Origin of the sequence: uncultured Alcanivorax sp. (genome assembly GCF_947258575.1) — a bacterium.
Taxonomy (GTDB): Bacteria; Pseudomonadota; Gammaproteobacteria; order Pseudomonadales; family Alcanivoracaceae; genus Alcanivorax.
The window spans coordinates 1-57,671 of the sequence record NZ_CAMYIV010000009.1 but is presented as its reverse complement, the minus strand read 5'-3'; the positions used below and the strand labels follow the sequence as shown (position 1 = coordinate 57,671).

Here is a 57,671-nt window from a genome sequence, read left to right as displayed (position 1 = left end):
CCGCCGGAGTGAATAGCCGTCGCTACCCCCACGATGTTACCGGTACCGATGGTCGCAGACAGCGACGTGGCCAGGGCGGCGCCGGCACCGATCGTGCCGACCCCGATCTTCGGGCCGAACATCTGTCTGAAGCCAAACCCCAGCTGTCTCAGGGGCAGGAAACGCAGGATCAGAGTCAGATAGAGGCCTGTGCCAGCAATCAGGATTAGTGCCGGCCATCCCCACAGGAAGCCGCTGATCTGTTTAAGAATGGTAACCGCTTGCTCCATGGCTCTCGTCCATTGCCCCAAAAGGCCTTAGGCTATGGGAATTTAGCGGGCAGGGAAAGCTGGCGACGTGTTTGTGGTTAACTAAATATAAAGCCTCACATGCCAACTAGTTCAAAATTATTAGTTTGATGGTGTGATAGCTTAGTTAGGTATTAAAACCACAGTCCCATTTTCTGAACGGGTGCAGCTTAATCCCGGGGGTGTCATGGCCAAGGTTACCCAACTCAAATCGGTCGCTGCCAAAGCAGCCGCTAACAGCCTGCCCAGACCGATCGAAAAAGTGCGTGACCGCTATCTGTCGCTGGCGTCTTCCTATCTGGAGGATATGCTCGATGGAGCCGATGACATCCTTTACGACCTGGCGGAAAAAGAAGCGGATAGCGAGCGCGAGCGCTACTTTGATGCCATGCGTGAGCTGCGCATCCAGCGAGCTGGGCTGATGGCTGGCTTGAAACAGGTCATCCAGCAGCAGTTTTCCAATCTTGGACGCCCCCAGGAGGAAACGTCTTCACTGGAAAGTACCAAGCTTGATCTGGACTCTCTGACTCTGGTCAATGAGGAAGAATTGGAAACCACGGTGGCCCTGGACAACATGGCTCGCCGTGCCCGCAATGGCTGTGTGGAACAGCTCAAGGTGTTGTGCCACCGCCTGGAATATCTTTTTGAAAGCAAGGCAGAAATCACCGAACGGAATAATCCGCTGGAGCCACGCCAGCTGGTGGACGCCTTCAGCCAGGGGCTTGAAAAGCTCTCTCTGGACATCAAGTCTCGCCTGATCATCCTCAAGCTGTTTGAGCGTGAAGTCATGGCGGAAACCGGATACATGGTGTCTGAAGCCAACAAGGTGCTAGTGGACGCGGGTGTCTTGCCGGACATGAAAACCGCGCCCATCGCACCTGCACGTAAGCCTGGGAATCGTTCACTGGCGGGCAGCCAGGCATCCTCCTCGAGCTCTGCTGCCGGTAGCAATGACCAGATGTTCGGGTTGTTACAGGAGCTGCTGGTAACCATGCGTGGCATGCAGGGTGGCTCAGCTGCCGCATCCGGAGCCTCTGCAGGCGCGGACATGAGCGCGGCCATGGCAGTCATGCAGAACGGTGTGCCTTATCTCAATGGCGCCCCGGTGGCCAACGCGGCTTCCGTCCACCAGGTCAGCTCTGATGACTTGATGGGTGTGCTCAATCGTTTGCAGCGTGTGGAACGCAGCCTCAGCGAAACAGATGGCGAAAAGGCCAACCTGAAGGACGACCTGTCAGAATTGCTCGACAGTGAGCATGGCGAAGCCATTCATGCGCTGGATCAGGCCGATGACGATGTGATCAACCTGGTGTCCCTGCTGTTTGATTTCATTCTGGATGACGAGGGCCTGCCCTCCGAGATCAAGGCGTTGATTGGGCGCCTGCAGATTCCCTTGCTGAAAGTGGCAATCACCGACAAGAACTTCTTCAGTAACGACAACCACGAAGCTCGACTACTGCTCAACATGCTGGCCCGGGCCGGCAATCAGTGGGACCCGCAACAGGGTATCCAGGACGACCTGTACCAGCGTATCAACCACGCGGTACATCGCATCATTGATGATTTTGAAGACGATGCCAGCTTGTTTGCCACCCTGCTGGATGAGTTTCAGCGCTTTTTCGACAGCCAGAGCTCACGCTCCGAGCGCGTTGAGCAGCGGGTGCGTGAGGCGGAGGAAGGCAAGGCTCGTGCCGAGCTGGCCCGTCAGGAAGTGGTGGCGGTGCTCGACAAGCGTATGGCAGGCCGTCAGTTACCCGATGTGGTGGTACGGTTGCTGCGCCAGGGTTGGCAACAGGTGCTTTACCTGACCTGGTTACGCGAAGGTGCCGACAGTGGTGCCTGGCAGCAGCAGGTCAAGGTGGTTGATGGCGTGGTCTGGAGTGTTCTGCCACACCGTGATCAGGCGGCGCTGGAAAAGCTCAAGGCGCTCAGCCCCAAACTCCTCAAGACGCTGCATAGCGGGCTTGCCCAGATCAGTTATGATGAAGCAGAAGCCAAGCAGTTACTGATCAAGTTCCAGGATGTGCACCAGCAACTGCTCAAGGGCCTGGAAACCGAGCGAGTGGCTGTGGAGCCGGAAATGCCGGCACCGCAACCGCAAGCCCAGGAAGAAGCCGTTTTGCCGGAAAATCACTTCCTGGTGAAAAAAGCCGGGCAGCTTGCCCCGGGCCAGTGGATTGAGCTCGTGGACGGTGACGAGCCGCGCCGTGCCAAGCTGGCTGCCAATATCCGCGCCGGCGTCAAGATGGTGTTTACCAACCGTCGCGGCATCAAGGTGGAAGAGTTCTCTGCTTACACGCTGGCCGTTGCCCTGCATGAAGGGACTGTTAAACTCATCGAAGAGGGAGCCCTGTTCGACCGGGCTCTGGAAGCGGTTATTGGAGACCTGCGCCGCATGCAGGCCAGCGCACAGCACTAGTCGTTGGTTTGTCCGCGCGGGCATAGAACCTGTTCATGATCTATACGCAGCCGCGTTGCCGCTAAAAATGGTGCCAGGCAATACTCGCAGAGCACAGAGGGCGCGGACCGCAGGGCCTGACGGGTCAAGTTCAAGGTCCGCAACACAGCATGGCGCCATTTTTAGCGGTAACCCGAAGGGCCGGGCCCCTTTTTCCGCCAGCCCGCGATTGCTCTTATTTATGTAGAATGACTACACGACACAATCGCAATCACGACCTGGCGAAAAAATTGACTCCGGCGCGGTTGCGTATAGATCATGAACAGGTTCTAAGGAGCTTGCGCGGGTGCTCACCCTCAACGAACACCGGGTCGATCAGGCACAGTGGTGCCCATCCCCCAATTTCAATCTCCGCCCCGATCCCGATGATATATCCCTGCTGGTGATTCATAACATCAGCCTGCCGCCGGAGCAGTTCGGCGGCGATCACATCCAGGCCCTGTTCCAGAACTGCCTGAACCCGGACGACCACCCCTATTTCCGCGAAATCCACCAGCTGACCGTATCGTCGCATTTTCTCATCCGGCGTGACGGCAGCCTGTTGCAGTTTGTTCCCTGCGATCGGCGGGCCTGGCATGCCGGAGTTTCCAGCTTTGCCGGGCGGGAAAACTGTAATGATTTTTCCATCGGCATCGAGCTGGAAGGCGCAGATACTGTTCCCTATGAAGAGGTGCAGTACGCGACCCTGACGGAACTTACTGCACTACTGCAATCCCATTACCCGGCGATCAAGGATGTCCGCATCACCGGCCACGAACATATTGCCCCGGGCCGCAAGACTGACCCGGGGCCCGCTTTCGACTGGGCGGATTACCGGGCCCGCCTGGCCCGTTTCAAGGAGGAAATGGCATGAAGTTTCTGGTGCTGATACTGGTCCTCGGCCTGCGCCGTCTGGATACCAGCTGGCCGCTGTGGCTCGCCAACCCGCAACGCCATCAGGGCTGGTTGCAGCAATGGGGCAACCGCCTGGGGCAGGGGCAGCGAGTCTGGTGGCTGGCCGTGCTGTTGCCAGCACTATTGATTTACGCCCTGACCTGCTGGCTGGACGGTTTCTGGGGGCAGCTGGTGGTGTTGCTTCTGGGCGTGATATTGATGCTGTGGCTGGCAGGAGGACAAAGCGAGTTTCGTCATGTGGATGAATTACTGGTGCGTGGTCGAATGAACGACCCGGAAGGCTTTGCGGCCCTGGCCACGGATGAATTCGATGTGACCGGAACACCGGACGATCCTGCCTACCAGAGTGCCCTGACGGAAAAAATTCTGGCGCGGGAACAACAGCTCTTTATCGCTATCTTCTGGCTGGTGCTACTGGGTTTCGCCGCGGCGTTTCTGGTCGTACTCAATCGAGCCTGGGTAATCCGGGCTGGCGACGAGCAGGCCAATCACTGGCAGACACGCCTGGATAGCTGGCTAAGCTGGCCGGCCAACCGGTTGCTGGTGTTGAGTATGGCGCTGGCCGGTGATTTCACCGCCGTTATGGAAAAAATGCGTGGCCATTGGTCGCGCCAGGAACACAGCGGCCAAGCGCTACAACAGGTGGCCAATGTGGCCCTGGAAGACTCCCAGTCCAGCGGTGAAGGTTCCCTGTCAGCGGCCCTGGATCATCTGGAATCCCTGCAGGGGCTGCTACTGCGCTGTGTTGCCATCTGGCTGATCCTGGCGGCGCTGTGGGTTATCGCGATCTGAAGGCGCTGGGTCGCGCGTGGGGTGCACTGAGCGAACCCTCTAATTAATCATTGAGAATGGATAATTGATAACGGCGCGATCAACGCTGTGTCGGTTCTCAATTCTCAATTATTCATTATCAATTGCTTTTCGCCTGGTGTTGTTCGCTTGGGCTCATGCACCCTGCGGGAAGGGTGGAGGTGCTTTTCTCCCGACCAGACTTAGGTCTGATGTCGTCCTGCTGTGGCCGTCGTCATGCTGGCAGGGCTTTTGCCATACCAAAACATCCGCCTGTAACCCGCCTGTGGTGATTATCGTCATTTGACCGGCCAGTCATTGCGGCTAGTATGGAAAGAGCTTGTATCAGTTCGCCCAACACCCCCGGGCGCTTATTTCCGCGGTGCTGCAGTGATCCTGCAGGGCTGCCAGGCGACGCGAAAAAGGACGCATGCCCATGCACAAAAGAAGTTTCTTTGATGATATGGACCCGGCAGAAACCCGGGAGTGGCTTGAAGCCCTGGAATCCGTGGTCGAGCGCGAAGGCCCTGAGCGGGCCGCCTGGTTGCTTGACACCATCACCAACGAGGCCCAGGAACAGGGCATTCGCCGTACCGACCTCAATACCCCGTACCTCAATACCATTGCTGCCAAAGACGAAGTACCGATCCCCAGCGATATCTTCATGGAACGCCGGGTGCGGTCCCTGGTGCGCTGGAATGCGCTGGCTATGGTGATGCGGGCGAACATGGATAACGATGACGAGCTGGGTGGCCATATCGCTTCCTTTGCGTCATCTGCCACGCTTTACGATGTAGGTTTCAATCATTTCTTCCGGGCCCCCAGCGACAAGAACGAAGGGGACCTGGTGTTCTTCCAGGGCCATTCGGCCCCGGGCGTTTATGCCCGCGCTTACCTGGAAGGGCGCATCAGCGAAGAGCAACTCGACAACTTTCGCCGGGAAGTGGATGGCAAGGGCCTGTCCTCCTATCCGCATCCCTGGCTGATGCCGGATTTCTGGCAATTTCCCACCGTGTCCATGGGGCTGGGGCCGATTCAGGCCATCTACCAGGCCCACGTTATGAAGTACCTGCAAAACCGCGAGCTGATCCAGAAGGATGACCGCAAGGTGTGGGCCTTCCTGGGCGACGGCGAAATGGACGAGCCGGAATCCCAGGGTGCTCTGGCCCTGGCCGGTCGCGAGAAACTGGATAATCTGATCTTCGTGGTCAACTGCAACCTGCAGCGCCTGGATGGTCCGGTGCGCGGTAATGGCAAGATCATCCAGGAGCTGGAAGGCGTCTTCCGGGGTGCCGGCTGGAATGTGATCAAGGTGGTCTGGGGGAGTCTCTGGGACCCACTGCTGGAACGGGACAGCCAGGGGTTGCTGCGCCGGCGCATGGAAGAGTGCGTGGACGGTGAATACCAGGCCTACAAGAAAAACGGTGGCGCCTATACCCGCGAGCATTTCTTCGGTGAGTACCCGGAGCTGAAGAAGCTGGTGGAGCATATGTCCGACGATGAGGTGTACCGCCTAAATCGCGGTGGCCACGATCCTTTCAAGGTCTACGCGGCCTACCATGCGGCGGTCAACCATACCGGTCGGCCCACGGTGATCCTGGCCAAGACCGTAAAGGGTTACGCCACCGGTGCCGGCGAAGCGGTCAACAAGGCCCACCAGATGAAGAAGCTGGACCTGGAAAGCCTGAAGGATTTCCGTGATCGCTTCGATATGCCGTTCACCGATGAACAGCTCAAGGACGTGCCCTACTACCGGCCGGATGCGAATGCCCCGGAAATGCGCTTCATGAAAGAGCAGCGCGATCAGCTGGGCGGCTATATGCCGATGCGTCGCCAGCAGGCCAGCCAGGCGCTGACCCTGCCCGGGCTGGATATCTTTGCCAACTTCCTGGAAGGCAGCGGTGACCGGGAAATTTCCACCACCATGGCGTTTGTGCGCATGATGAGCGCGCTGATCAAGGACAAGCAGATCGGCGAAAGGGTGGTGCCGATTGTGCCCGATGAAGCTCGTACCTTCGGCATGGAAGGCCTGTTTCGACAGCTGGGCATTTACTCTTCCGGTGGCCAGAAATACGAGCCCGAGGACGCCGGCCAGGTCATGTATTACCGGGAAGACAAGAAGGGCCGCATTCTGGAAGAGGGCATCAACGAAGCGGGCGCCATGTCCGGCTGGCTGGCGGCTGCCACCAGCTACAGCGTGCACGATTTCACCCTGATTCCGTTCTACATCTATTACTCCATGTTCGGTTTCCAGCGCGTGGGAGACCTGTGCTGGGCCGCCGGCGATAGCCAGGCCCGGGGTTTCCTGCTGGGAGCCACCGCCGGGCGCACCACCCTCAATGGCGAAGGGCTGCAGCACCAGGATGGCCACAGCCATCTGCTGGCCAGCACCGTGCCCAACTGTGTCAGCTATGACCCCACCTACAGCTATGAGCTGGCGGTAATTCTCCATGACGGGCTCAAGCGCATGTATGAAGACAACGAAAAAGTCTTCTACTACCTGACGCTGATGAACGAAAACTACGTGCACGGCGCCATGCCGGAGGGGGCCGAAGAAGGCATTCGCCGGGGCATGTATCTGTTACGCGAAGGCAAGGGAAAAACCAAAAAATCCCCCCGTGTGCAGTTGCTGGGCAGTGGCACCATTCTTCGCGAAGTGGAAGCCGCCGCGGAACTGCTCCGTGATGACTTCGGAGTGGCCGCGGACGTGTGGAGTGTCACCAGCTTCAACGAACTACGTCGGCAAGGTCTGCGCCTGGACCGGGACGAAATCCTCAATCCGGATCAGGAGCGTGAGCGCAGCTGGGTAGAGAAATGTCTGGATGATCGCGACGGCCCGGTGATTGCGTCCACCGATTACATGCGTGCCTTTGCCGACCAGATCCGGCCCTGGGTACATGCTCCTTATACGGTGCTGGGCACCGACGGGTTCGGCCGCAGTGATTCCCGCCAGAAACTGCGCCACTTCTTTGAAGTAGACCGCTATTTTGTGGTGCTGGCGGCACTCAGTGCGCTGCGCAAGGATGGCAAGGTAGAGGCGTCTACTGTGAAAAAGGCCATCGAAAAATACGGCATCGATACGGATAAACCCTATCCGGTGATGCATTGATCGCACCCCAGCGTGATCTCACAAAAGGAGACAGGTGTGAGTAAGAGCATGATTTGTGTTCCCGATGTGGGCAGCAGTGATCCTGTTGACGTCATCGAGATCAGCGTGAAAGTCGGCGATACCATTGCCGCAGAAGACACCATTATTGTTATGGAGTCCGACAAGGCCACGGTGGAAGTGCCGGCGCCCCAGGCGGGGACGATTACTGCCATCAGCGTCAAGGTGGGGGATCGGGTCAAGGAAGGCGATGAACTGATGGAAGTGGAGGCCGACGGCGAGTCGGAAGACGACGCCGTCCAGGAATCCGAGGCTGTCAGTGAAGCGTCGCAAGCTGCAGAGGAAAAACCGGCGCCAGAGTCGACGCCGCAAGAAGAGGATGAGCCCGAAGCACCGCAAGCGCAGGAAAGCGGTGGCAGCGAAACGGTTTCCGTCCCCGATCTTGGCGATATCGATGCTGCAGAAATCATCGAAGTGAATGTGGCCGTGGGTGATGAGCTCGAACAGGAGCAGGTCATCGTGGTGGTGGAATCGGACAAGGCGTCCCTGGAAATTCCAGCCCCCTTCGCCGGCAAGGTGGAATCGGTGGCAGTGAAGATGGGCGACAAGGTTGGCACCGGCGATGCGCTGCTGACCATGGCCGTAGCCGGCGGTAAGCCGACAGCGGACAACAAAGCAGAGGCGGCAGAAAAGTCAGAGACGAAGTCGGCGCCAGCCCCGGAGCAGACCTCCTCCGAGCAAAAACCGGCTCCGGCAACGTCGCAGCCAACCACAGCGGATGCCGGTTCCCACTCCAGGTCCGTGCACGCCGGCCCGGCGGTCCGCAAGCTGGCACGGGAAATGGGCGTGGATCTGGCGCAGGTCAACGGCACCGGGCCCAAGGATCGTATCCTCAAGGAAGATGTGCATGCCTGGGTGAAGCAACGCCTTGAAGGTGCGCCAAAGGCATCCGGCGGTGGTCTGGCGGTGGAATTGCCGGAGATCGATTTCAGCCATTTTGGTGAGATCGAGCGGCTGGAACTCAACAAGCTGCGCAAGGTGTCCGCCCAGAACCTGACTCGCTCCTGGCTGACCATTCCCCATGTCACCCAACACGAGATGGCAGATATCACCGGCCTGGAAGCGTTCCGCAAACAGCAGAACAAGGTGCTGGAGAAAGAAGGCGTTAAGCTGACCATGCTGGCGTTTCTGGTCAGCGCCTGCGCCAGGGCGCTGCAGGAGTTCCCGCGTTTCAACAGCTCCCTGGAAAACAGCGGTGAGGCTTTGATTCAGAAGCACTACATCAACATCGGCATTGCCGTGGATACCCCCAATGGACTGGTGGTGCCGGTGATCAAGGATGCGGACAAGAAGGGTCTGAAAGCCATTGCCCAGGAAATGGGTGAGCTGGCGGAAAAGGCCCGTAACCGCAAACTGACACCGGCGGATATGAAAGGCGGGACTTTCAGTATTTCCTCGCTGGGGGGGATCGGAGGCACCGCCTTTACGCCCATTGTGAATTGGCCGGAAGTGGCCATCCTCGGGGTAAGCCGATCCGACATGCAGCCGGCCTGGGACGGTGAGCAGTTTCAGCCTCGGCTGATGCTGCCGCTGAGCCTGTCCTATGACCACCGGGTGATTGATGGCGCCGATGCGGCCCGTTTCACCACCTACCTGAGTCAGTTGTTGACGGATATGCGACGGGCGCTGCTTTAAGTGGTCCTCTCAATGCAACGAAGATAGCCGGCAATTTGCCGGCTATCTTCGTTGGGGGGTGCGGGTCTGACGTCGGAAGTCTGAGGTCAAACCCAAAACCAGCTTTCATGCTTTTCAGACTTTTATTTTTTAGCGTCGGATGTCCGACCTCAGACGTCCGAAAAAAACGGTAGCCTGAATTATTCCCCCTGCTTACCCTTTTTTCCCTTCCATTTTTCCTTGCGTTCTTCCCAGCGCTCCTTGCGCTTTTCTTTCATCTCGGCCAGCTTTTCCTGCTGCTCCGGGGTCAGTACGGTATTCATTTTAGTCTGCGTTTCTTCATGCAGGGCTTTCATCTTTTCGCCCTGCTCCTGAAAGATGGCCTTGAGCTGAGTGCTTTGTTCTTCGCTCAGTTCCAGTTTCTTTTCCAGACGCTCCACCATGTGCTCGCCGCCTTTATGACCAGGGCCATAGGCAAAAGCGGAGGTGGTAAAGATAGCCAGGGCAACAATAGCCAGTTTTTTCATGATGCTCTCCTTGTGACTCAGTGAGTCCCTGTGAATGTGTGGAAGCAGTATGGGCGGGAAGGGTGCAAGGAATATGCAGGAAATAAGGAAGACGCAGGTTCGATGGCGCCAGGCTGTAGGAGCCCCTCTTGAGGGGCGAACCGGAACTGACCGGCGAGTGGCTATCTGGAACATGTCGATGGGTGAAATCCCTGATCGCCCTTCGGTCGATTCCGTGCTTCGCACGGTTCGCGGCTCTAGAGCCGCTCCTACAGCGGCTTTGTAGAGGGGGTTGTTGCCGCTACGGCTGCTCCAACCGATACCCCACCCCATAAACACTACCGATCCAGTCATGGGAGGTATCATCCCCGTCGCTGAGCTTGCGGCGCAGTTTGCGGATGTGGCTGTCGATGGTGCGGTCAGAAACCACACGGTGGTCCTGGTAGATTTCATCCATCAACTGATCCCGGGACCAGATGCGACCAGGGTGGCGGGACAGGGTCTCGAGCAGGGCGAATTCGATGGCGGTGAGGGCGACCCGCTGCTTGCCCATGACCGCTTCATAGCGCTCGTCGTCCAGGGTCAAGGTGGGGCCGGTAGTGTCTGGTTGTGGGTTGGACCGGCGCAGTACTGCCTTGACTCTGGCCACCACTTCCCGGGGGCTGAAGGGTTTACAGATATAGTCGTCGGCACCCAGTTCCAGGCCCAGCAGGCGATCCACTTCATCCACCCGGGCGGTGACCATCAGGATCGGCACCTGGCTGTGACGGCGGATGGCCTTGCACACTTCCATACCGTCGCCGTCCGGCAGCATCAGGTCCAGCAAGATAGCCTGGAAGCGTTCCTCTTTTGCCAGTGCCATGGCGGTCCGCGCGCTGTCGGTCTGTTCGGTGTGGAAGTGGGCGTGCTGGAGATAGTCTGCCATCAGTTGTGACAGCCGTGGCTCGTCTTCCACGATCAAAATGCGGCTCATGTGCTCTCTCCCGGCAAGGTGATACGGATCCGCACGCCGCCCAGAGGGCTGTGCTGCGCACCGATGGTGCCGCCATGGGCTTCAACGATACGCTGGCAAATGGCCAGCCCCAGGCCGGCGCCGCCGGTGCGGCGGTTGCGGGAGCTTTCTACCCGGTACAGATGGTCGAACAAGCGGGGCAGGGCCTCGTCGGGCACACCCGGGGCACTGTCTTCCAGCAGTAGTTCCCAGTTGTCGCCAGTGTGTGTCAGCGAGAGGCTCAAGGTACCGCCGCTGGCGGTGTACTTGAGAGAGTTCTGCAGCAGGTTGTCCAGCAGCTGGCGAATGCGCACCGGATCCATATCAATAACGGCAAGGTCGGGAATACGGGTTTCCAGGCTGATGCTCTGCTGGCTAAAGCTGTTGCGATAGCTGTCGACCACCTCGCCGAGCAGGTACGCCAGATCCTCCCGGTGGAACTGATAACGCAGATTGCCGCCATCCGCCAGCGCCAGGTCGTGCAGGTCGTTGATCAGGTGAGTGAGCTGGGCCACTTCCCCTTCCAGAGACTTGATGAATTCGGCGCTCAAGGGGCGAATGCCATCGCTGATGGCTTCCAGCTCACCCTGCAGGATTGCCACCGGGGTGCGCAGCTCATGGGCAATATCCGAGAACCAGCGTTGGCGGGCCTGCTGGCCCTGATCCAGACGCTGCGCCAACTGATTGACCTGTTCGGTGAGGGTGCCCAGTTCGTCCCGGCGGCGGGTTTCCAGGCGGGCGCTGTAGTGGCCTTCCTGCAGGTCGCGGGTGTGGTTGGACAGGGCAAGAATCGGTGCCACCAGGTGGCGGGCCAGTAGCCAGGACACCAGCAGTGACAGCAACACGCCCACAAACAGCATCCAGCCCATGAAGCGCAGCTGGCGGCCCTTGAAGCGTTGGTCCAGTTTGTCGCGGATAGCGTCCTGATCCGGGTAGGTCAGGTAGCCGACGATACTGCGGCCGACCTGAACAGGAATGTCCGAACGGAATTTCGGCGGCGCGGGTGGGCCTAACAGCCGTTGTTTGTGGGCATCCAGCAGCTGCAGATGGCGGTGATCGCCGCGGCTGTCACGGTCGTCATCCCTATCTCCGGCCAGCCGGTAGAGTCGTTTGAGCAGACGGGGGTCATCCATCAGGAACTGCCAGCCGCCGCGCTGTTGGTAGAGGATGCCAAGGTGATCCGCCAGTCGTTCTACCTGGGCTTGCTGACGTTCATCCAGATAGGTTTCCAGACTGCGCAGGAACGACAGGTAATAGAATCCGCTGGCCGCCAGGGTGAGCACCAGGAAGGTGGACAGGAAAATGACAAAGAGTTTGTTGCGAATGCCCATGGCGAAACGTCGTCGGTCCGGGCCTCCAGTGTAGCCCTTGCTTGTGCCCTTGAGGCAGGGTTGCACAATGTTTTCACAATGGGGATGGAGAAGGCCGGAGGCACGACTTGTGGGAAGCGATGCTTGCATCGCGAAGCGGTTGGCAGTGCGGGCGTTTTCACGATGCAAGCATCGCTTCCCACAAAAACACCTGCCTGGCGACGAAAACCAGCACAGACTAACGGATAGCGTAGGGTGCACTGAGCCTAAGCGAACTGCACCGATTTAGCTGTGCCCTCTGTGGTTAAAACCGGCTTTTCAAGGAGCGAGCTTAGCCCCTTTCTGCCTTCGGCTGCCAAAGTACTTCCGGCGACTCCTGGCGCAGGTTGATCACCCGGGCCATCACGAACAAGAGGTCGGAAAGTCGGTTGACCAGGGCCAGGCTCACCGGGTTGACGGCGTCTTCGTCGGCCTCATGCAGGGCCACAAAGTGGCGCTCGGTACGTCGGGCCACGGTGCGGCAGTGGTGGCACCAGGCGGCGTCCGGGTGCCCGCCCGGGAGGACGAACTCTTTCAGTGGTGGCAGTTCGGCGTTGAAGGTATCCGCCCGGGATTCCAGCTCCACCAGATCGTGGTCGTCGATGACGCGATGACCGGGAATGGCCAGTTCGCCACCAATATCGAACAGTAACTGCTGGGCCAGGCCGAGCACGGTATCCAGATCTGCATCCAGCGACCGGGCGCGCAGTACGCCCAGGCCGCTATTCAGTTCGTCCAGTTCCCCCAGTACCTGGATGCGCGGATGCCACTTGCTGACCCGGCTGCCATCGGCCAGGCCGGTATCGCCGCGGTCGCCGGTGCGGGTGATCACCCGGTTGATGCGGGTCTTTTCCTTGTCGCTCATGGTGGCTCCTGGTGGGAGGGTTATGGCTCGGGTAAGACTCTTGCCGTTGGAGCCTTGTGAACAAGGCCCAACGGGTTTGCTGTCAGGTGTTTAAAACTCCACGCCAAACGCCGCGCGGTAGTGGCGCTCTGGAAGTGGGTACAGTGTTGCCGTGTTTGTGGTGTTGCTGAAGTTACCGTAGTCCACCACCTGGTGGTCTTCCAGATTGTAGACGCCCGCCTTGAGATAAAACGCCTGATAACGGGCGGTCAGTTGCAGGTCTGTGGTGCGGTAGTGGTCCAGTTTGCGGAAGCGGTTGTCCAGGTCACCGTCAAAGCGGCGATCCCCCACATAGCGGTGGCTGATCTGTGCGGACAGCCAGGACAGGGCCTGCCAGTCGGCGATCAATTGCAGGGTATGTTCAGGTACCAGTGGTACGTCTTTGCGGTCGAAGGGGCCGCCGTCGAAGCGGGCCTGCTGGGCGCTGGCGTTGATGGTCAGCATCAGGTCCTTGTCCAGTCGCCAGCGGGAATTGATGCTGACGCCCTTGTGGACGGTGCGGTCTTCCAGATTGCGATTGGTAAAGCTGACCGGATCAAAGAGGATCTCATTGTCGATCTCGGCCCGCCAGAAGGTCAGGGTGGAATGCTGGCGACCCTGGGACCAGCTGGCCCCGGCGGTGTAGCCCTTGCCAGTTTGCGGATCAATGGGGGGATTGAAAGGGCTCAGTTCATCCACGTTGGCAATGCGCACGCTGCGCTGGGCGCCAGCGAACAGGGCCAGGTTACCCGTGAAGGTATAACGGATCCCGCCCTCGTACATTTCTCCGTCCTGTTCCTTATCCGTCCCTTCGCCACTCAGGGTGCTTTCCAGTTTTCGGGCGCCGGCACTGAGAGACAGTTTCGGGGTCAGGCTGACCAAGTTGTGCAGATACCAGGCCTGCTGGCTTTGCTCCAGTTCCCGGTTACCGAAACTGGTGCGGCTGTGGTAATCGTATTCGTGCAGATCCAGACCCAGGGTCCAGTTGTGAACGGCACTGCCAGTAGTGTGCTGGCCTTCCAGTTTGGGCGTGACGCTGTAGCTCTCCACCACGGTTTCACCGAAGCTGCCGCTGGAGAAAAACGCAAAGGTCTGCTCTTGACGGCGTTTGCTGGCTTCCAGGGTGAGCGCGGTATTACCGCGCAGGGCGATGCGCAGGCCCGGCATCAGCCAGTAGTTTTCCTGTTCGGCATCATCAAAGGGGGTGTCGGTACCCTGTGGGTCATTGCGAAATTGCGCTTCGGAACGACCGCCGGGCAGGCCCAGCTCCTGTTCTTCGCCGTTGGCAGTGAAATAGGCCTCAATGCCGTCTTGTTGATAACGCACATCGGCGAATACGCTGTGGTTGCGCACCTCGTTATTGTCCCGATAGCCGTCGCTGTCCAGGGTGCTCATGGCCACGGCGCCGCTCAGGCTGCCCTGATGACCGGTGGCGTAGCCGTTGCCGCCCAGGGTGCCGTGGCTACCGCCATTGACTTCCAGCCCGGCGCTATTGTCATAGCGGCGGCGGGTAACGATATTGATTACCCCGCCCACGGCACCATTGCCATACAAGGCCGCACCCGCTCCGGGAAGAATCTCGATACGCTCAATGGCAGCCAGCGGAATACCGCTGAGAAAGGGGCTGGCCAGATCGATATTGGAGAGGCGGCGACCATTAAGCAGGATCAGGGTGTTCTGGTTGGCGCCGGCGCCGAAGCCCAACAGATCCAGGCTGGCCTCACTGCCGTTGATGCCATAGAGCTGGCTGGCCTGCAGCCCCCCCACGGTATCCAGCACTTCCGTCAGGTTGCTGGCAGGCATGCTGGCCAGGGTCTCCCGATCCAGGGTCAGGGTACCGGTGGGTAGTTCCCCGGCCAGGCTTGGGTGGCTGGCGCCACTGACTTTCACTGCCTTGATTTCGTTGTTGGCCAGGGTCAGGCCACTGGTGGCGATCAGGCCAACGGCCAGAAAAATGCGACTGTGCATGGAGGTTCCACGAATCCGGATTAGTGCCCGCTACGATGGCGAAAAACGGCATTTAATTCCAGTGCTACAGGGTAAAAGTCTCTGCGGGGGCTGTCGGCAAGTATTCAGGTGCGAGTGGCGAGATGCGGGTTTCGAAGAGCAAAGCCATGGTGCCGACAAGGACCGCTTTTTGCTGCTCGAACCCCGTTGCCCTAGCGCAACGTCAGTGCCGTAACCATTTTCCTGTTGGCAGGGACTGCCAGATCCAGCTGGTCTGCCTGCTTCACCAGCCAGCCATTGATAGCATCAATTTCCGTCTGCGCTCCCCGCTGCCGGTCAGCGCGCATGGAAGAAGTATTGCTGGCGGTAGCCCGGGCCACGGTGAGCACATTCTCCAGGGAGTGACCGGGCCATGCCGGGTCCAGTTGTTGCAGTACATGATCCGCTTCTTCGCAAAGCTGTGTGGCCTGTTTGCGTAAGGCCGGGTCGTCGTTAATACGGCCATTGGGCACATCGTAAAGAGCGGTCAGCGGATTGATCACTGCATTTGCCACCAGTTTATGCCACTGGCGCGGGCGGATGTCGTCTTCCCAATGCAGATCCGGCCAGTGTTCGGTCAGAGCGGCAAACCAGGCAGGCGGGGCGGTACTGCCTCCGAGCCAGGTGGCATTTTCTGCCACTACCGTGTGGTCCGGGTGCTGCCCTTTGACGGCGCTGGTGGTGATGGCTTCCAGGGGTATGCAGCCCGGCGGCAACAGGCTATCCAGGGCTCCCAGGCCATTCTGAAAACGCAGCACCTGAGTCTGGCTATCAAGGCGCTGCCTCAGCGGTGCCATCGCCGAGCGGGTATAGGGAGTTTTAATCGCCACCAGCAAGTGCCCGATGCGATCGGGGAGGGCAGAAGGAGTCAGCACCGGTAACGATACCGCTTGCTGGCGTCCGTCCGGCAACCAGAGCGTTTTTTTCAGGGGCGATGCAGACTCGCTCCGAATCACGGTAACGCGATGTCCGGCCAGGGTCAGATACCAGGCCGCCAGCGTGCCCATATTGCCGGCGCCCAGCAAAAACCAGTGGGGAGGAGTATGTGGCATGTTGTCCAAAGGCAAAGAACTGATTTTTACCACATGAGGGCACAGTGAGCACAGGGGAAGCTGGATGCCAGATGCCGGACGCAAAAACCAAAAAACGTGAGGCGAAAAAATGCTCGTCACTGATTGGCGTCAGGCGTCACCATTCACACATTGGCGGTGGCTGACACAATGCGTCGTTCGCTGAGGGACTGATCCAGCTCGGCTAGGGCCTGTTCGAACATCTGCTCCCCATGGCTTTGGCCTTCAGAGGCGGCGATTGCCATACTCACTTGCAGGCTCAGGAAGCCGGCGGCGGTCTGGTAGGCGCGATGGTTGAGGCCTTCATAAAGGCGGCGAAAACCGGTGGGGTCGCAGTGGTCCATGTGGGGTTGCCAGGTGATAAGGGCAAACTGATCGGTCTGCAACCGGCACAGATGATCCATGGGGCGTACCGACTGGCGCAGGCGCCGGCTGAACGCCAGCACACCTTGCTGCATGACCTTGTCGCCACGCTGGGCACGTAGTGCCTCGAAGTCTTCCAGGCGCAGCATTAGCAGGCAGGCGGCGCCGCCCCGTTTTTCCGCTTGCTTCAAGGTATTTTGCAATGCTCGCAGGGCATCCTGGCGATTGCCGAAACCGGTCAGCGGATCGATCAGTGCGTGGCGTTTGAGCTGACGGTTCACGGTCAGCATGCGCTGATAGTCGGTCTGTACCCGGTTGTGGCGCTGGATGATCCGGTCTGCGGCCATCACCCGGTGATGCAGTTGCTCGGTCATGGCGGATTTGGAGACAAAATCGTCCACACCCTGATCAAAGGCCTGTTGCAGGGCATCCACCCCTTCGCGGGCGGTGAGCAGCAGCACATAGGTATAGCGATTGCTGGCTTCGTCGTTTTGACGAATGCGGCGGGTCAGTTCCAGGCCATCCATGCCGGGCATCAACCAGTCTGCCACCACCAGATCGGCGGGTTGCTCGGTCAGTTGACCAAGGGCGTCCTGGGCACTGTGGGCGTGGCGAATGCGGGTGTATCCGGCAGAGGCGAGGGTACGGTTGACCACCGCCGCCGAGAAGCGGGCATCGTCCACAACCAGAATATCGAGTTCCGAGTGACTCATCCGTGTGTTCTTATTGTTGTTTTTTGTAAGTTCCCACTATAGCCGGTTTGTGAATTGATTGAAAAGTATACTGCAAGCCTGTTTCGGCGAATGAGCGGGGCTCAGTGCCGAAAGGCCTCGTGGCGCTGGATTAGATAGATTAGCCCCAACACCGGTACGCCCATCAAGCTGGCCAACAGGAAAAACCCGGGGTAGCCCAGGTTATCCACCATGCTGCCCGAGTAGCCACCAATGGTCTTGGGTAGCAGGGTCATCAATGAGCTGAAGATAGCGTACTGGACGGCAGTGAAAGAGACATTGGTGAGCTGCGAGAGGAAGGCCACAAAGGCGGCACTGGCGAGACCGGCGGTCAGGTTATCGGCGGAGATCACTGCATAGAGGATGCGGATGTCGTGGCCCGCATAGGCCAGCCACAGGAACAGCAGGTTGGTCGCAACGGTCAGAAAGGCGCCCAGATACAGCACCCGGATCACGCCGTGACGCATGGCCAGCAGCCCACCCAGGAACCCGCCGGCAATGGTCATGAACAGACCGAAGGTTTTGACCACCCCGGCAATCTCGTTCTTGGTGAAACCGATGTCCTCAAAGAAGACGTTGGAAATGACGCCGAGCACAATATCTGAGATGCGGTAAAAACCCACGAAAACCAGCAACAGCAAGGCGAGCCGGCTACCGTAGCGCTGGAAAAAATCCTTCACCGGGTCCAGATAACTTTCCCGAACCAGCTGTCTGTCATACAGCGGTGTCAATGAGAGTGCTTTGATCAAGGCGGCAACGATGGTAATCGCCAGCGCCAGCCGCAGACTCTCCACCACCAGGCCGGACAGGGCGCTGTTCTCAACGATCTCCGTGAGCGTTTGCCGGAGCGAGCCTGCCGAATCGGCGGTCAGGACATACACCGTCACGAAGGCCGTGATGCCTGCCACGAAAATCGCCAGAAACTTCAGATACTGCCCGCTGGTGTACTGATGGGCTGAGGGGCGAGGGTTGTCCGGTTCGCGAATGATCAGGGTGGTAATAGCGCCCACCAGCATGGTGAGTGCCATGAGTGCATAGGTGGTTTGCCAGGCGGGATAGCTGTACGCCTCGCTGGTGGAGCCCAGCCAGCTTGCCAATACCAGCGAGCCTGCCCCGGAAGAGAGCATCCCTATCCGGTAACCGGCAATGTAGGAGGAGGACATCAAAGCCTGTAATTCGACCCCCGCAGATTCAATTCGGTAGGCATCGATGACGATATCCTGGGTGGCGGCGGTAAAGCCGAGCATGACCACGGCAAAAGCCATCAGGTTGAGTGCCCCAGGCTGGCTCGGGTCGACCAGGGAAATACTGAAAATGGAGGCGGCCACAGTGAGCTGCGCCACCAGCAGCCAGGCCCGGCGCCTGCCCAACCAACGTGTCAGAGCAGGAATCGGCAAGCGATCAATCAGTGGCGCCCAGAGAAACTTGAACGAATAGGCCAGTGCCGCCCAGCTGAAGTACGTGACCGTGGAGCGCTCCACGCCGGCCTCTCGCAACCATAGTGACAGCGAGGAGAAAATCAGCAGTAGTGGGATGCCTGCAGAAAACCCGTAGAAGAACATGGTCACTACACGGGGATGCAGGAAGGCTTTCAGGGATTGCTGCCAGTTGGTCGATTGTGGGGGCATAGGTCTCTTAGCGGGTATTGCCGAATGGCGAAAGGCTCATCATAGACACTTTGTCCGCAGCGAGCGATGTGGGTTCACCGTGCGCGGGGAGGAATGAGTCTGGCCGAGTGCGCAAAAGCCTCTTGCGTGCTCAGCGAACCCTTCAGGACATGGCCGTGTGCTCTGCGAGGATAAATTGCGAGCGAATCCGACTGCCCAGGCGTGCCGGCTGTGATTCAACAAGGCGTGTTACCAATGAAGGAAGTACTGTCTGGGCACCCGGTCACCCAGCACGGTGACGTTTTCGTCGAGTAGCCGCTGGATCTGTTGCTCTCCGGCGGGCGTGCCCGCCAGGGCAACTCGGCCGTCCCCGCGCAATACCCGATGCCAGGGCAGACGGGTATCTGTCGGTAACTGGCTCATCAGCCGGCCCACAATGCGGGCATGGCGGGGAAAGCCGGCCTGCCGTGCCACGGCTCCATAGCTGCTCACCGTCCCGGGCGGGATGGCGGCAACGATCTGGTAGACGGCGTCTCGGAAAGAAGGGTCCATACAGGCAGCTTCGAGCGACTAGCGTTGAGCTGCAAGGGAAAACGAAAAAATGAGAAGGGGCAACCCTTTGGTTGCCCCTTCTCATCAGCGGAACATTCTCTTAGCTAGAAGCTAGAAGCTAGAAGCTAGAAGCTAGAAACTATTACCGCAGCCCGCCATCCATATCGATACAGCGACCGGTGAAGTAATCGGTCTCGAAGATGAAGGCCACGGAACGGGCGACGTGTTCCGCTTCGCCCAGGCGACGCAGGGGAACGGCCTGGATCAGACGCTCGCGGGCCTCCGGTTTCATGGCGGCGAGCATGTCGGTGTTGATGGTGCCGGGAGCCACCGCGCCAGTGCGGATGTTGTAGCGAGCCAGCTCTTTGGCCCACACCTCGGCCAGGGCAACCACCCCGGTCTTGGCAGCGGCGTAGTTGCTTTGCCCGAAGCTGCCCTGGCGAGCCAGGGAGGAAATGTTGACGATCACCCCTTCCTCGACCCCCAGTTCCAGCATTTTTGCAGCCGCTTCGCGGCCACACAAAAACACGCCGGTCAGGTTCACGTCGATCACAGCCTGCCATTGTTGCAGGCTCATCTTGCTGACGATCTCGCCGTCCTTGTACTTCACCAGCAGGCCATCGCGGGTGATGCCGGCGTTATTGACCACGCCGTGCAGGCTGCCGAAGTCCGCCACCACGTCACTGAACAGCTTTTCCACGTCCTCTTCTTTGGCCACGTTGGCCAAATAGGCGCGCGCTTCCCCGCCGGCAGCCTCACAGGCGGCCACGGTGGCGTTCAGGTCTTCCTGGCTCAGGTCGACGCAGGCCAGGCGGGCACCCTTGCCGGCAAAGTAGGTGGCAATACCCCGGCCCAGGCCACGGCCGGCGCCGGTAACAACAACCACTTTCTGGTTCAGATCCATGGTGATTCCTTGCAATGTCGGTTCACGATGGCCCGGATTATGGTGGGCTGACCCTGCCTGGCCAATGACCGGATTGCTCAGTGACTCGCAAAAACGGCAAACGACACTCCCGGGTTGCCTGACCCGGCAAAGGATTTTTCGTCGCCCCCCTTGAAACCCGGCGCTGTGGCCCCACTCCTGTGTCCTGCAGGCGGTCGCGGGACAGGCGCTTTCAAAGGTCACTTTCCCTATTGACTGCACTGGCATCATTACTATGATTAGCACTCGACTCGTTAGAGTGCTAATTCGGACTGCCGAGCTTCGCTTCCGCGAGCTTGGATGTCATCAGAACTAAAACTGGGAGTTTAAGGAAAAATGAGCATCCGTCCTTTGCATGATCGCGTGCTGGTTCGCCGTGAAGAGGAAGAAACCAAGACCGCCGGCGGTATTGTGCTGCCCGGTTCCGCTGCCGAGAAGCCGTCCCGCGGCGAAGTGATCGCGGTGGGTAACGGCAAAATCACCGATAGCGGAGATGTGCGTCCGCTGGACGTGAAAGCCGGTGACAAGGTGATCTTCGGTCAGTACGCCGGTAACACCGTGAAGGTGGACGGCGAAGAATTGCTGATCATGAGCGAAGCTGAAATTCTGGCCGTCGTCGAAGGCTAAGTGCCGCAGGCCAAGAGCAAGAACATGAACGCCCGCAAGGGCATTCACCCCATTCCGGGGTAAAGATTTGCAGAGGTAAAGAACCATGGCGAAAGAAATTCTGTTCCGTGACGAAGCCCGTCAACGTATGGCCAAAGGCGTTAACATCCTGGCCGACGCCGTCAAGGTAACACTGGGCCCGAAAGGCCGTAACGTGGTGCTGGAAAAATCCTTCGGCGCACCGTCCATCACCAAGGATGGCGTCTCCGTGGCCCGTGAAATCGAACTGGAAGACAAGTTCGAGAACATGGGTGCCCAGATGGTGAAAGAAGTGGCGTCCAAGGCCAACGACGAGGCCGGTGACGGCACCACCACCGCTACCGTGCTGGCTCAGGCATTCGTTAACGAAGGCCTCAAGTCTGTCACCGCCGGCATGAACCCCATGGACCTGAAGCGCGGCATCGACCAGGCCGTAGCGGCTGTCGTGGAAGAGCTGAAGAAGCTGTCCACGCCGTGTGACAACACCAAGAGCATCGAGCAGGTGGGCACCATCTCCGCCAACGCCGACAAATCCGTGGGTGAAATCATCGCCCAGGCCATGGAAAAAGTGGGCCAGGAAGGCGTTATCACCGTTGAAGAAGGCCAGTCCCTGCAGAACGAGCTGGACGTGGTTGAGGGCATGCAGTTTGACCGCGGTTACCTGAGCCCTTACTTCATCAACAACCAGGAAAAGATGCAGGTCGAGCTGGAAGACCCGTACATCCTGCTGGTGGACAAGAAGATCTCCAACATCCGCGAACTGCTGCCGGCCCTGGAAAATGTCGCTAAAGCAGGCAAGCCGCTGCTGATCATTGCCGAAGATATCGAAGGCGAAGCGCTGGCTACCCTGGTAGTGAACAACATGCGCGGCATCATCAAGTGCGCCGCCGTGAAAGCGCCGGGCTTCGGTGATCGTCGCAAGGCCATGCTGCAGGACATCGCCATCCTCACCGGTGGTACCGTAATCAGCGAAGAAGTGGGCCTGAGCCTGGAAAATGCGTCCCTGGAAGACCTGGGTACCGCCAAGAAAGTGAACATCGACAAGGAAAATACCACCATTGTTGATGGCGCTGGCCAGCAGGTCGATATCGATGCCCGCGTAGAGCAGATCCGCAAGGAAATCGAGAATTCTTCCTCTGACTACGACAAGGAAAAACTGCAAGAGCGCGTGGCCAAGCTGGCCGGCGGTGTTGCGGTGATCAAGATCGGTGCTGCCACCGAGATTGAAATGAAAGAGAAGAAAGCCCGTGTGGACGATGCCCTGCATGCGACCCGCGCTGCCGTGGAAGAAGGTGTGGTCCCCGGTGGTGGTGTGGCACTGGTGCGCGCTCTGGCCAACGTTGGTGTCATCAAGGGTGACAACGACGAGCAGAACGCTGGTATCGCCCTGACCTTCCGCGCGCTGGAAATGCCCCTGCGTCAGATCGCCTACAACGCCGGTGCTGAAGCGTCCGTGATCGTGCAGGAAGTGCGCAACGGTTCCGGTAACTACGGCTACAACGCCGCCACCGGTGAATACGGTGACATGCTGGAAATGGGCATCCTGGATCCTGCCAAGGTAACCCGTTCCGCGCTGCAGGCAGCGGCCTCCATTGCCGGCCTGATGATCACCACCGAAGCCATGGTGGCTGACAAGCCGGAAGAAAACGGCGGTGGCGCCCCGGATATGGGCGGCATGGGTGGAATGGGCGGTATGGGCGGCATGATGTAGTGCGACGTGAAGTCGCGAGGTTGCTAGCCTTTGCGGGCTACTTCGGGGGCTCCGCTCCCATTTAACCGCAGAAAATAGCGTATTCCTTACCCGGTGATCGGGTCTTCGATCCGGCGCCGGGTATCTCCCTCAGGGAGTAATACCCAGCTGGACCCTGTCTGGCTAAACGGCTTCCCATGCCAATGGGATGAACGTTTATTCGGTGAAGACCGATGAATGTGCATCCGAGAAGTGGTGGGGGTATGCGTATGCATGCCTCCATTGCTTTTCCCGTGCATTTAATCCTCTTGGGCTTCCTGCCCTCAAACGTTTCTTGGCCTCGGCCATAAACGTGGATTCCCGTGTCTGGAAGAACGCGCTGGCACCTTTCGGTGTAAGCCGTTTCTGTCATTGTTTCGTTCACGCAGCTATCAGGTGTGAAAGCGAAACCTGTTGTTCGACCAACAGTAGCCTATGGGCAGTGCGTTGCTGGTAACGGCAAGGTGCGAAGCGCCCTGACAATGTAGTCCCACTCTGTGGTCTGGTTTGCCCGTGAGGGTAGCCGGAGATTCTGCCAGCAACAGGCGGATGAGACGCTAGGCTGGACGGTAGGGTCAACGTAAGTGAACTGCTGATAAACACCGTCAACCGCATGGAGCCAAAGTTGCTGACAGGCTTCGACCAAAATGGTGTGTGGCTGGCTATCCCTCTTACATCTGGGGATACGTCGACACTGAGCCACCGGTGGATAGGCAGGACCTAACCCGTCCGTGTGACAGACACGGAACACGGTAAACCCGTATCTTCGCCTGGATTCATCCGGCAGGTGGACCGCAAGGGAAGCTGATGGAGGTGCGGGTAAAGGAGGATGGAGAAAGCGAATGCTTGCCTGTAATGGGCGGGATAGGGGTTCGAGATTTGCCCCGACGCGAAAGCGTGCAGACTTCCATCTGGTCTTTGATCGCGTGAAGGCAGGTAAAACCGCCTGAAAGAATGCCGACGTAACAAGTCTCTTGTTGCCCGGTTAAACAATGTGCCCTGAGGGTGTGGACTGCGCCCTCAGGGGAAATGCGTCTGCGCCTTCTCGGGTTCCAATCTGAGGAGGATAGCAAGATGAACGCATCGTTATTGATGCCTGCATTCTCCCACCCTGCCACCAGTTGGCACACGATTGACTGGGAAACCAGTCATCGTCGGGTGAGGAGGTTACAGGCTCGTATCGCGAAAGCAGCACGGGAACAGCAGTGGAGGAGGGTGAAAGCCCTGCAACGCTTGCTGGTCCGCTCGTTCGCCGCCAAAGCCTTGGCGGTAAAACGGGTCACCGAAAACCGGGGTCGCAAGACGCCGGGTGTCGATGGCGAATGTTGGGACAATCCAGCATCAAAATGGGGAGCGATCCACCGTCTGAAACGACACGGCTACAAGCCGCGTCCGCTCCGGCGGGTGTGGATTCCGAAGGCCAACGGCAAACGCCGTCCCTTGGGAATACCGACGATGTACGACCGGGCCATGCAGGCGTTATACCTGCTGGCTCTGGAACCGGTGTCCGAGACCACGGCGGATCGTAACTCATACGGCTTCCGGCCCCTGCGCGCTACGGCGGACGCAATCGAGCAATGTTTTGTTGTGCTTGGTCGCAAAAGCTCGGCGCAGTGGGTGCTGGAGGCCGATATACAGGGTTGTTTCGACAACATAAGCCATGACTGGCTGCTGTCTCACGTCCCTATGGACAAGGCAGTGCTCGGGAAATGGCTGAAAGCCGGGTTCATGGAATCCGGTAGGACACACCCGACCCACGCGGGAACGCCTCAGGGCGGCATTATCTCGCCGGTCTTGGCCAACATGGCTCTGGATGGTTTGGAAGAGGTGCTTGAAGCTGCTTTCGGGCAGCGAAACACCAAAGCCAGCTACCGGACCAAGGTCAACTATGTGCGCTACGCCGACGACTTCGTTGTCTCCGGTATCTCGAAAGAGCTACTGGAGAGTGAGGTCAGGCCCATTGTCGAAGCCTTTATGGCGGAGCGAGGGCTTGCCTTGTCTGCGGAGAAGACGGTGGTGACGCATGTGGAGGAAGGGTTCGACTTTCTGGGTCAGAACATTCGCAAGTATGGAGGGAAGTGCTTGATAAAGCCTGCCCAACAGAACGTGAAGCGGTTTCTGGCCGAGGTGAAGTCGGTGTTGGACACGCACAAGACCATGCCCGCGTGGTGGATCGTCAAGACTCTGAATCCCAAGATTCGAGGCTGGGCAAACTACCATCGGCACGTGGTCTCGAAAGCGACGTTCAACTATGTGGACTATCGGATCTGGAAGATGCTGTGGCAATGGTGCCGCCGACGTCATCTCAATCGACGGAAGCGGTGGGTGAAGAACAAGTATTTTCGCCCCCTCGGCCAGCGCAACTGGACATTCCAGGGTATGGACCCAACAGGCAAACGGTATGCGTTGTGCTACGTCAGTGATGTGCCCATCAAAAGGCATATCAAGATCAAGGCCGAAGCGACACGGTACGACCCCGCCTTTGCTGGTTATTTCGAGGAACGCCTGGCGTATCTCTGGAAGAACAGCGAGAAAGGGAAGTCCAAGTTGCTACAGCTTTGGCTCCGGCAGGAGAAGCGCTGTCCTTGTTGTCGCGAACTGATCACACGGGAAACCGGGTGGAATATTCACCATGTGGTCGAACAGCATAAGGGCGGTACTGACAAGCTGGATAATCTGGTGTTGCTGCATCCGAACTGCCATCGGCAGGTGCACTCGCAATCAGTATATTGCTGATGACCGGGTGTTGAAATACAGTATGTAGTGTTCTTGATCCCCAAGGGCGTTCGAATGGAGGGTCGTACTTTGACCAAACTTTTGAATGTCCCCAAATTTCGCCTGGAGATAGCGCTTTAGGTGTCGGTCAGAAGGGGACCAAAGATGAGAGCTAGTAGGAAGGACGTAGCCGGGGGTTGTGCCCCTTTCTGCGGACTGGCCCCAACGCTATTTGGGGGTTTGACTGTGATGGGTGCTGAGTAGACCGGCGTAAGCTTGCTATCTTGAAGTCGAGTACTGGGTACGAGACCAATCGAGACGTAAGCGAAAGAATAATCTCGGTGCCCGCTCTCACTAATACTGTGATGCTGGCTCATCTCTCGGGATGGGTTAACAAAGGCTTGAGCCGTATGCGGGGAAACTCGCACGTACGGTTCTTAGGGGAGGGGTGGCCAGTAATGGTCGCTCCTTACCCGACAATCAGCCCCTCGTAATACGCTCCACAGAAAACCCCGCCTTGTGCGGGGTTTTCTTTTTTAAAGGCAGCTACAAGTTTCAAGCTACAAGCTGCATCGCGATTCGATGTTGCAGCCAAACCGCTAACGCGTGCGCCGCGCCGCTGACTTGGGGTCGCAGGCACTGTCTGCCAGTATCGGTACAATCCATCCCGCGCCTTGTAGCTTGCAGCTTGCAGCTTGTGGCTTAATACCCCTTCAATTTCAGCCGGTACCTCCATGCAACCCAGAGACAACAAACTCCGCCCGCACTTCGCCCTGGTGGTGGCCACCATGGTGGTGCTGGGTCTGGCGCATTCCTGGGTGAACCCCTGGCTGGCGTTTGATCGTTCGGCCATCGAACAGGGGCAGGTCTGGCGGTTGCTGACCTGCCATCTGGTGCATCTCAATCACTGGCACATGCTGCTCAATCTGGCCGGTCTGGTCCTGTGCGGCTATTTCTTTACGGACCTGCTTGATCGGGCACGTTTCTGGAGCTGGTTGCTGTTTTGTGGGCTGGTCACCGGGCTGGCGTTGTATTTTCTGGATACCGGTTTGCAGCACTATGTGGGGCTGTCCGGTATCCTCCATGGTTTGCTGGTCTATTGCCTGCTGCAGGGCTGGCGGGGGAATCCCTGGTTGCATTCACTGGTGTTGCTGGTGATCGCCGGGCGCATTGTCAGTGAGCAGCAGGCAGGCTATGACGTGAACTATCTCCGTAGCTGGATCGACGGGCGGGTCTATGTGAATGCCCACCTGTACGGTGCCCTGGCCGGAGTGTTGTTGTTTGGGGGAATCACGGGTGTCGAATACGGCAGAAAACGCAGAACAGGAAACGCAGAAAGACAATAAAGCCTCGGGCTGCATGACAATACTCTTTCCCGGCGTTTTTCTGGTGGCGGGTTTGGCGGTGATGTTTTTTGTGGGGCTTAAACCGGCCTTTCAATACTGGCAATCCGGCAGTTGGGAGCGGGTGCCGGCCACGGTGCTGAGCAGTACCCTCAATCGCAATTATTCGGATGGCTCGACGACTTATAGTGTCAGCGCCAGCTATCGCTATGAGTATCAGGGGCGCAGCTATTCCAGTCATACCGTGAGTCAGTACGGTGGCAGCGATAATTTCGACGATTACTGGCAGCGTCTGGCCAGCCGACTGGAGTCCGCTCGCTCCCGGGGGCGAACCGTCATGGCCTGGGTCAACCCGGCGAATCCGTCCGAGGCTTTTCTGGATCGCACTCTGCGCTGGGGATCATTGGTGTTTGGCCTGGCCTTCGGCGGCGTGTTTGCCTTGGTGGGTGGCGGCCTGATGTTCCTGTTCAACCGGGGCAGCAAGGGCAAGGCCGATCTGGCAGAAGGGGGGCAGTACCACAGCAAGGAAAAATCCGGCCACTGGTTTCTGGTTGGCTTCGGCGCCATCTTTATCCTGCTACCATCGCCGGCCTATCTGGCGGTCTGGGACAAGGTCAGTCGCGGTGACTACGCGATTCTGATGGTGCTGCTGTTTCCCGCCGTGGGCGCCGGTATTGCCTGGTCGGGCTGGAAAATGCGCAGTAATTACCAGTTCTTCGGCCCCACACCTCTGCAGCTGGACCCGGAGCCGGGCCATGCCGGTGGTCAGGTGGGTGGCTCCATCCACCTGGGCAAGGCGTTGCCCCGTGAGACGGATATGGATGTGTGGCTGAGCTGCATCCGTGGCCGCGAAAGCGGTAGTGGCAAAGACCGCAAGACCGTGGAAGACATCCTCTGGCAGACCGACCAGCGCGCTCTGTGCCAGCCTACCCAGCAGGGTAGCGATATCCTGTTCTGTTTCGATGTGCCGGCGGAACAGCCGCCGTCCTCCGGTAGCGGTCGCAATTATATCTGCTGGCGAGTCGAGCTGGAGGGCATGGTTGACGGTCGCAAGCTGAAACGTAGCTGGGATATCCCGGTGGTGGCGGGGGAGGGCGAGAGTCGTTTTCGTCTGCCGGAGTCCCACGTCATGGCCGACCAGCGCGAGCGGGAAGTCGAGGCGCTGGAATCTGCCAACGAACAGATCCGGGTGGAGCAGACCGGCCAGGGCCTGCACCTGGAAAGCCGCCCAGGTCGGCACCTGGGCATGAAGCTGGCGCTGCTGGTGTTTGGTGGCATCTTCGCTGCCGTGGGCACCGGGCTCTTTATCGCCGCCGCCAGCGAAGGTTTCATGTTGTACCTCATGGGTAGTATTTTCGGGCTGATCGGCTATGCCATTGTCGGCAGTACCCTGTTCACCCTGGGGCGGGGGCTGGATGTGTGGGTGCGCGGTGGCGAAGTGCGCAGCCTGCGCCGCTGGCTGGGTGTCCCGCTGTTCACCCGCAAGGGCCAGTTGCTGCGGGCAGAGCAAGTGGTGCTGAAGACCGGTATGAGCAGCACCAGCAATGGCCGCCAGACCGAGTACATGACGCTGATCGCCGAGGTGGATGGCAAAAAGATCCGCCTGGCCGAGGGGATCGCCGGGCGAGAGGCGGGTGAGGCCCTGCGCGAAGCCGTGCTGCGCACCCTGCGACTGGTGTAGAATTGAGCGATACCACAACGACAAATCACCGTAGGAGCCATGCAAGCATAGCTCCTACAGCTCGGTGAGCTGGATGGCTCACCCGCCAGAGAGAGATAACGATGAGCAAAGAGCGCCTGATTATTTTCGATACCACCCTGCGTGATGGTGAGCAGAGCCCCGGTGCCACCATGGATCAGGACGAGAAGCTGCGTATCGCCAAGGCTCTGGAGCGCATGAAGGTGGATGTGATCGAGGCCGGTTTTGCTATCGCCAGCCAGGGGGATTTCCTGTCGGTGAAGGCCATTGCCGATACCGTGCGCGAATCCACCATTTGCTCGCTGGCCCGCGCCAAGGCGTCGGATATCGATCGCGCTGCGGAAGCGCTGGCCGGGGCCGAGTCCGGGCGAATTCACACCTTCCTCGCCACCAGCCCCATTCATATGCAGCACAAGCTGCGGTTAGAGCCGGATCAGGTAGTCGAGCATGCAGTGGCGGCGGTGAAGCATGCCCGCAATCACATGGGCGATGTGGAATTTTCCTGCGAGGATGCCGGTCGCTCCGAGCTGGATTTCCTCTGCCGCATTATCGAGGCGGTGATCGACGCCGGTGCCACCACCATCAACATCCCCGACACCGTGGGCTATGCCATTCCGGAACAATATGGCCATACCATTGGCCAGCTGCTGGCTCGTATCCCCAATGCCGACAAGGCGGTGTTCTCGGTGCACTGCCATAACGACCTGGGGCTGGCGGTGGCCAACTCCCTGGCCGCGGTCCAGGCCGGCGCCCGGCAGGTGGAATGCACCATCAACGGCCTTGGCGAACGGGCCGGCAATGCGTCTCTGGAAGAGATTGTCATGGCGGTACGCACCCGCCAGGATCTGTTCAATGTGGATACCGGCATCAATGCCAAAGAGATCGTACCCACCTCGAAAATGGTGTCGCAGATCACCGGCTTCCCGGTGCAGCCCAACAAGGCCATCGTCGGTGCCAATGCCTTTGCCCACGAGTCCGGTATCCACCAGGACGGGGTGCTCAAACACCGCGAGACCTACGAGATCATGTCTGCCGAGGATGTGGGCTGGCATACCAACCGCATGGTGCTGGGCAAGCACTCCGGCCGTGCCGCTTTCCGCGCCCGTCTGGACGAGCTGGGCATCACCTTTGCCTCGGAAGCGGCCATGAACGAAGCCTTCCAGCGCTTCAAGGATCTGGCTGACAAGAAACACGAAGTGTTCGATGAGGATCTGCAGGCCCTGGTCAGCGACACCAAGAAAGCCGCCGAAGAAGAGCGCTTCAAACTGGTTCTGCTGGAAGCCACCGCGCGTACCGGTGAAACGCCGGAAGCCCGTATCGTGCTGGCTATCGATGGGAAGGAACGGGAAGCTACGTCCACTGGGGCCGGGCCTGTGGATGCGGCCTTCAAGGCCATCGAGATGCTGGCGGAAAGCCATAGCATCCTGCAGCTGTACTCGGTGAATGCCATCACCGCCGGCACTGACAGCCAGGGTGAAGTGACGGTACGACTGGAAAAAGGCGGGCGGATCGTCAATGGCCACGGCGCCGACGTGGATATCATCACCGCTTCCGCCAAGGCCTACCTGAATGCGCTTAACCATTTTGCGGCGGGCCTGGAACGGGCTCACCCGCAGGCGGCGGATGTATGAAGAACGTAGCAAGCGTCACGCAACATGCCAGCACGCCGCTGTCAGGCATGACGTGTGTGCGTGAGGCCTGCAAGCCGTTGCGGAGCGCCCCATGAATGAAGCCCAGCGACAGCACTACCTGAAAGCCCTGGGGCTGACGCCCTGGGTGGCCAGGGCGCCGTTGCCCGGTGCCGCGTCCTCGCCGCTGCTGGACTGGGAGGACGAGGAAGAACAGCCGGCAGCACCGGCATCAGCCGCGCCCGCCCAGGAAGCACCCGCCTCGGCACAGCCGCCGACAGCGGCCCCGGTTGTCAGTGAGGCGCCGGTTCAGGAGGCTCCACAGAGTTCGCCGCCGGCCAAAGCCACCACCGATACTCAGGAACCCGCGCCAACCGCACCGGCAGTCGCCAGAGGCAAGGGGCTGACCTTTACCCTGGAAGCCCATCTAGGTGGCGATACCTGGTTGCTATGCGCCCAGGAAGACAGCCAGGCCCCGGGGCTGGGACGCTTTGAGGCGCCGCTGATGGCCAACTTGTTGGCCCTGTTCCAGGCACGGCCTCAGCGTCCGCGGCGTTTCTTCTGTCCACTGACTGAACAGCCCATGCCCGCAGAAGAAGCGGCGCAGGCGCTTTCGGCCTTTATTGCCGGCCTGTGTGAGCAGGCGGGTGGCGAGCGCGTATTGCTGTGCTTGCCGGAGGCGCTCAGTGAGGCGCTGTTTGATCAGCCCCGCTATCAACCCGTCGAGTTAGGTGGTCGCCCGGCACTGGTGGTCAGCAGCCTGGCAGAAATGTTGGCGGAGCCGGCGCAGCACAAGAAGGCCAGCTGGCACGCCATGCAGGCAAATGGCTTTCATGGCGAGTGAGCGGACCCGCGTGGCAGCCATCCGTGCCATGGAGCTGGAAGACGTAGGCGCGGTGATGGCCATCGAAACCGTCGCCCAGCTGACCCCCTGGAATAGCGCCCACTTTCACGATTGCCTGGGCAACACCAATTATCTGTGCCAGGTGGCCACCGTGGACGACGTGCCGGCGGCCTTTCTGATCCTGTCGCGAATCCTCGACGAAACCCATGTCCTCAACATCGCCGTGGCCCCGGCCTGGCAACGCCACGGCATCGCCCGGCGATTACTGCAACAGGCTCTCGAGGCGGCCCGCGCCGATGCCATGACCGTGGTCTATCTGGAAGTGCGGGAAAGCAACCAAAGTGCCCAGGGACTCTACCGCCAGCTGGGCTTTGAGGTCTGTGGGGTGCGCAAGAACTATTACCGCAAGGTGGACGGGCACGAGAATGCGGTATTGATGCAGTGCCTGCTCACCAGCGGGCATAAATAATTCTCTACATCCTATCTACGAAGCCGCTGTAGGAACGGAGCGTAGCGGAGTAACGCACGTAGTTCCGTGCGGCCCGAAGGGTGAGCGAAGCGAATAATACCTCTTGAGGCGCGAACCGCGCTTGCGCGGAAATCGTCCGCAGGGCGATCAGGGCTCCCAAGGCTCGACAGGTTCCAGAAAGAATGGTGGTCAAACCTTGAACTTTGTCGCCTCGCTACGCTCGGTTCGCGGCTCGAGAGCCGCTCCTACAGCAGGCAAGGTGCGATTCGAACAGCTTCCCGTTACTCCTGAATGGGCATCCAGCCGTTCTCAGAATCCCGGAAGGTAATCACCCGCTGGCGCTGGAAGGTATCACCCTTCTTGAAGTTGCCGTGCTCCATGCGCAGGGCGCTGAGGGTCATGATCATGGCGAAGCGATCCATGCCGGACAGATCTTCATTGCCCTTGATCTTGTCGGTGTAACCACCCAGATCTTCTCTGGCTTTCAGCTGGTAATCCACTTCCAGCGTGTAGCGGCCGTCTCCATCGTCGTAGCCATTACGCTTTTCCACATCGGTGACTGCCAACAGGCCGGACAGGTGCGCGTTGTCCAGTTCTGCTTCCAGCGCTTTACGGGCATCGCCGGCATCCGGGGTACGGCTGCAGGCCGCCAGCAGGGTGGCGAGGAAGAGGGCAGCGAAAGCGCGGAGATAAACAGGCATGGTCTGGCATCCTTGTTGTTCTGGAACCGACACTCTAGCACTGCTTTTGGTTCGCCCTGAAGTGTTAGGGAGCCTCTGAATCACTCCTTGCATGATCAGCTTGTCAGGATGACCCGCAGAGCGCGGCCTGAAGAGCACAACAGCTGCACCCTTCCGGCCACGATGAGTACGCAAGGAGTGATTCAGAGGCTGCCTTGGTGGACACGCCAGAGTAAATCCTCAAGGATACGGTGATTACGGATGACCTATTGCGAGGACTTGGCCTGTGTCAGAGAACCTGTTTCGTCGACTGTTATTGCTGGTAGCCCTGAGCTTTTGTGTGGTGTTTGCGGTGCTGATCATCCCGCCGCTGCTCGAGAACCCGGATATCCTGGCTGCCGCCGCCGGAGGCTTCGTGAATCCCTTTGCGGCCGGGTATTCCACGGATGTGATTTTGTGCTGGGTGGTACTTGCCATCTGGGTGATCTTCGAGCGTCAGCGTTACCAGGTCCGCGGCGGTTGGTTGGCGCTGCTGCTGGGGCTGGTCCCTGGTGTTGCGGTGGGATTTGCCCTCTATCTGCTAATGCGTCAGCGTCAGCTGAAAGGCTCCGGCATCGTCTGACAGGGTGGCGCTGAGAGCCTGATAAGGGCACGCAAGGCTGTTATACTCGCGCCCTCGAAAATCCTGTCAGAGTCGGAAGCCCCATGAGCCTGCAAGACCAGGTGGCCAAGCGCCGCACCTTCGCGATTATTTCGCACCCGGACGCCGGTAAAACCACCATTACCGAAAAACTGTTGTTGTACGGCAACCTGATCCAGAGCGCAGGTACCGTGAAAGGCAAGAAGTCCGGCAAGCACGCCACCTCTGACTGGATGGAGATGGAGAAGGAGCGGGGCATTTCGGTGACCACCTCGGTGATGCAGTTCCCCTACAAGGATGCCACCGTCAACCTGCTGGATACCCCCGGCCACGCCGACTTCTCTGAAGACACCTACCGCACCCTCACTGCGGTGGATTCGGCGCTGATGGTTATCGATGCCGCCAAGGGTGTGGAGCAGCGGACCGTCAAGCTGATGGAAGTGTGTCGCTTGCGCGACACGCCGATCCTTACCTTTATCAACAAGCTGGACCGGGACGTCCGTGACGGCATTGAAGTGCTTGATGAAATCGAGGATGTGCTCAAGATTGAGTGCGCTCCGATTACCTGGCCCATCGGTATGGGCAAGAGCTTCAAGGGTGTCTACAACCTCCTCACTGACACCACCGTGCTCTACAAGACCGGTCAGGGCCACACCGTGCAGGACGTGCGCGAAGTAAAAGGCCTCAATAATCCCGAGCTGGACCAGGCCGTGGGGGCCGACTACGCCGAAGAACTGCGCGAGACCCTGGAGCTGGTACAGGGCGCCAGCCACGAATTCGATCTAGAACGCTTCCTGGCCGGCAAGTTGACCCCGGTGTTCTTCGGTACCGCCCTGGGCAACTTCGGCGTCGATCACATGCTTGACGGCCTGGTGAAGTGGGCACCGCCGCCCCAGCCCCGCGATGCCACCGCGCGTACCGTAGTCGCCGACGAGCCCAAGATGACCGGCTTCGTGTTCAAGATTCAGGCGAACATGGACCCCCGCCACCGCGACCGCATCGCCTTCATGCGCATCTGTTCCGGCAAATACCACAAGGGTATCAAGCTCAAGCAGGTGCGTACCGGCAAGGACGTGCGTATTCCTGATGCGTTGACCTTCCTGGCCGGTGAGCGTGACAACGTGGAAGAGGCTTTTTCCGGCGATATCATCGGCCTGCACAACCACGGCACCATCCAGATAGGTGACACCTTCACTGAAGGGGAAGAGTTGGCCTTCACCGGCATTCCCCACTTCGCCCCGGAATTGTTCCAGCGTGTGGTGCTCAACGACCCGCTGAAGAGCAAGCAGCTGCACAAGGGGCTGACTCAGCTGGCGGAAGAGGGCGCCACCCAGGTGTTCTTCCCGTTGCGCAACAACGACGTGATTCTGGGCGCCGTGGGCACCCTGCAGTTCGATGTGGTGGCCGCTCGCCTGAAAGGGGAATACGGCGTGGATTGCCGCTATGAACCGGTCAGTGTGGCGACAGCGCGCTGGATCGAAGCCGGCAGCGACAAAGAGCTGACCGCCTTCGAGCGCAAGGCCTATGACAACCTGTCCCGCGACGGCGCGGGTCACCTGACCTACCTGGCACCGACCCGTGTGAACCTGCAACTGGCACAGGAGCGTCATCCGGAGATCCGCTTCCGCGAGACCCGCGAAATTTCATAGCAACGCAGCAGACGCACGCAACAATGCGAGTAACACGAGCTTCGCATTGTTGCGTGGTATTTCCCGTCAGCGATGAGCATCGTGCATGATGGGTAAATGCACTGCCTCAGCGGTCGCGATCCTTTTCACAAGCGGGTAAACTTCCTGACTTGTTTCGGCCCCGCCTCACAAGGGTACTGTCGGGACACAAGACCCCGGCTATCCGCCGGGGTTTTTTATTGGGCGCGAATCTCCCGGCCCGCCCTTCCTCATCCGCTGAGTGCTGGGGCCCCTGTGCTGCGGCGATGAGCAGGGAGAGGTATGATGACAGCCTTACTGTGGCCGTCTCCCAACCGGCCAATGCCGGAATAGCGGGTCAATCAGGGATGTCTTGATCATGGATGCCAAAGCCGCACAAGCGTATCTGTTGAGCAAGCCGGAAGCGCGAGAGGATTTTCCCTTCGGCCCGGATGTGGCGGTGATGAAGGTGCGGGACAAGATGTTCGCGACACTGGGGGAAGAGCAGGGCGAAGGGCGCATGAATCTCAAATGTGATCCGGACCAGGCGCAGGCACTGCGGGATATCTTCGAAGCTGTGATTCCCGGTTACCACATGAACAAGAAACACTGGAATACCATCAAGTTGGACGGCTCCATCCCGGCGGGGGAAATCCAGCGCATGATTGATCATTCCTACGCTCTGGTGGTGGCTGGACTGCCGAAAAAAGTCCGCGAAGGCATGGCGGTCCGGCACGGCCGTGAGGCACTCTACGGACAACAGGAACAGGAGCGTTAACGGTGGCAGTGATTATTGGTGGTCTGATCGTTATCTGGCTTGGCCTTGGCATGGGCGGCGCCGTTCTGCGCTGGCTGGGCATTGAGCTGCATTACCCGGCTCGATTGGCGGCCCCCTTGTTGCTGGCAGTACTGGAAACCGTGCTGTTCCTGGTGTTTGTACCCGGCACCGACCTGCTGCCGGACACCTGGGGTTGGCCCATGGCCGGGGGCCTGGTCGCCGCTGCCTGGCTGATCAACGGTGCAGTCAGTGGTGTGGATTGGTATCGCAACAGGCCGGTAAAAGACGCCCCGGCGACGGAATAATTGCGACCTTAGGAGCGTCGCCAGCGAGGCTTCTAGGCATGACACGGGCTCGCCGTAGGAGCCCCGCTTGAGGGGCGAACCGGCCTTGCAGGGCGGCGAGCTCCGAAAGAAGAAACCGTGAGTTGGGCTTTGTTGGTTTTCGAAACTCGTTTCTCGCAACTCGAACCTGGGAGTTCGCGCCTCAAGCGGCGCTCCTACGGCGTTTATCCCTAAAAACTACTCCACCCGGTAAATTCCATTACCCGATACACCCAGTACTTCCAGCTCGCTTCATCCGCATACACATCGTAATCGGTACTGTGTTTCTCCCCGTCACGATTTTCCCAGCGTCTGGCGAAAGCGGATCGGGCATCGACCATAATGGCCTGATCCGTTTTCGCCAGCACTCGCACGCTGCTTTCCAGGTTCAGGTTGTCCAGATTGCGGCGGGTGAAGTTGGCGGAGCCGATAATCACTTCTGAGCGTTCTGATCCTCTGCGTAACAACATCTTGGTATGGCACTGCTCGCCCTGAGTGTTGCACCAGCGCACCTCGATGCCCGCAGCCCGCAGTTCCGCGCCCACCTGACGGTTGGGAATGCCATTCTTCTGACGGCCGAAGGCATCCTTGTTGGGGTCCAGCAGCACACGGACTGTCACTCCTCGCTCATGGGCCGCCAGAAGCGCTTTCACCAGGGGGCGGTGAGACAGGTAGAACACCGACACATCCAGCGCTTCGCCGCGCTGGCTGCGCTCAATGGCGGCCAGCAGGGCATCGCGGATGGCGCCTTCGGTGAGCACCTGTAGCTGGGCGGCGGCGCTGTCTGACGTTTCGGCGTCGGGGGCGGCCGGCAGATCGGGCAGGCTGACGCCTACCATTCGTGCTACGGCCAGCTCACTCTCCAGCAGTGTCTTAACGGCGGGGCCCTGGAAGGTGATGCCGAGATTGCTGTGGGCGCTGCTGGCATCATGGGGATTGGCCGTGGTGACCAGAGCGGTCCAGCGGTCGCCTTCATCCACCACCAGGGTCTTGCGGTGGTTGGCCTTGAAGTTGAGCAGGGTCAGGTAGCTGCGCAGGGTGACCTTGCCGGGCCCCATGGGATTGGGCAGCCAGCCTCCCTCGTTGCTGTTGCCCAGCCACTGACAGCAGATCCGCCAGATGCCGGACCAGCTCGGGTTGGAGTCGCGCAGACGTGTCAGCGGGGTGGTGATCACTATCACCCCGGCGTCTTCCAGGCGTTCCAGGTGCTCGCTGTGCAGACCGCCGTAGAGGGTGTTGATCGGGTCGGTGATCAGGATGACCGGCAGATCCGGTTGCTGCTGTTTCTTGTCCGCCAGTGCCCGGGTCAACTGTGCGGACAGGGGTCGGTAGCTGGCATCGTCGGTGCCCTGAAAGGCATTGAACAGAAACATGTCCACCACAACCAGTTGTCGGGCCTGGCCGATCAGTCGCAGGGCCTCGTCGAAAATGGTCTGGCGCATGGCGCGCTTGCCATCGGCGGTTTCCCAGGTGTCGTCCACCAGCAGGTTCAGGCCCTGGGCGGGTAGCAACGGCGATTCATGGGCCAGACCGTCAGGCAGCGGTTTGTAACGATGCCAGAGGGCGGTGCAGGCGATCAGCGCCAGCAGCATGAACAGGGCAAGTTTCAGTCGAATCATGGGCAGTCCATCGGTTGATTGCGGCTACCTTAGCAGGGAGCGGTGAGAGCCTGAACCGGGTTTTAACGGTGCGATGGTACATTCGTACAACATTCTGCAAAGAATGCCGCCTTCCTGTAACTATCCTGCTACTGCACATCAACAGTAAGTCGCCACCCTGTCCATGAGAATGGGTTAACACTGATGTTAATAACAATAAGCTGGCCCGCGCGCCGGCCTGGAGTGTCCCATGAAAGCCCTTTCTCGTTTGCTGGCCGCTGCCCTGGTGGCCCTGGTGGCCGCCTGTGGCGGTGGCGGTTCTTCCTCGTCACCCGCCGCCAGTAATCCGGTCCCGAATACGCCCGATCCGGATCTCCCCGAGGCCCCGCGGGCGGGAGAAGGGGAAATACGCGTGCTCTCCAACCGTGCGGACCTGATCAGTGGCGGTGATGCCCTGGTGGAAATTACTGCCGACGATAGCGCCCTGCTAAGCGGGGCAAAGGTCATGCTGGATGATCGGGAGGTGACCGGGCAATTGACGGCAACCAGCGAGGGCACCCTCAAGGGCTTGCTGGGCGGTATGGTGCTGGGAGCCAACACGGTCACCGTGGTGCTGGCGGATGAGTCGGTGCTGGAGCGGCAGATCATCAACCACCCCAATGGCGGTCCGGTGTTTTCCGGGCCCCAGCTGCAACCCTGGCAGTGCACCAACGAGCAGGCGGTGGATGCCCAGTGCAACCAGCCGCCGGAATACACCTTTCAGTATGTGCCGGCCAACAAGCTGGAAAGTCTGCTGACCAATTTCGATCCGGAAAACCCCGGCTTGCCGCAAGCCTTCCAGCCCTATGACCCGGCGAATCCACCGGCGGATGACAGTATTGCCCGGATAACCACCGATGAAGGCGTAGACGTGCCCTTTATTGTGCGTATGGAAGAGGGGGTGATGAATCGTGACCGTTATCTGATCATGACCCTCTATCAGCCGGATCAGCCCTGGACCGCTCTGACACCGCAACCGCAATGGAACGGCAAACTGCTGATCCATCATGGCGGTAACGTGGGTGTCAGTTATGGCATGGGTGAGGTGCCCCGCGGAGATATCGCCGGCACCGCGCCGGCGGGCGCCGAGCTGTTACTGGGTGACAGTATTACCACTGCACTGGCGCGGGGTTTCATGACCCTGTCCACCGCCCAGGCCAACCTGGGCCATAACGCCAATCTGGTGACGGCGGCGGAATCGCTGATGATGGGTAAAGAGCGCATCATCGAACAGTACGGGGAAATCCGTTACACCATCGGTACCGGCTGCTCCGGTGGCTCCATCACCCAGCAGCATGTGGCCAATGCCTACCCGGGCATTTATCAGGGGCTGATCGTGCAGTGCTCCTACCCGGATGTGTGGACCACCGCTACCCAGTTTGCAGACTACAACCTGCTCAGCAATTACTTCGGCAATCAGCTGCCCACCGACCCGCAGGGGTTTCAGGAGGTGGTTACTTCGCTGCTGACATCCGGGGTGATTCCGGCCGCGCAATGGTCGGCCTTTTATGGTCACTTGCCGCTGAACCCGGTGGTCTCCGATCTGGCATTTTTCCCGTCCGCCTATCCGAACCAGGAAGACTGCCCGGGTCTGCAGGAAGGGGTCGCGGTGTATGACGCCGAGACTCAGCCGGATGGGCTGCGCTGCGGGTTGCTGGATTACATGATCAATCAGTTTGGTCCCCGTGATCCATCGGTATGGTCCAGCAACGAACAGCTTGTCGGTCGCGGTTTTGGCGGTATTCCGCTGGATAATGTGGGCGTTCAGTATGGTTTGAAGGCGCTGCAAAGCGGGCTGATCAGTGGCGAGCAGTTCCTCAGGGTAAATCGCGAAATCGGTGGCTTGAGCGTGGATATCGACTACCAGGCCGAACGCACCGTGGCCGATCCGCAAGCCTTGCGAAATGCCTACCGCACCGGCGCCATCAACACCGCCGAGCATCTGGCCAAGGTGCCGATCATTGATCTGCGTGGCCCGGACCCGGGCATCGCCCACGATGCCTACCATTCCTGGCAGATGCGTGCGCGACTGGAGCAGACCCAGGGCCATGCCGACAACCATGTGATTTGGTATGGTCCGGCGCCGCTGTTTGGCGATACGGTGTTCACCACCGAAGCCCTGCTGGTCATGGACCTGTGGTTATCGGGCATCGAGCAGGACGACACGGCCACGCCAGTGGCAGAAAAGGTGGTGGCCAACAAGCCGGTCTATGCCCGTGACCGTTGTCTGTCGGTGTCGTCCCTGTTCGGCCCGGAGGGGCCCATCGTACCGTTGACCGGTAACCTGCTGTACCCGGACCCGATCCTGCCGGGGCTGGATCTGTCCTTGCTGCCGCCGGCACCGGCGGAAGCAGGCGTGGTAGTGGATGCGCTTAGCGGCCAGGTATGTGGCCTGGATGTCAGCGAGCTGCCGGTAGTGTCCGAGCTGCCGGTGCTGGGGGACGTGCTGGGTACGCTGGGCGAGTTGCTGTCGCCACTCACCGACCCGATTCTGAACCTGCAACAGACGGTGGTGCAGACCCGTTTCGGCACACCACGTACCGTGGCCGGTGACAGCATCGAAACCCTGACCAACAAGTGCCAGCTGAAACCGGTGGACCCGGCGGATTATCCTCTGGCCCTGGACCCGGAGGGCTTTGCCGAACAGGTGGCGGACATCTTCCCGCAGGGCGTTTGCGATTACAGCAAGCCGGGCGAGGGGGTAATGCCCACGCAGACCTGGCTGCAGTACGGCGATGGGCAGCAGGTGATTTACGGCGGTGCACCGCTGGCTGATGACGGCGCTAGCGCCCCCCAGGGCTGGGCATCGCCGGCCTTTGAGGTGGAGATTCGCTAATCTTCAGTCTCTGGGGATGCTGAGTTTCGAGTGTCGAGAAATGAGTTGCGAAGACCGGGAAAGGTTTTCGCAACTCGAAACTCGTACCTCGTTACTCACCCTTTCCCATCCGAGCAGTGCTAGCGATTGATTTGGTAAGCCGCCAGGCCGTTGTCGTCGTCAAAGGTCATGGTGGTGCCGCCATTGAGCTGCACGGACTCCCGGCTCAGGGCAACCGCCTCATCCCCCAGCACCCCATCATTAAACCGGTACACCGGTTTGGGCGCCTCGTTCAGGCAGTGGTCGCGGAAACCGGCCTTGGCCTGCAGTACACTGTCCCGAGCGCTTTGCCAGCTCGCAATGGCCTTGTCTCCATGGCGCTGGCGCAGCATGGTTTCGGTAACCGTGGCGGACAGGGCCACGGCGGTGGCGTTGTTGCCGCCAAAGCCTTTCGAATTGATCAGGCTGGCCTGCAGGTCGTCGCGCGGTACGTGATCCATGGCGAAGTCCAGGTGCTGGCGGTGTACATCGCCGGCGATGTGATCGATGGTGCGAATCCCCGGCAGAACGCCTTGGGCAAAGCTGCCCAGGGCCGCCGCCAGCTGATCGCCGCCGGCACTGCCCAGGGAGTGTCCCACAAACGCCTTGATGGCGGTCACCGGCCAGTGGCGCACCTCAAAGGCCTCGGCCACCCGGTCCAGAATCACCGATTCGGTGACCCGGTTCTGTGGCGTGCCGGTGCCGTGGGCATGGACAAAGCTGTGCTCGCGCAAGCCCTTGTCGCCGATCAGTTGGCGGGTCAGGGCGGCGGCCTTGCCCACGGTCAGGTAGTTGCCCACGCCGGGGGCAGAAATGGATTTCTTGGCGCCGTCAGCATGAATGAACACATCCGGCACCGCGCCGAGAATGTCGGCACCCAGCTCCAGGGCCAGGGCATCATCCATCAGCACGGTAAACTGGGCAGACTCGGCCATGGTAAAGCCGCAGTTGTCGGAAAACGGCCGGCAGGCGCGGCGCACATCGGCTTGCTTAGCACCATCCAGGGCGGCCAGATCCTGGTCTTCCGCCAGCGCGCCCATGGCCCGGTAACCTTCCATGATCTCCGCCACCAGCGGTGCTTCGCTGGTGCCTACAATGGCTACCCGCACCTTGCCACTGCGGATCGCCTGTACTCCTTTTTCCAGGTTGTAGAGGAAGGTGGCACAGGCGCCCAGCATGCCGCCGGTGGTGCCCACCGAGTGCAGCACATAGGCATTGAGAAAATCCGCAGTCATCTCACCCAGGCCCAGTGGCACCTGCTTGGAGGTGATGCGCTGGCCGTTGGGCGGGAAACGCATGACGCCGCCCAGGCCGTTGTCGTCCAGCTGGGACATGGCGTTGCTGGCATACACAGCCACCTGATCCGGGCGCACCTTGGCGGCCACGGAGGCCCAGTCCATGCCCAGATCGCCCAGCGCATCGCTGATACCAAAGATGGCCATCTGCAGGGCGCGGGGGTGATTGCGCGAGGCATACAGGGCGCCGGGATCGAAGCCGTCCGGCAGCTGCCCGGCGGCGCTGACTCGGCGCGGCGCATCATGGGGGACACGCAGGTCCAGCCCCGCAGGCAGGATGACCCGGCTGCGGCGCTTGTCGATAGGGGCGACCTGCCAGCCCGCGGGTAGCGGGTCAGGCAGGTCCATGTTGCGCATTTCCAGGGTAACGGGAATGTCGCTGGTGCCGCTGATGGCGGCGTGGAGCCGGTGGGCATCGGGCAGGGCGCGGATCTGGGTGGCGGCCAGCTGGCTGTCCGGGCTGCGGCCGGTCAATTGACACAGAGAACGCAGGGTGTCCTGGCGGCCGGCCTCCGGCAGGGCATCAAAAATCAGTCGCTGAAAGCCAAAATGCAGGGCGCTGCGCCCGGCTGCATTGATGCCGCCCATGGCGGTGATCACGGGTAATGCTGTCATGGTGCTCCCGGGCTCATGCCCAACCCAAAAAGGTGACTAGCCGGTCAGGGTACAGGTGAAATCCGGTTTTGCGTATACGACGGAGGGCGAATCCGGTCAGGAAAGTGCAACAGAGTTTGAAAGTGAAAGCGGATGTTTCAGGATAGGGGTAGCTACGAAGCCGCTGTAGGAGCACCTCTTGAGGTGCGAACCGCGCGTTAGCGTGGAAATTGCCCGAAGGGCGATCAGGCATTCCATGTCCTGACAGGTTTCTCTAAATGATCACACTCCTCTGCCGCCTCGCTCCGCCTGGTTCGCACCTCAAGAGGTGCTCCTACAGAGGGCGGGAAATGGGGCGCTGCCAACAAAAAACGGGGCCCGAAGGCCCCGTTTTGTCTGGCATCAAGCGTTGAGCGTATTACAGCAGCTCGACAGCTACCGCAGTCGCTTCACCACCGCCGATACACAGGCTGGCCACACCGCGCTTGCCGCCGGTGCGCTTGAGCGCGTGGATCAGGGTGAGAATGATGCGTGAGCCGGTGGAGCCCACCGGGTGACCCAGGGCACAGGCGCCGCCGTGGATGTTCACCTTCTCGTGGGGAATGCCCAGATCAATCATCGGCATCATCGCCACCATGGCGAAAGCTTCGTTGATCTCGAACAGATCCACGTCGTCCACGGTCCAGCCAGCTTTCTTCATCACCGCTTCGGTGGCACCGATGGGGGCGATAGTGAACTCGCTGGGGTGTTTGCTGTTGGTGGCGTGGGCCAGGATGCGGGCCAGCGGCTTCAGGCCACGCTCATTGGCCACGGACTCGCGGGCCAGGACCAGCGCGGAGCCGCCATCGGAGATGGAGCTGGCGTTGGCGGCGGTGACGGTGCCGTCTTTGGCGAAGGCCGGACGCAGGGTGGGGATCTTGTCGATGTTGGCGTTACCCGGCTGCTCGTCGGTGTCTACAACCACTTCACCCTTACGAGTCTTTACGGTCACCGGCACGATCTCGTCCTTGAACCAGCCGTTGTCGATGGCGGCATTGGCGCGGTTCAGGGATTCGATGGCGTAGTTGTCCATGTCTTCGCGGGTAATGGAGCGCTTGTCAGCCACTTCCTGGGCGAAGGAGCCCATCAGGCGGCCGGTTTCCGCATCTTCCAGGCCATCCAGGAACATGTGGTCAAACACCTGGCCGTGGCCCATGCGCATGCCGCTGCGGGCCTTGTCCAGCACATAGGGGGCATTGGTCATGGATTCCATGCCACCGGAAACGACGATGTCGTTGGTGCCGGCCTTGATGGAATCGAAGGCGAACATGGTGGCCTTCATGCCGGAGCCACACAGCTTGTTGATGGTGGTGGCACCGGTGTTGTCCGGCAGACCGGCCAGACGCATGGCCTGACGGGCCGGGCCCTGTTTGAGGCCAGCGGGCAGTACACAGCCCATGATGACTTCTTGCACGTCTTCCGGCTTCAGGCCGGCGCGGGATACGGCTTCACGGATAGAGGCGGCGCCCAGTTCGGGAGCGGAAACCGCAGACAAGGAACCCTGGAACCCACCCATGGCGGTACGGGCACCATTTACAATTACTACAGCATCATCAGACATGGTTTTCTCCTGCCAGCAAAATAGTACCTGAATCCGTGACCTCATCGCGGCGCCTGACGCAAGCCTTTGCCGCCACAGAAAATTTGTCTTCAGTCGATCGTATTCCCAGATACGACGCTTCTTCAGAAAATCCCCTGTGACAACAAATTCTTACGCCATGCATCCGCGCTGAGCTCACGGATTCAGGTAGTAGTTATCAAAATTTGGGGCGCATTGTACTTGAAACAAGGGGGATACACCCCATCTCACAGGGACCTGCCGGTCACGGACCAGGCAATGGCGATAGTTTTCGTCTATTGCAGCCAAAGGCAATCACGGTTAACGCCGGGTCTGTGGTGGAGATTGCCGCCGGTAGCTTGTTATTATCGTTCAGCCGCTGGCGGCAGGCATGCCGTCAGCGGGGAATTTCTTTCTGTTGCCAAGCCGCGACAGAACAACATGATGTCAGGGGAAATGACTATGGCTTTTGAATTACCGCCGCTTCCGTTCGAGAAAAATGCACTGGAACCGCATATTTCTGCAGAAACTCTCGAGTATCACCATGGCAAGCACCACAATGCCTATGTGACCAAGCTGAACGATATGGTTGCCGGCACCGACAACGAAGGCAAATCCCTGGAAGAGATCATCAAGAGCGCCGAAGGCGGTCTGTTCAACCAGGCTGCCCAGGTCTGGAACCACACCTTCTACTGGAACAGCCTGAGCCCTAACGGCGGTGGCGCTCCCACCGGTGATCTGGCTGCGGCCATCGACACCGCTTTCGGCTCCTTCGACGAGTTCAAGTCCCAGTTCAATGCCAAAGCGACCGGCAACTTCGGTTCCGGCTGGACCTGGCTGGTGAAGAACACCGATGGCAGCCTGGAAATCGTCAACACCGATGATGCGGATACCCCGATCGCCCACGACAAGGGTCAGACTCCGCTGTTCACCGTGGACGTGTGGGAACACGCCTACTACGTGGATTACCGCAATGCCCGACCCAAGTATCTGGAATCCATCTGGAACCTGATCAACTGGGACTTTGCCGCCAGCAACTTTGCCGGTTAAGACGGCATATCCCTTATAGGGATACCGTTCAGGTAGTGAAAAAGGCCGCTTTTGCGGCCTTTTTCGTGTCTGTCTGGCGGCGGTGGGGGAAGTTTGGTAGCGTCCCTCCCGGGATATTGTCGGGGTTTGTGTGGTCCAATCTGCAGGTTAATGAAAATAACAGGTGTGATATGCGTTTTTTGGGAATCTTTTTTCTGGTGATGGGTTTGTCGGCAACCGCTGCCATGGCAGAAGGGCCGGTGCCAGCTTCCGCCGAGCAAAAACAGAAAAGCCCCGAGCAGCAGGCCATGGATCAGTTGGCAGAAGCTGGCCTGCGCCAGGCGCTGCAGGCTATCCAGCGTTCCGGCGGCCTCTATCCGTTCGGCTTGATTCAGTCCGGAGAGACGGTGCGGGCGGTGGGTTATTCCGGTGAAAAAGCCGATGCCCCAAGCGCCGAAGAGTGGGCCCAGGGCCTGTTCATGCAGCTGCGCAAGATTGGTAAAGAGCAGCCGGATATCGAGCTGATGGGTCTATTCCGTCTGCATGACATCACCGCTGAAAATGGTGAAAAAGTTACTGGGGTATGGGCGCAGGTAGACCACCGAGGTGTACGCCCCTGGGTGATTTTCCTGCCGTTGCTCAAGAACGAAGAAGGCAAGCACGAGCTGGGCGATATGGTCTACTACGCCACCGAACAGCCGTTGTTCGAGAAAAGCGGCGAATAAGTTTTTCAAAGACAGGCAGGACTAAATGGGCGCTGTTCGGCAGCGCCGCAGTGCCCCCTGTGGCACTATCTGTCAATCGGGCCATGAACCGGACTATCCGGTATGCAGGACACAGGAATGACGCGAGATCGTGAAGTAAATCTGGGTAATCTGAATGATGTCACCGTGGATGATCATGGTGATGCCGGGCGCCGGCCTTCTCCTGCCGGCAGCAACAAGCCCGCCGAGAAAGGGGCGGGCAAGCCTCCCAAGGCACCCAAAAAACCGGTGCCGCCCTCCAATGGCGGAGGGGGTGGCTGGATGATTGCCTGTCTGGTGCTGGTGGTGCTGATCGCCGTGATGGGGGTCTGGTTCCAGAAACAGATGACCGTGCTCCAGTCACAAATGGACGAGCGCATCTCGGAATCCAGCCAGAAACTGGGCAACCTGCAGTCCCGGTTGTCTGCCACCGACGAGAGCCTGAACCAGTCGTCCGGTCAACTGCAGGATACGGTCCGCGCTCAAGGCAAGAAGCTGGAAGAAAACAACACCGAAATCCGTAAACTCTGGGATCTGAGCAACAAGCGCAACCGGGCGGATATTGCCGAGCAGAGCAAGAAACTGACTGCACTGTCAGCCACACTGAATGAAGTCAAAAAGGCCCAGGCCGGGGTGGATGGCAAACTGCAGGGGATCAGCAAGGACACCACTGCCCTGAAAAAGCAGGTGGACAGTGCGGTGTCTGCCGTCAACAAGAGCAGTGAACAGTGGCAGACCCGCATCAGTCAGATGCAGACTCAGGTGGATGTGCTGGCGGAAAACATCAATCAGCTGGAAAGCCAGCAGCAAAACCTGAAAAGCGGTCTGGCCAAGGTGGAAAAAAACCAGGCCGGGCTGGCAGCGTTAAAAGATCGGCTGGATGAGACAGAGGCAGCGATTGCGGCTTTTGATTCTTACCGGCTGCAGGTCAATAGTCGTCTGGATAAACTGGAAGGGCGCTGATCGGCCACGGGGGGTGGTGATCAGCTAAAAACAACAAGTAAAAGAGCGTCTTGCCATGGCCAAGTTGCCGGAAAGTAAAGAGCGGCGTTTACAGGGGTTGAATCAGGATGTACTGGCGGTAGCTACCCCGGTACCGGGGCCGGATCTGGAACCGGTCAATCTGCGCGCGCCCAAAAAAACCAACCCTATCTCGGTTAGCGAGGGGGGCCACTCCGGCTTGTTGTGGTTGTCCCTGGTGCTGGCGGTCATCGCCTTGCTGTTGGCCGCCAGCCAGTGGCTGGCCCACGCTGAATCCAGCCGTGAACTCAGTGAATTGCGAGAGCAATACTATCAGCTGGCATCGCTGCGTCAGGGAGAGGTGAGAGATGGTGCTCGCAGTACGGTAAAAGCGCCTGCCACTTCTGAAGCCGCTCCTGGCGATGCGGTGGTCAACAGCCTGCGTGACGATCTGCGCGAACTGAATGCCAAGGTGCGCGGGCTCACCGTGGCCATGGCCAAACAGCGCAACAGCAACAGCGAAAGCGCCGAGCTGGCGACGCGCCTTAACGAGATGGACAGCAAGCTGAAAGGCCTGTCCTCGCGGATCAGCAGCCTGGCCGACCGTCCACAACCCGCCGCCACCCCTGTGGTGCAACCGGTATCCGACAACAGCGTCGAGGTGTCTGCACTGGCTGGCAAGGTAGCGAAAATAGACAAAGACCTGCAGGCGCTTTACCGGATTCTTCAAGGAGGCTGAACCTGCTGGTAATTAGCGATTAGCCTGCTAGAATACCCGCCCATTGCGCCAGTGGTGGAATTGGTAGACACGCCAGATTTAGGTTCTGGTGCCGAGAGGTGTGGGGGTTCAACTCCCTCCTGGCGCACCATCTCAAAGAAAGGCCGTAACAGCATTGCTGTTACGGCCTTTTGTTTTTTGGGGTTGGGATGCTTCCTTGCATCGGGCATCCCGGGGGATGGTTGCTCACCCCTGAAAACGCTTTTCTATGGGTAAAAGCCTTTGGGGAAAACCTTCCTGATTTCCCCCCGGTTCTCCATAAACACTATCGGTTCGGTGGGGTATGAAATTGAGCAATAGGCTGTCTGGATACGTGCGCTACTTTTTCATAACTCAAGCTATTGACCACTAGCACTATCAAGTTAATTTCATTAACTGCCAGGTTTTACCTTCTTTTCATACCGTTCACGTCTCAGATCCATAACATGCGCCCTGTCGAATCCGCTAATCGGGGAAGGGTATGCGGTATTACCTCAGCAAGATCAAGGCCGACGATGACACCTGGGAAATCCACACGGTGAATTGCCAGCAATTGCCAAATGAAAACGACCAGCGCATTTATCTGGGCGATTTCTCTCACTGTATCCACGCCTTGCCGGTGGCCAAGCTGTATTTCCGCACCCTGCGGTTTTGCCCGGAATGCTCTCTGCACGCTTAGTGCGGTACTTGCGAGTTTGCCTCGTCCCGGGTAGAACAAAAGGAGAGGTGGCATTATGCGTGAGCACACACAAGACAGAGACCGTAAGGCCAATCACTTTCCGGCGGCACGAAAGCTTGAGGCTGATCGCGTGCGCCTGCTGGCGCTGGTGGCGTTGGCGGTGGGGGCGATGGTGTTGGGCGGGTTGATCCATGCCGAGGGCCAGGCGGCCCACGGTTCCCTGCATGAGATCAAGGCGTCGCTGATGGCGGCGGTGGACTCACTCTAGCGGGGAAGCCACCCGGCGAATCTCCCCCGCGTTACCCTTCAAAGCGCGTTTTGCACCGTTATGGCTGTAGTGACTAAAGCGGTGTCCAGCACCTGTCGGCGCCGTGACGGGTCCATCATATTAAACCCAAAGGCTTGCAAATCATCGGCATTGGGTTCCAGACGAATCACTGTCTTACCCGCTTTTTCCAGTTTGCTCACTTCCCGATCCACAATGCCGGTCATGTAGCGGCGTACTCGCCGTTCGATGGCAGTGAGGGGCGAGCGCGGTTTGTCCGGTTGCCGTGAGGCCATGGGCGCGAGAATGATCACCTCGTCCACGGCGCTGTCCATCAGCAGATCCGCCGAGGTGGGGGAGGCCACGCCACCGTCGATGTAGGTACGGCTGCCCAGGGTCACCGGTGGGCACCAGAAGGGCACCCCATAGGAGGCACAGACCGCGTCGCGGATGTGCGCCTGCGGCGCGCCGCCTTTACCGAAGGCCACCCGTTTGCCGCTGGTGGTGTCCACGGCCATGATCCAGGTGGCCGGGTGGGCAACCCAGTCTGCTCCTCCGGTGGCGTCGTCCACCAATTGCCGGAAAGGCGCCATGTCGAACTGGCCACGGGGCAGCAGGCCGCAGAAGGCGGTCAGCGGGGAGACGTCCCCGCGCAGGCCTTTCAGGGCCAGCTTGGCACCGGTGAAGCGGGCGCCGGGCAGGGGCGGCAGGGCGCCGCCGCTGTCGCTGTCGTGATCCCAGCGGCACTGCTCGCTGGTGCCCTGCTGGCAGGCCAGCAGCTGATCCACGCTGATGCCGCTCCCCAGCAAGGTGGCCAGCACCGCGCCTGCCGAGGTGCCGATAAGGATATCGGCATCGCGGGCGTCCCAGTCCAGTTGCTGCTCAAGATTGTGCAGGGCGGCAATGGACCAGGCGCCGCCGGCGACACCGCCGCAGCCCAGTACCAGGGCACGGCGGGGAGATGGAGTGTTGTTTGTCATTATTCTGGCCTGTTCATATTAAAAGACGGGTTGGGTGGCGGGTGTCAGGGTATAGCTGTCGGGATCAAAGTCCTTGAGCAGACGCTGCATTTCCAGGGTGCTCCAGGGGAAGCCCACGCTGTTGAAGCCGTTCTTGTCCAGGTAGTAGCTGGAGCAGCCACCGGTGTTCCAGACGGTGCCCTGCAGGTCTTTCTGGACCTTGCGGTTGTAGGTTCTCTGGCTGTCGGCTTTCACTTCCACCCGGCTCAGTTGCTGGTCGCGCATGGTTTGCAGGGTGCTGAGGATGTAGTTGATCTGCGCCTCGATGACGATAAAGGCGGAGTTGTGGCCGATGCCCAGGTTGGGACCCAGCACCATGAAGGCATTGGGCAGCCCGGCGATGGTGGTGCCGCGATAGGCCTGCATGCCGTCCTGCCACATGTTGCTGAGCGATTCGCCGGCATCGTTATAGATGTGATCGGCAATGGGTGGCTCGGTGACGAAGAACCCGGTGCCCAGAATGATCGTGTCCACGTCGCACTCGCTGCCGTCCTGGCCCACCAGGGTGTTGCCGCGCACTTCCTTCAGGCCGGTGGCGAACACATCCACATTGGCCTGATTGAGCGCCGGGTAATACTGGTTGCTCATCAGCACCCGCTTGCAGCCCAGGGTGTAATCCGGGGTCAGTTTGGCGCGCAGGGCCGGGTCCTTGATGGCCAGGCGGATATGCGCCTCACCCAGTTTCTGGATCTGTCGCAGCAGGGCCGGTTTGCGAAAGCCGATGCCGAAAGTTTCAAAGCCGCCGTAAAGCATCTTGCGCCAGGCGTTCAGGGTGAACGGCAGACGGAAGAAGTTTTCCTCGATTTTGGGGATGGGATGATCCGGCTTGGGCAGCACCCATTGTGGGGTGCGCTGGAACAAGGTCAGCTGTTGTACCTTCGGTTGGATCTCCGGCACAAACTGGATCGCCGAAGCGCCGGTGCCGATCACCGCCACCCGTTCTCCGCTCAGGTCGTGGTCATGGTCCCAGCGGGAGGAATGGAACAGCTTGCCCTGAAAATCCTTCAGGCCGGGGATGTTGGGAATGATGGGTTCGTGCAGGTAGCCGGAGCAGGCCACCACGGTACGGGCCAGGTAGAGCTGGTCGCCGGTCTGCACTTCCCAGAGATTTTTGCTTTCCCGCCATTGCGCCCGTTCCACTGCCTGATTGAAACGAATGAAGCCGGGAATGTTGTGGCGGTTAGCCGTGTCGCGCACATAGTCGAGAATCTCCGTCTGACCGGCGAAGGCCCGGCTCCAGTCCGGTTTCTGGGCGAAGGAATAGGAATATAACGCCGAGGGCACATCGCAGGCGCAGCCCGGGTAGGTGTTGTCCCGCCAGGTGCCGCCCAGGTCGGCGGCCTTTTCCAGGATTACGAAATTATCGAACCCGGCGTCCTGCAGACGAATGCCCAGGCCAATGCCGCTGATGCCGGCGCCGACAATCAGGACGTCGTAAATGGGAGAGTTGGCTTGTTGTGTCATGGGGGTGTCCGTGGTCACTGGTTCGGTTGTGGGCTGAAGAAATCCATGGCCCGGTTGGTCAGATTCAGGTTGGCCACCTGCTTGGCCAGGGCGTAGATATCCGGGTAGATCACCCGGGCGCCGCCCTTGCGGAAGGTGCGGTAGATGCGCTCGGCCAGCACCTCCGGTTTGCCGGTGGGGATATAGCGGGACACCGGGCCTTTTTTGACCTGGCTGCGGGCATGGCTTTCCAGGCCGGAATGGATCGGGCCCGGGTAGACGGTGATCACATTGACGCCCTGCTTCTTCAGATCCAGCCGGGCAATTTCCGAGGCCAGGCCGATGCCGGCCTTGGCGCCGCCGTAATAGCTGCAGCCACGAATCGGCACGCGCCCGGCCATGCTGGCCACATTGATCACGCAGCCTTGGCGGGCTTCCACCATGGCCGGAAAGGCCAGGTCCATCAGTCGCATGGGAGCGGTGAAATTGATATCCAGCAGACGCTTGCCTTGCTCCCAGCCGGTGCCGGTGATGCTGATGATGTCCATGATGCCGGCGCAGTTGATCAGTACGTCCACCGGCCCGCGACGGTCCACCAGCGACTGCCACCAGGCGGGCAGGGCATCGATATTTGTCAGGTCGCAGGTTTCCGTCTGGGCGCCATGTTTGTCGGCGGCCAGGGCGAGGGCGTCGGCATTCAGGTCCACCAGGGTGATGCGGGCCTCCGGGTGGTGCTGGCGAAACTGCCCAGCGAGCTGGCTGCCGATGGCGCCAGCCCCGCCGGTAATCAGGATGTGGGTCGGGTTCATGGTTGGGGGCCCTTGTTATTGTCATGGGGGGTGTTGTGATTGGCGATGGCGAGCCAGCAGGCATCCCGCGCCCGTTTCAGATCGTCGTCATCCAGGGTCAGATAGCCCAGCCGTTCCGCTTTGAAGACACCCACAAACGCTCCCCAGAACAGGGCAATGGCCAGGTCCGGTTTCATGATGTCGTTGAGCAGGCCGGTGCGCTGGCCAATGACCACCATCATGCCCAGGGGAATCAGCAGTGCCTGCTCCTGGTGGCGGCTTTCCGGATCCAGGTAGCTGTGGTGATCCTGCATTTCCAGAAAATGAAAGGCATCCGGCTCTTCGCGGGCGAAGGCGGTGAGCCGGGCCCACAGGTTGTCGAACAGGCTGCGCGAGGGGTGAAGCAGGTCGAGATCGCTGAGCAGGCGTTCCTTTAGGCGGCTCTTGCTGTCGCGAAACACGGCGTTTATCAGCGTTTCCTTGCTGTCGAAATAGCGATACAAGGTGCCGACACCTACACCGGCTTCAGCGGCGATCGGCGGTACCGGGGTGCCGTGCAGACCGTGCTCGGCGAATACTCGCAGGGCGGCACGGATGATCTGCTCGTGCTTGCGGGTTTCCTTGTTGTCGACCGGGGTAACCGGGGCAGGGCTGGCCATGGCGGATCTCACGCAATGAATGAATGTTCATTCCGTAACTGTGCCATTGGGTGATGTTTTTATGGAAGGGTCATATGGGGACAAAGTGCGGTGAGTTGAAAGTTCAAAGTTTAAAGTTGAAACGCGAATCTATGGTGTCGCCACACGAAGAACTACAGAGCCGCGCAGGGCGGTAAAGGGGGGAGCAAGAGACGGGCATTGCTGTTTAGGTCTTAACCTCAGCGCGGAGCGAGGAAATTCCCAGCCAAGCCGGCCTTGCCCCGCGTTTGAACTTTCAACTTTGAACTTGTAACTCTTAGATCAACCCCTTCTCCCGGGCGGCAAGCTCGGTGAGTTCTGCGGCGAGGGTGACCGGGCGGGCGTAGGAGCGGTCATAGTGGGCCTGGGCCAGGGCGTGGCATTCGGCACTGATCTGGTCGTAGAGCTCCCGGGGCAGCAGGCCCTGGGTCGGGGGCAGGGCGCGCAGGCCGAAACGATCATAGGGGATCTGTTGTTTACCGGCGGCTTTGAGTAGCTCCGGCACCCAGCCCTGGGGGGAAAGCTGGGTCTGGTAACGCAGGTTCTGGAAGTCCATCTCCGCCGCCAGCCGGCCCGCATCGGTGACCACAAAATAGTTATCCACCACCTGGCAGAGCAGCAAATTCAGCCGTTTCCAGACAATTTGCTTCTCTTCGTTGGTATAACCATTCCAGTGCACCACCTCGTGACTGAAGCGGCAACAGCCACGGCAGACCGTATCACCGAAGACGGTGGAACAGACGCCGATACAGGGGGTGTGGATGCGATTAACTGCCATGGCGGAAGATTAGCAGAAAAGGCGGTGCAGGGGAGAGGAGAGACGAATCACTTGGCGGGAATTTGAGCACCTACCTTCATCTTGAGCAATAACCGCAAATCGGCCATAGTTACCACCTTCATAAGCATTATCTTGCGCTGAATAATAAACAGGGTCGCACCGGGCTAACGGGAAGCGGCATCACTGGAGAATAATAATGCGATTGGCTGTGTTGCTGGCAGCTTGCCTGTGGATGCTTTCGGGATGTTCCGGCCTCGGTATGGGGATTCCCTCCACCCCGGGTGCCTTTATCCATGCCCCCCAGGGCAAGACTTTCAAACCCATGGATACGCTGGATCCGCGTAATGCCATGGTCTATATCTACCGACCGATTACCCGGTGGGGCTATGAAGAGGTGCAGGCACCGGTGTTCTTCCTGGATGCCTCGCAGCTGTTCGGCCTCAAGGCTGGCGCCTACAGCTGGCTGGAATTGCCTGCCGGCACCCACGATTTCTATGCCCGCCGTCCGCTTAGCGTGCTTTACCTGAAGATGGTGTTCGAGATGCCGTTGGAAGTGGAGGGCGGCAAGGACTACTACTTCCGCTACTCGGAAACCCGCCCGCTGGATATGGAAGAACTGGTTGCCGACCCGGAAAACTTCCAGCAGGCCGGCCCGTTGCAGCAGGTCCCCCGTGCCGTGGCCCTGCGCGAAATTGCCGACCTGCGTCTGGATGAGCCAGGCGTCTACTACGCAGGTAAGGACAGCCAGGTGCCGCGCTGGGCGCCGTTCCATACCTACGCGACGGAATAATGATCGCTGCGAGTGGCTAACTACTCGCTTCCAGCCAAAACAAAAAAGCCCCGGCATGCCGGGGCTTTTGCTGTCTGGAGAGGAATAACCTTTCTACGAAGTGACTGTAGGAGTTCCTCTTGAGGGACGAATCCGAGCTTGGGCGAGGAGGCAGGATATGTGATGCTTCCAGATCAATCTGGTGGCACCTGGAATCCCTGATCGCCCGGTGGGCGACTTCCTCGCTACGCGAGGTTCGCGGCTCGAGAGCCGCTCCTACAGCGGTATTTCTGCTCGGTGTGGGACCTAGCTGCGGAGGTTGGGTTGAGTTTGCGACATGCCTTTAGGCTGGACGCCCGCAGGGCGCCCCGAAGGGGTTTATCAAACCCAACAATGCTAGTCACTCTCCGTCAGCCGCCGCTTGGTCTGCAACAACCGCTTCCACTGTTCCACATACTCCGGCAGGGCCGGGGAGGTCTGGTTGAAGCCGGTGATTTCCTGAAGGGTCTGGGGGCTGATGGATTTGCCACCATAGACGTTGGCCACCCGCAGCAGGGCGTGGGTGTGCAGTTTGCGCTGGGATTCGAAGCGCTGATCGTAGTACACGTACTTGTCATCCCAGCCGAGAATACGGGTGTGCACCTGGAACTGCTGGTATGGTCGCAGCTCGCGGATGTAGGAAATCTCGGTGTTGGCCACCACGCCATTACAGCGCGCTTCGATCATGCGGTTGAGCAACCCGGTAACCACCGCGTGTTCCAGTCGGCAGCGATCCATGAACTTCAAGTACTTGGCGTTGTTCAGATGCATGTTCAGGTCAATATCCAGCAACCCCACCCGGTACTCCTGGGTGACAACATCAAACAGCTGGTGTGTGGGCGGCCGTTTACGACGGCGAGCCGCGCTGATCAGTTCGAGCATCCGATCTCCCTATGCCACGGTAGCCCGTGACCCCTTTTATTCTTTCGAAGACTGAATCGGCAAAAAAACGCGGTTCAGTATAACGGTACCAGTGCCAGTTCACACTATGCACTGATGTCAAAGTGATCAGTTTTACAGTCTTTGCCGTCCTGGCCAGCGTCTGGCGTGCGTTGCGGGGTGACATGGCCTGTGATTCACAGACGTTGTCGATGGTCAGGAACAGGCCAGATGCAGACTGAACAGACTGTCGCTGTCGGTCCAGCAGGCGGAGGGGGTGAAACCGGCGGCGACCAGTTCTGCGGAAAACCCTTCGACGGTGAATTTGTAGGAATTTTCCGTGTGAATACGGGTGCCGGCGGCGAGTGTCAGGCTATTTTTACCCAGCTGGATATGTTGGTCCTGCAGGCATTCCAGGTGCATTTCGATACGGTTTTGCGCGCTGTTGTAGAACGCCAGATGGCGCATGGTGTCGGTATCGAACCCACAATCCAGCTCCCGGTTCAGATGATGCAGTGCATTCAGATTGAAGGCAGCAGTGAGCCCTCCTGCATCATTATAGGCGGCGTGGAGTCGTTCTGAGGGTTTCTGCAGATCCGCTCCGATCAGCAGGGAACCGCCGGGGCCTGCCAGTTCGCGCAGGCCGCGCAGGAAAGTGGCCCGCTGTTCAGGCTCAAAGTTGCCGATGGTAGAGCCAGGGAAAAAAACCAGACGTCCGGGTTGTCGTAAGCCCTCCGGCATGGCCATGGCCTGGCAATAATCTGCGCACACGGCGCTGATATGTATGTGGGGGAAGTCCTCGGCCAGGCGCCGTGAGGCGCCAAGCAGGCATTCCCGTGAGATTTCCAGTGGCATGTAATGCGCCGGTTGCCAGGCATTGAGTAATACCCGCACCTTTTCGCAGCTGCCGGCACCGGGTTCGGCGATGGTATGGATGCCGTCCAGTCGTGACTGAATGTCCTCGGCGTAGCGATGCAGCAAGCTCGCTTCGGTACGGGTGGGGTAGTACTCCGGGGTGCGGGTAATCCGGTCGAAAAGGCTGGAACCGGTTTCGTCGTAGAAGAACTTGGGATGTAGTGTCGGTGTCGGCGCCCGCAGGGACTCGCTGACTTCGGCAAGCATGTCGGTGGTCGGTGGCTGCAGGTCGAAAAAGGTCAGGTTGGGGCCGAGCTGTTGCTGGTTCACGACGGGTCTCCCGCAAGCCGGATACCGCTGAACTGCCAGCGGTGGTGGGGGTAGAAAAAATTACGATAGCTGGCCCGCAAATGGTCTTGGCTGCTGGCACAGGAGCCGCCACGCAGCACCATCTGGTTACACATGAACTTGCCGTTGTATTCCCCCACCGCCCCTGCGGCTGCCTGAAATCCCGGGTAGGGCAGGTAGGCGCTGGCGGTCCATTCCCAGACATCGCCGAACAAGTGGGCCATGGCCGTATCGCGGGCCTGACCGGGCTGGTAGCTACCGTTGTCCACAAAATGTCCTTGCAGTGGTTGCGCTGTCGCCGCGTGCTCCCATTCCTGCTCCGAGGGCAGCCGCTTGCCGGCCCAGCGGGCATAGGCATCCGCTTCGTAATAATTTACATGGGCAAGAATCTGCCCATGGTGTAGCGGTTGTAGCCCTGCCAGAGTGAAGTGCCGGTCAAGATCCTCGTGCCAGTAAAGCGGCCGCTGGCTATGTTGCGCCTGTACCCAGGCCCAGCCGTCAGACAGCCATAACTCCGGTCGTCGGTAGCCGCCATCCTTGATGAATTCACGAAATTCGCCGTTGCAGACCGGACGGTTAGCCAGCGAAAAAGGCTCCAGCCAGACCCGGTGGCGGGGTGTTTCGTTATCGAAAGAAAAATCCTGGCCGCTGGCACCGATTTCCACCAAACCGCCACTGAAAGACTGAAAGCTCAGCGGTGCAGGGCTGTCTGCTTCAGTGAGAGGTTGGCCGAGGGAGGGCGACAGCGGATTGAAGGAGAGGCTGTATTTCAGGTCTGTCAGCAGCAGCTCTTGGTGCTGCTGCTCATGATTGAGTCCCAGTGTGACCAGATCTGTCAGGCCCGGTTGTTGTTCGATAAGGCGAACCATGGCGTCATCCACCTGTTGTCGCCAGGCATAGACTTCTTCGCCGGTGGGGCGTGACAAAAGGTGGCGTTGCGGGCGGGCGAACTGTTCGCCAATGCCGTTGTAGTAGCTGTTGAACAGGTACTCGAATTGCGGGTTGAACACTCGGTAGTCGGCGAGGTGGGGCTTGAGAAGAAAGGTTTCGAAGAACCAGGTGGTGTGGGCCAGATGCCAGCGTGGCGGACTCACGTCAGCGCAGGCCTGTAGCCCCATGTCTTCGGTGAGCAGGGGGGCGCAGAGCTGTTCGCTGAAGGCCCGGATACGCTGGTAACGCGCTATCAGTGTGGCGCTGGCGTCATGTCTGGCGGTATCTGGCAAGGTTTTCCCTCCCAATCCGGTTGTCAAAGAGTGGCACCCACTTTGAGCGAAAGCAACAATGTGACGCGTGAACGGGGTGGGTATACTGCGTGGCAGCATTTGTAATGGGTTGCTGTTGTTGACGCAGCGACAGCCCATGCCCTTTCACCACAAGGAGAGCATATGAATATTACCGATAAAGTTGCCGTGATTACCGGCGCTGCGTCCGGTCTGGGTCAGGCCACTGCTGAAGCGATTATTGCCAAGGGCGGCAAAGTCATGATCCTGGACCGTGACGACAAGCGCGGCCCGGAAGTGGCGGCGGAGCTGGGTGCCAATGCAGCTTTTGTGCAGACTGACGTGACCGACGAGGAGTCTGTAAAGGCGGCTATCGACGCCACCGTGGAAAAATTCGGTGCCATCCATGTGTGTGTGAACTGTGCCGGTGTGGGCTCTGCCATGAAGACCGTGGGGCGCGAGAACAAGCCCCATGATCTGGGCGTGTTCAACATGGTGGTCAAGATCAACCTGATCGGTACCTTCAACGTGGCCCGTCTGGCCGCTGCTGCCATGGCAGAGAATGAGCCGGGTGAAGACAACGAGCGTGGCCTGATCGTGAACACGGCTTCCGTGGCGGCCTTTGACGGTCAGGTTGGCCAAGTGGCTTACGCGGCCACCAAAGGGGGGGTGGTCGGCATGACCCTGCCTATCGCTCGCGACCTGGCGCCGCTGGGCATTCGCTGCAACACCATCGCCCCGGGTATCTTCAACACCCCGCTGATGAACGCCGCCCCGGACAAGGTGAAAATGCCGCTGATCGAAATGACCCAGTTTCCCAAGCGCCTGGGTAACCCGGCGGAATACGCTCAGCTGGTCTGCCACATGATCGAGAACAGCTTCCTCAATGGCGAGACCATCCGTATTGATGGTGGCATCCGTATGCAGCCGCGGTAAGAGCAGCTGCGAGCGACTAGCTGCTAGCTACGAGTGAAACGAAAAAGCCCCGGATTTCCGGGGCTTTTTTCGTTCTACGAAGCTGCCGTAGGAGCGGCGCTTGAGCCGCGAACTGTTTTGGGGAATGCCTTAGCAAGTAAGTTCGCGGCTCAGGCGCCGCTCGTACAAAATGTCTTACCTCGGAGCTAGCAGCTAGAAGCTAG

49 protein-coding genes and 1 tRNA gene (1 of these 50 running past the window's edge) are annotated in these 57,671 nt (G+C 59.5%); 27 read left to right on the top strand and 23 right to left on the bottom strand.

What is annotated here, in order from left to right; translation table 11 throughout:
• Window positions 1–269 carry the beginning of a sodium:alanine symporter family protein gene (locus Q0Y02_RS09080; protein WP_297767100.1) on the bottom strand. The gene continues 1,069 nt to the left of window position 1, outside the view, so the window shows 269 of its 1,338 coding nt (coding positions 1–269); the start codon lies at window positions 267–269; its stop codon lies off the left edge, out of view.
• A 205-nt stretch (window positions 270–474) separates the two neighbouring features.
• On the opposite strand from Q0Y02_RS09080, the gene Q0Y02_RS09075 reads away from it, so the two are divergent.
• From Q0Y02_RS09075 to aceF, 5 genes are all read left to right on the top strand, one after another.
• On the top strand, window positions 475–2,706 hold the full coding sequence (locus Q0Y02_RS09075) for a DUF1631 domain-containing protein (RefSeq protein WP_297767098.1): 2,232 nt from the start codon (window positions 475–477) through the stop codon (window positions 2,704–2,706).
• A 325-nt stretch (window positions 2,707–3,031) separates the two neighbouring features.
• On the top strand, window positions 3,032–3,598 hold the full coding sequence (ampD, locus tag Q0Y02_RS09070) for a 1,6-anhydro-N-acetylmuramyl-L-alanine amidase AmpD (protein ID WP_297767096.1): 567 nt from the start codon (window positions 3,032–3,034) through the stop codon (window positions 3,596–3,598).
• Window positions 3,595–4,431: a hypothetical protein gene (locus Q0Y02_RS09065; RefSeq protein WP_297767094.1), complete on the top strand. Its 837-nt coding sequence runs from the start codon at window positions 3,595–3,597 to the stop codon at window positions 4,429–4,431. The genes ampD and Q0Y02_RS09065 overlap by 4 nt, the downstream gene beginning before the upstream one ends.
• Window positions 4,432–4,864: 433 nt before the next feature.
• On the top strand, window positions 4,865–7,537 hold the full coding sequence (aceE, locus tag Q0Y02_RS09060) for a pyruvate dehydrogenase (acetyl-transferring), homodimeric type (RefSeq protein WP_297767092.1): 2,673 nt from the start codon (window positions 4,865–4,867) through the stop codon (window positions 7,535–7,537).
• A 36-nt stretch (window positions 7,538–7,573) separates the two neighbouring features.
• On the top strand, window positions 7,574–9,229 hold the full coding sequence (gene aceF, locus Q0Y02_RS09055) for a dihydrolipoyllysine-residue acetyltransferase (protein ID WP_297767090.1): 1,656 nt from the start codon (window positions 7,574–7,576) through the stop codon (window positions 9,227–9,229).
• 179 nt (window positions 9,230–9,408) lie between these two features.
• Here the strand turns inward: aceF and Q0Y02_RS09050 are convergent, their stop codons facing one another.
• The 10 genes from Q0Y02_RS09050 to Q0Y02_RS09005 form a co-directional block, all read right to left on the bottom strand.
• A complete protein-coding gene (locus tag Q0Y02_RS09050) occupies window positions 9,409–9,735 on the bottom strand; it encodes a hypothetical protein (RefSeq protein WP_297767088.1) in 327 nt (108 codons plus the stop codon).
• 280 nt (window positions 9,736–10,015) lie between these two features.
• Window positions 10,016–10,687 carry a response regulator gene (locus Q0Y02_RS09045; protein WP_297767086.1) on the bottom strand — a complete coding sequence of 224 codons (672 nt, stop codon included), beginning with the start codon at window positions 10,685–10,687 and terminating at the stop codon, window positions 10,016–10,018.
• Window positions 10,684–12,036: an ATP-binding protein gene (locus Q0Y02_RS09040; protein WP_297767084.1), complete on the bottom strand. Its 1,353-nt coding sequence runs from the start codon at window positions 12,034–12,036 to the stop codon at window positions 10,684–10,686. The genes Q0Y02_RS09045 and Q0Y02_RS09040 overlap by 4 nt, the downstream gene beginning before the upstream one ends.
• A 310-nt stretch (window positions 12,037–12,346) precedes the next feature.
• Window positions 12,347–12,919 (bottom strand): cob(I)yrinic acid a,c-diamide adenosyltransferase, encoded by a 573-nt coding sequence (locus Q0Y02_RS09035; protein ID WP_297767083.1) that lies wholly within the window; start codon window positions 12,917–12,919, stop codon window positions 12,347–12,349.
• A gap of 90 nt (window positions 12,920–13,009) precedes the next feature.
• On the bottom strand, window positions 13,010–14,905 hold the full coding sequence (locus Q0Y02_RS09030) for a TonB-dependent receptor (protein ID WP_297767081.1): 1,896 nt from the start codon (window positions 14,903–14,905) through the stop codon (window positions 13,010–13,012).
• A gap of 191 nt (window positions 14,906–15,096) precedes the next feature.
• Window positions 15,097–15,975, bottom strand: a complete 879-nt coding sequence (locus Q0Y02_RS09025) for a 2-dehydropantoate 2-reductase (protein WP_297767079.1) — start codon at window positions 15,973–15,975, stop codon at window positions 15,097–15,099.
• Window positions 15,976–16,118: 143 nt separating this feature from the next.
• Window positions 16,119–17,069 carry a response regulator gene (locus Q0Y02_RS09020; RefSeq protein WP_297767077.1) on the bottom strand — a complete coding sequence of 317 codons (951 nt, stop codon included), beginning with the start codon at window positions 17,067–17,069 and terminating at the stop codon, window positions 16,119–16,121.
• Window positions 17,070–17,170: 101 nt separating this feature from the next.
• Complete coding sequence (locus Q0Y02_RS09015; protein WP_297767075.1) at window positions 17,171–18,715, bottom strand: MFS transporter; 1,545 nt, start codon at window positions 18,713–18,715, stop codon at window positions 17,171–17,173.
• Window positions 18,716–18,943: 228 nt separating this feature from the next.
• Window positions 18,944–19,246, bottom strand: a complete 303-nt coding sequence (locus Q0Y02_RS09010) for an MGMT family protein (protein WP_297767074.1) — start codon at window positions 19,244–19,246, stop codon at window positions 18,944–18,946.
• 142 nt (window positions 19,247–19,388) lie between these two features.
• Window positions 19,389–20,150 (bottom strand): SDR family oxidoreductase, encoded by a 762-nt coding sequence (locus Q0Y02_RS09005; RefSeq protein WP_297767072.1) that lies wholly within the window; start codon window positions 20,148–20,150, stop codon window positions 19,389–19,391.
• 354 nt (window positions 20,151–20,504) lie between these two features.
• Between Q0Y02_RS09005 and groES the strand changes: the two genes are divergently transcribed.
• The 8 genes from groES to rimI all read left to right on the top strand — a co-directional run bounded on the left by groES (window position 20,505) and on the right by rimI (window position 31,240).
• Entirely contained in the window at window positions 20,505–20,795 is a 291-nt protein-coding gene (gene groES / locus Q0Y02_RS09000) for a co-chaperone GroES (RefSeq protein ID WP_035249363.1), read from the top strand.
• A gap of 85 nt (window positions 20,796–20,880) precedes the next feature.
• A complete protein-coding gene (gene groL, locus Q0Y02_RS08995) occupies window positions 20,881–22,524 on the top strand; it encodes a chaperonin GroEL (protein WP_297767069.1) in 1,644 nt (547 codons plus the stop codon).
• Window positions 22,525–23,616: 1,092 nt separating this feature from the next.
• A complete protein-coding gene (gene ltrA, locus Q0Y02_RS08990; RefSeq protein WP_297767068.1) occupies window positions 23,617–25,278 on the top strand; it encodes a group II intron reverse transcriptase/maturase in 1,662 nt (553 codons plus the stop codon).
• A gap of 713 nt (window positions 25,279–25,991) precedes the next feature.
• A complete protein-coding gene (gene rrtA, locus Q0Y02_RS08985; RefSeq protein WP_297767066.1) occupies window positions 25,992–26,603 on the top strand; it encodes a rhombosortase in 612 nt (203 codons plus the stop codon).
• 13 nt (window positions 26,604–26,616) lie between these two features.
• Window positions 26,617–28,281 carry a DUF3592 domain-containing protein gene (locus Q0Y02_RS08980; RefSeq protein WP_297767064.1) on the top strand — a complete coding sequence of 555 codons (1,665 nt, stop codon included), beginning with the start codon at window positions 26,617–26,619 and terminating at the stop codon, window positions 28,279–28,281.
• Between the two features lie 101 nt (window positions 28,282–28,382).
• Window positions 28,383–29,930, top strand: a complete 1,548-nt coding sequence (locus Q0Y02_RS08975) for a 2-isopropylmalate synthase (RefSeq protein WP_297767062.1) — start codon at window positions 28,383–28,385, stop codon at window positions 29,928–29,930.
• 91 nt (window positions 29,931–30,021) lie between these two features.
• The gene (locus Q0Y02_RS08970) at window positions 30,022–30,771 is read left to right on the top strand and encodes a hypothetical protein (RefSeq protein ID WP_297767061.1); all 750 of its coding nucleotides are present in this window, start codon (window positions 30,022–30,024) and stop codon (window positions 30,769–30,771) included.
• A complete protein-coding gene (gene rimI, locus Q0Y02_RS08965; RefSeq protein WP_297767060.1) occupies window positions 30,761–31,240 on the top strand; it encodes a ribosomal protein S18-alanine N-acetyltransferase in 480 nt (159 codons plus the stop codon). Before Q0Y02_RS08970 ends, rimI begins: the two co-directional genes overlap by 11 nt.
• Before the next feature lie 281 nt (window positions 31,241–31,521).
• Here the strand turns inward: rimI and Q0Y02_RS08960 are convergent, their stop codons facing one another.
• Window positions 31,522–31,941, bottom strand: a complete 420-nt coding sequence (locus Q0Y02_RS08960) for a hypothetical protein (RefSeq protein WP_297767058.1) — start codon at window positions 31,939–31,941, stop codon at window positions 31,522–31,524.
• Between the two features lie 265 nt (window positions 31,942–32,206).
• Between Q0Y02_RS08960 and Q0Y02_RS08955 the strand changes: the two genes are divergently transcribed.
• The 4 genes from Q0Y02_RS08955 (at window position 32,207) to Q0Y02_RS08940 (ending at window position 35,289) form a co-directional block, all read left to right on the top strand.
• Window positions 32,207–32,542 (top strand): DUF2834 domain-containing protein, encoded by a 336-nt coding sequence (locus tag Q0Y02_RS08955; RefSeq protein ID WP_297767057.1) that lies wholly within the window; start codon window positions 32,207–32,209, stop codon window positions 32,540–32,542.
• A gap of 83 nt (window positions 32,543–32,625) precedes the next feature.
• Window positions 32,626–34,209, top strand: a complete 1,584-nt coding sequence (prfC, locus tag Q0Y02_RS08950; protein ID WP_297767056.1) for a peptide chain release factor 3 — start codon at window positions 32,626–32,628, stop codon at window positions 34,207–34,209.
• A gap of 376 nt (window positions 34,210–34,585) precedes the next feature.
• The gene (locus Q0Y02_RS08945; RefSeq protein WP_297767054.1) at window positions 34,586–34,984 is read left to right on the top strand and encodes an MmcQ/YjbR family DNA-binding protein; all 399 of its coding nucleotides are present in this window, start codon (window positions 34,586–34,588) and stop codon (window positions 34,982–34,984) included.
• 2 nt (window positions 34,985–34,986) lie between these two features.
• A complete protein-coding gene (locus Q0Y02_RS08940; RefSeq protein WP_297767052.1) occupies window positions 34,987–35,289 on the top strand; it encodes a hypothetical protein in 303 nt (100 codons plus the stop codon).
• A 209-nt stretch (window positions 35,290–35,498) separates the two neighbouring features.
• Here Q0Y02_RS08940 and Q0Y02_RS08935 read toward each other — a convergent pair whose 3' ends face one another.
• The gene (locus Q0Y02_RS08935; protein WP_297767050.1) at window positions 35,499–36,926 is read right to left on the bottom strand and encodes a phospholipase D family protein; all 1,428 of its coding nucleotides are present in this window, start codon (window positions 36,924–36,926) and stop codon (window positions 35,499–35,501) included.
• Window positions 36,927–37,155: 229 nt separating this feature from the next.
• Between Q0Y02_RS08935 and Q0Y02_RS08930 the strand changes: the two genes are divergently transcribed.
• A complete protein-coding gene (locus Q0Y02_RS08930; RefSeq protein ID WP_297767048.1) occupies window positions 37,156–39,780 on the top strand; it encodes a DUF6351 family protein in 2,625 nt (874 codons plus the stop codon).
• 119 nt (window positions 39,781–39,899) lie between these two features.
• On the opposite strand, the gene Q0Y02_RS08925 is transcribed toward Q0Y02_RS08930, so the two are convergent.
• Together Q0Y02_RS08925 and Q0Y02_RS08920 are read right to left on the bottom strand one after the other, a co-directional pair.
• Window positions 39,900–41,708, bottom strand: coding sequence for a beta-ketoacyl synthase (locus tag Q0Y02_RS08925; RefSeq protein ID WP_297767046.1), 1,809 nt, complete (start codon window positions 41,706–41,708; stop codon window positions 39,900–39,902).
• 397 nt (window positions 41,709–42,105) lie between these two features.
• A complete protein-coding gene (locus Q0Y02_RS08920) occupies window positions 42,106–43,287 on the bottom strand; it encodes an acetyl-CoA C-acyltransferase (RefSeq protein WP_297767044.1) in 1,182 nt (393 codons plus the stop codon).
• A 459-nt stretch (window positions 43,288–43,746) separates the two neighbouring features.
• Between Q0Y02_RS08920 and Q0Y02_RS08915 the strand changes: the two genes are divergently transcribed.
• The 7 genes from Q0Y02_RS08915 to Q0Y02_RS08885 all read left to right on the top strand — a co-directional run bounded on the left by Q0Y02_RS08915 (window position 43,747) and on the right by Q0Y02_RS08885 (window position 47,720).
• Window positions 43,747–44,334: a Fe-Mn family superoxide dismutase gene (locus Q0Y02_RS08915; protein WP_297767042.1), complete on the top strand. Its 588-nt coding sequence runs from the start codon at window positions 43,747–43,749 to the stop codon at window positions 44,332–44,334.
• Between the two features lie 170 nt (window positions 44,335–44,504).
• The gene (locus Q0Y02_RS08910; protein WP_297767040.1) at window positions 44,505–45,038 is read left to right on the top strand and encodes a hypothetical protein; all 534 of its coding nucleotides are present in this window, start codon (window positions 44,505–44,507) and stop codon (window positions 45,036–45,038) included.
• 117 nt (window positions 45,039–45,155) lie between these two features.
• On the top strand, window positions 45,156–46,019 hold the full coding sequence (locus tag Q0Y02_RS08905; RefSeq protein WP_297767038.1) for a hypothetical protein: 864 nt from the start codon (window positions 45,156–45,158) through the stop codon (window positions 46,017–46,019).
• 55 nt (window positions 46,020–46,074) lie between these two features.
• Window positions 46,075–46,755: a hypothetical protein gene (locus Q0Y02_RS08900; protein ID WP_297767036.1), complete on the top strand. Its 681-nt coding sequence runs from the start codon at window positions 46,075–46,077 to the stop codon at window positions 46,753–46,755.
• A gap of 45 nt (window positions 46,756–46,800) precedes the next feature.
• A tRNA-Leu gene (locus Q0Y02_RS08895) sits at window positions 46,801–46,885 on the top strand.
• A gap of 369 nt (window positions 46,886–47,254) precedes the next feature.
• Window positions 47,255–47,452: a hypothetical protein gene (locus Q0Y02_RS08890; protein WP_297767034.1), complete on the top strand. Its 198-nt coding sequence runs from the start codon at window positions 47,255–47,257 to the stop codon at window positions 47,450–47,452.
• Between the two features lie 55 nt (window positions 47,453–47,507).
• Complete coding sequence (locus Q0Y02_RS08885; RefSeq protein WP_297767032.1) at window positions 47,508–47,720, top strand: hypothetical protein; 213 nt, start codon at window positions 47,508–47,510, stop codon at window positions 47,718–47,720.
• 38 nt (window positions 47,721–47,758) lie between these two features.
• On the opposite strand, the gene Q0Y02_RS08880 is transcribed toward Q0Y02_RS08885, so the two are convergent.
• The 5 genes from Q0Y02_RS08880 to Q0Y02_RS08860 all read right to left on the bottom strand — a co-directional run bounded on the left by Q0Y02_RS08880 (window position 47,759) and on the right by Q0Y02_RS08860 (window position 52,422).
• On the bottom strand, window positions 47,759–48,697 hold the full coding sequence (locus tag Q0Y02_RS08880) for a patatin-like phospholipase family protein (RefSeq protein WP_297767031.1): 939 nt from the start codon (window positions 48,695–48,697) through the stop codon (window positions 47,759–47,761).
• A gap of 18 nt (window positions 48,698–48,715) precedes the next feature.
• Window positions 48,716–50,200 carry an NAD(P)/FAD-dependent oxidoreductase gene (locus tag Q0Y02_RS08875; RefSeq protein ID WP_297767029.1) on the bottom strand — a complete coding sequence of 495 codons (1,485 nt, stop codon included), beginning with the start codon at window positions 50,198–50,200 and terminating at the stop codon, window positions 48,716–48,718.
• A gap of 14 nt (window positions 50,201–50,214) precedes the next feature.
• Window positions 50,215–50,988, bottom strand: coding sequence for an SDR family NAD(P)-dependent oxidoreductase (locus Q0Y02_RS08870; protein WP_297767028.1), 774 nt, complete (start codon window positions 50,986–50,988; stop codon window positions 50,215–50,217).
• Window positions 50,985–51,626 (bottom strand): TetR/AcrR family transcriptional regulator, encoded by a 642-nt coding sequence (locus Q0Y02_RS08865; protein ID WP_297767027.1) that lies wholly within the window; start codon window positions 51,624–51,626, stop codon window positions 50,985–50,987. Before Q0Y02_RS08865 ends, Q0Y02_RS08870 begins: the two co-directional genes overlap by 4 nt.
• A 295-nt stretch (window positions 51,627–51,921) precedes the next feature.
• Complete coding sequence (locus tag Q0Y02_RS08860; RefSeq protein ID WP_297767026.1) at window positions 51,922–52,422, bottom strand: DUF1289 domain-containing protein; 501 nt, start codon at window positions 52,420–52,422, stop codon at window positions 51,922–51,924.
• A 196-nt stretch (window positions 52,423–52,618) separates the two neighbouring features.
• On the opposite strand from Q0Y02_RS08860, the gene Q0Y02_RS08855 reads away from it, so the two are divergent.
• Window positions 52,619–53,212, top strand: a complete 594-nt coding sequence (locus tag Q0Y02_RS08855) for a DUF2846 domain-containing protein (RefSeq protein ID WP_297767025.1) — start codon at window positions 52,619–52,621, stop codon at window positions 53,210–53,212.
• Between the two features lie 375 nt (window positions 53,213–53,587).
• Here Q0Y02_RS08855 and Q0Y02_RS08850 read toward each other — a convergent pair whose 3' ends face one another.
• The 3 genes from Q0Y02_RS08850 to egtB form a co-directional block, all read right to left on the bottom strand.
• On the bottom strand, window positions 53,588–54,112 hold the full coding sequence (locus Q0Y02_RS08850) for an acyl-CoA thioesterase (RefSeq protein ID WP_035249412.1): 525 nt from the start codon (window positions 54,110–54,112) through the stop codon (window positions 53,588–53,590).
• Between the two features lie 213 nt (window positions 54,113–54,325).
• Window positions 54,326–55,294, bottom strand: a complete 969-nt coding sequence (gene egtD, locus Q0Y02_RS08845) for an L-histidine N(alpha)-methyltransferase (protein WP_297767023.1) — start codon at window positions 55,292–55,294, stop codon at window positions 54,326–54,328.
• A complete protein-coding gene (egtB, locus tag Q0Y02_RS08840) occupies window positions 55,291–56,535 on the bottom strand; it encodes an ergothioneine biosynthesis protein EgtB (RefSeq protein WP_297767021.1) in 1,245 nt (414 codons plus the stop codon). Before egtB ends, egtD begins: the two co-directional genes overlap by 4 nt.
• A gap of 162 nt (window positions 56,536–56,697) precedes the next feature.
• On the opposite strand from egtB, the gene Q0Y02_RS08835 reads away from it, so the two are divergent.
• Window positions 56,698–57,468: a 3-hydroxyacyl-CoA dehydrogenase gene (locus Q0Y02_RS08835; protein WP_062816786.1), complete on the top strand. Its 771-nt coding sequence runs from the start codon at window positions 56,698–56,700 to the stop codon at window positions 57,466–57,468.
• Window positions 57,469–57,671: the final 203 nt, after the last annotated feature.

Bases quoted from the DNA above. Each gene is read 5' to 3' on its own strand.
- Q0Y02_RS08855 (WP_297767025.1), top strand. From the start codon at position 52,619: ATGCGATTGGCTGTGTTGCTGGCAGCTTGCCTGTGGATGCTTTCGGGA.
- Q0Y02_RS09075 (WP_297767098.1), top strand. From the start codon at position 475: ATGGCCAAGGTTACCCAACTCAAATCGGTCGCTGCCAAAGCAGCCGCT.
- Q0Y02_RS08925 (WP_297767046.1), bottom strand. From the start codon at position 41,708: ATGACAGCATTACCCGTGATCACCGCCATGGGCGGCATCAATGCAGCC.
- rimI (WP_297767060.1), top strand. From the start codon at position 30,761: ATGGCGAGTGAGCGGACCCGCGTGGCAGCCATCCGTGCCATGGAGCTG.
- rrtA (WP_297767066.1), top strand. From the start codon at position 25,992: ATGCAACCCAGAGACAACAAACTCCGCCCGCACTTCGCCCTGGTGGTG.
- Q0Y02_RS09065 (WP_297767094.1), top strand. From the start codon at position 3,595: ATGAAGTTTCTGGTGCTGATACTGGTCCTCGGCCTGCGCCGTCTGGAT.
- Q0Y02_RS08875 (WP_297767029.1), bottom strand. From the start codon at position 50,200: ATGACACAACAAGCCAACTCTCCCATTTACGACGTCCTGATTGTCGGC.
- ltrA (WP_297767068.1), top strand. From the start codon at position 23,617: ATGAACGCATCGTTATTGATGCCTGCATTCTCCCACCCTGCCACCAGT.
- Q0Y02_RS08970 (WP_297767061.1), top strand. From the start codon at position 30,022: ATGAATGAAGCCCAGCGACAGCACTACCTGAAAGCCCTGGGGCTGACG.
- Q0Y02_RS09045 (WP_297767086.1), bottom strand. From the start codon at position 10,687: ATGAGCCGCATTTTGATCGTGGAAGACGAGCCACGGCTGTCACAACTG.
- prfC (WP_297767056.1), top strand. From the start codon at position 32,626: ATGAGCCTGCAAGACCAGGTGGCCAAGCGCCGCACCTTCGCGATTATT.
- Q0Y02_RS09030 (WP_297767081.1), bottom strand. From the start codon at position 14,905: ATGCACAGTCGCATTTTTCTGGCCGTTGGCCTGATCGCCACCAGTGGC.
- Q0Y02_RS09015 (WP_297767075.1), bottom strand. From the start codon at position 18,715: ATGCCCCCACAATCGACCAACTGGCAGCAATCCCTGAAAGCCTTCCTG.
- Q0Y02_RS08900 (WP_297767036.1), top strand. From the start codon at position 46,075: ATGGCCAAGTTGCCGGAAAGTAAAGAGCGGCGTTTACAGGGGTTGAAT.
- Q0Y02_RS08865 (WP_297767027.1), bottom strand. From the start codon at position 51,626: ATGGCCAGCCCTGCCCCGGTTACCCCGGTCGACAACAAGGAAACCCGC.
- Q0Y02_RS08885 (WP_297767032.1), top strand. From the start codon at position 47,508: ATGCGTGAGCACACACAAGACAGAGACCGTAAGGCCAATCACTTTCCG.
- Q0Y02_RS08880 (WP_297767031.1), bottom strand. From the start codon at position 48,697: ATGACAAACAACACTCCATCTCCCCGCCGTGCCCTGGTACTGGGCTGC.
- Q0Y02_RS08850 (WP_035249412.1), bottom strand. From the start codon at position 54,112: ATGCTCGAACTGATCAGCGCGGCTCGCCGTCGTAAACGGCCGCCCACA.
- Q0Y02_RS08835 (WP_062816786.1), top strand. From the start codon at position 56,698: ATGAATATTACCGATAAAGTTGCCGTGATTACCGGCGCTGCGTCCGGT.
- Q0Y02_RS08945 (WP_297767054.1), top strand. From the start codon at position 34,586: ATGGATGCCAAAGCCGCACAAGCGTATCTGTTGAGCAAGCCGGAAGCG.
- Q0Y02_RS09005 (WP_297767072.1), bottom strand. From the start codon at position 20,150: ATGGATCTGAACCAGAAAGTGGTTGTTGTTACCGGCGCCGGCCGTGGC.
- Q0Y02_RS09025 (WP_297767079.1), bottom strand. From the start codon at position 15,975: ATGCCACATACTCCTCCCCACTGGTTTTTGCTGGGCGCCGGCAATATG.
- Q0Y02_RS08960 (WP_297767058.1), bottom strand. From the start codon at position 31,941: ATGCCTGTTTATCTCCGCGCTTTCGCTGCCCTCTTCCTCGCCACCCTG.
- Q0Y02_RS09050 (WP_297767088.1), bottom strand. From the start codon at position 9,735: ATGAAAAAACTGGCTATTGTTGCCCTGGCTATCTTTACCACCTCCGCT.
- Q0Y02_RS08870 (WP_297767028.1), bottom strand. From the start codon at position 50,988: ATGAACCCGACCCACATCCTGATTACCGGCGGGGCTGGCGCCATCGGC.
- Q0Y02_RS09020 (WP_297767077.1), bottom strand. From the start codon at position 17,069: ATGAGTCACTCGGAACTCGATATTCTGGTTGTGGACGATGCCCGCTTC.
- Q0Y02_RS08915 (WP_297767042.1), top strand. From the start codon at position 43,747: ATGGCTTTTGAATTACCGCCGCTTCCGTTCGAGAAAAATGCACTGGAA.
- Q0Y02_RS09035 (WP_297767083.1), bottom strand. From the start codon at position 12,919: ATGAGCGACAAGGAAAAGACCCGCATCAACCGGGTGATCACCCGCACC.
- Q0Y02_RS09040 (WP_297767084.1), bottom strand. From the start codon at position 12,036: ATGGGCATTCGCAACAAACTCTTTGTCATTTTCCTGTCCACCTTCCTG.
- Q0Y02_RS08920 (WP_297767044.1), bottom strand. From the start codon at position 43,287: ATGTCTGATGATGCTGTAGTAATTGTAAATGGTGCCCGTACCGCCATG.
- Q0Y02_RS08910 (WP_297767040.1), top strand. From the start codon at position 44,505: ATGCGTTTTTTGGGAATCTTTTTTCTGGTGATGGGTTTGTCGGCAACC.
- groES (WP_035249363.1), top strand. From the start codon at position 20,505: ATGAGCATCCGTCCTTTGCATGATCGCGTGCTGGTTCGCCGTGAAGAG.
- groL (WP_297767069.1), top strand. From the start codon at position 20,881: ATGGCGAAAGAAATTCTGTTCCGTGACGAAGCCCGTCAACGTATGGCC.
- Q0Y02_RS08930 (WP_297767048.1), top strand. From the start codon at position 37,156: ATGAAAGCCCTTTCTCGTTTGCTGGCCGCTGCCCTGGTGGCCCTGGTG.
- Q0Y02_RS08860 (WP_297767026.1), bottom strand. From the start codon at position 52,422: ATGGCAGTTAATCGCATCCACACCCCCTGTATCGGCGTCTGTTCCACC.
- Q0Y02_RS08980 (WP_297767064.1), top strand. From the start codon at position 26,617: ATGACAATACTCTTTCCCGGCGTTTTTCTGGTGGCGGGTTTGGCGGTG.
- Q0Y02_RS09010 (WP_297767074.1), bottom strand. From the start codon at position 19,246: ATGGACCCTTCTTTCCGAGACGCCGTCTACCAGATCGTTGCCGCCATC.
- Q0Y02_RS08975 (WP_297767062.1), top strand. From the start codon at position 28,383: ATGAGCAAAGAGCGCCTGATTATTTTCGATACCACCCTGCGTGATGGT.
- Q0Y02_RS08890 (WP_297767034.1), top strand. From the start codon at position 47,255: ATGCGGTATTACCTCAGCAAGATCAAGGCCGACGATGACACCTGGGAA.
- aceE (WP_297767092.1), top strand. From the start codon at position 4,865: ATGCACAAAAGAAGTTTCTTTGATGATATGGACCCGGCAGAAACCCGG.
- Q0Y02_RS08935 (WP_297767050.1), bottom strand. From the start codon at position 36,926: ATGATTCGACTGAAACTTGCCCTGTTCATGCTGCTGGCGCTGATCGCC.
- Q0Y02_RS08905 (WP_297767038.1), top strand. From the start codon at position 45,156: ATGACGCGAGATCGTGAAGTAAATCTGGGTAATCTGAATGATGTCACC.